39 protein-coding genes are annotated in these 41,715 nt (G+C 55.6%); 25 read left to right on the forward strand and 14 right to left on the reverse strand.

The genetic code is table 11. The features are described from left to right. Together AC1RSM_RS18315 and rpsJ are read left to right on the forward strand one after the other, a co-directional pair. On the forward strand, positions 1-633 hold a 633-nt coding region (locus AC1RSM_RS18315; protein WP_492934013.1), incomplete at its 5' end, for an EF-Tu C-terminal domain-related protein. Positions 634-778: 145 nt separating this feature from the next. Then, positions 779-1,090 (forward strand): 30S ribosomal protein S10, encoded by a 312-nt coding sequence (gene rpsJ, locus AC1RSM_RS18320; protein WP_003803053.1) that lies wholly within the window; start codon positions 779-781, stop codon positions 1,088-1,090. 18 nt (positions 1,091-1,108) lie between these two features. On the opposite strand, the gene AC1RSM_RS18325 is transcribed toward rpsJ, so the two are convergent. Beyond that, on the reverse strand, positions 1,109-1,261 hold the full coding sequence (locus AC1RSM_RS18325) for a hypothetical protein (protein WP_492934014.1): 153 nt from the start codon (positions 1,259-1,261) through the stop codon (positions 1,109-1,111). 41 nt (positions 1,262-1,302) lie between these two features. Here AC1RSM_RS18325 and AC1RSM_RS18330 point away from each other — a divergent pair, with 41 nt between their 5' ends. The 12 genes from AC1RSM_RS18330 (at position 1,303) to rpsQ (ending at position 9,043) form a co-directional block, all read left to right on the forward strand. Next, positions 1,303-3,237, forward strand: coding sequence for a glycine betaine ABC transporter substrate-binding protein (locus AC1RSM_RS18330; RefSeq protein WP_492934015.1), 1,935 nt, complete (start codon positions 1,303-1,305; stop codon positions 3,235-3,237). Then, positions 3,234-4,076, forward strand: coding sequence for a quaternary amine ABC transporter ATP-binding protein (locus AC1RSM_RS18335; RefSeq protein WP_492934016.1), 843 nt, complete (start codon positions 3,234-3,236; stop codon positions 4,074-4,076). The genes AC1RSM_RS18330 and AC1RSM_RS18335 overlap by 4 nt, the downstream gene beginning before the upstream one ends. 244 nt (positions 4,077-4,320) lie before the next feature. Beyond that, positions 4,321-4,995 carry a 50S ribosomal protein L3 gene (gene rplC / locus AC1RSM_RS18340; RefSeq protein ID WP_492934017.1) on the forward strand — a complete coding sequence of 225 codons (675 nt, stop codon included), beginning with the start codon at positions 4,321-4,323 and terminating at the stop codon, positions 4,993-4,995. Positions 4,996-4,998: 3 nt separating this feature from the next. Further along, a complete protein-coding gene (rplD, locus tag AC1RSM_RS18345) occupies positions 4,999-5,619 on the forward strand; it encodes a 50S ribosomal protein L4 (RefSeq protein ID WP_094198176.1) in 621 nt (206 codons plus the stop codon). Further along, the gene (gene rplW / locus AC1RSM_RS18350; protein WP_003803043.1) at positions 5,616-5,912 is read left to right on the forward strand and encodes a 50S ribosomal protein L23; all 297 of its coding nucleotides are present in this window, start codon (positions 5,616-5,618) and stop codon (positions 5,910-5,912) included. The genes rplD and rplW overlap by 4 nt, the downstream gene beginning before the upstream one ends. Position 5,913: 1 nt before the next feature. Beyond that, entirely contained in the window at positions 5,914-6,741 is an 828-nt protein-coding gene (gene rplB, locus AC1RSM_RS18355; RefSeq protein ID WP_492934018.1) for a 50S ribosomal protein L2, read from the forward strand. A 12-nt stretch (positions 6,742-6,753) separates the two neighbouring features. Beyond that, on the forward strand, positions 6,754-7,029 hold the full coding sequence (gene rpsS / locus AC1RSM_RS18360) for a 30S ribosomal protein S19 (RefSeq protein ID WP_492934019.1): 276 nt from the start codon (positions 6,754-6,756) through the stop codon (positions 7,027-7,029). Between the two features lie 3 nt (positions 7,030-7,032). Continuing rightward, positions 7,033-7,362, forward strand: coding sequence for a 50S ribosomal protein L22 (gene rplV, locus AC1RSM_RS18365; protein WP_492934020.1), 330 nt, complete (start codon positions 7,033-7,035; stop codon positions 7,360-7,362). A 9-nt stretch (positions 7,363-7,371) separates the two neighbouring features. Then, entirely contained in the window at positions 7,372-8,145 is a 774-nt protein-coding gene (gene rpsC, locus AC1RSM_RS18370) for a 30S ribosomal protein S3 (RefSeq protein ID WP_492934021.1), read from the forward strand. A gap of 3 nt (positions 8,146-8,148) precedes the next feature. Next, entirely contained in the window at positions 8,149-8,565 is a 417-nt protein-coding gene (rplP, locus tag AC1RSM_RS18375) for a 50S ribosomal protein L16 (RefSeq protein ID WP_003803033.1), read from the forward strand. 9 nt (positions 8,566-8,574) lie between these two features. Further along, the gene (gene rpmC, locus AC1RSM_RS18380; RefSeq protein ID WP_003803032.1) at positions 8,575-8,766 is read left to right on the forward strand and encodes a 50S ribosomal protein L29; all 192 of its coding nucleotides are present in this window, start codon (positions 8,575-8,577) and stop codon (positions 8,764-8,766) included. Between the two features lies 1 nt (position 8,767). Then, on the forward strand, positions 8,768-9,043 hold the full coding sequence (gene rpsQ, locus AC1RSM_RS18385) for a 30S ribosomal protein S17 (RefSeq protein WP_009462428.1): 276 nt from the start codon (positions 8,768-8,770) through the stop codon (positions 9,041-9,043). A 124-nt stretch (positions 9,044-9,167) separates the two neighbouring features. On the opposite strand, the gene AC1RSM_RS18390 is transcribed toward rpsQ, so the two are convergent. Continuing rightward, positions 9,168-10,136, reverse strand: coding sequence for an AraC family transcriptional regulator (locus AC1RSM_RS18390; RefSeq protein WP_492934022.1), 969 nt, complete (start codon positions 10,134-10,136; stop codon positions 9,168-9,170). Positions 10,137-10,266: 130 nt separating this feature from the next. Between AC1RSM_RS18390 and AC1RSM_RS18395 the strand changes: the two genes are divergently transcribed. The 5 genes from AC1RSM_RS18395 to AC1RSM_RS18415 all read left to right on the forward strand — a co-directional run bounded on the left by AC1RSM_RS18395 (position 10,267) and on the right by AC1RSM_RS18415 (position 14,764). Beyond that, entirely contained in the window at positions 10,267-10,827 is a 561-nt protein-coding gene (locus AC1RSM_RS18395) for a carboxymuconolactone decarboxylase family protein (protein ID WP_492934023.1), read from the forward strand. Continuing rightward, a complete protein-coding gene (locus AC1RSM_RS18400; RefSeq protein ID WP_492934024.1) occupies positions 10,812-11,903 on the forward strand; it encodes an acyl-CoA dehydrogenase family protein in 1,092 nt (363 codons plus the stop codon). Before AC1RSM_RS18395 ends, AC1RSM_RS18400 begins: the two co-directional genes overlap by 16 nt. Further along, on the forward strand, positions 11,900-12,709 hold the full coding sequence (locus AC1RSM_RS18405; RefSeq protein ID WP_492934025.1) for an ABC transporter ATP-binding protein: 810 nt from the start codon (positions 11,900-11,902) through the stop codon (positions 12,707-12,709). Before AC1RSM_RS18400 ends, AC1RSM_RS18405 begins: the two co-directional genes overlap by 4 nt. Before the next feature lie 10 nt (positions 12,710-12,719). Next, positions 12,720-13,916 carry an ABC transporter substrate-binding protein gene (locus AC1RSM_RS18410; protein ID WP_492934026.1) on the forward strand — a complete coding sequence of 399 codons (1,197 nt, stop codon included), beginning with the start codon at positions 12,720-12,722 and terminating at the stop codon, positions 13,914-13,916. A gap of 110 nt (positions 13,917-14,026) precedes the next feature. Then, the gene (locus tag AC1RSM_RS18415; RefSeq protein WP_492934043.1) at positions 14,027-14,764 is read left to right on the forward strand and encodes an ABC transporter permease; all 738 of its coding nucleotides are present in this window, start codon (positions 14,027-14,029) and stop codon (positions 14,762-14,764) included. Positions 14,765-14,986: 222 nt separating this feature from the next. Here the strand turns inward: AC1RSM_RS18415 and cysG are convergent, their stop codons facing one another. The 12 genes from cysG to AC1RSM_RS18475 all read right to left on the reverse strand — a co-directional run bounded on the left by cysG (position 14,987) and on the right by AC1RSM_RS18475 (position 32,311). Further along, a complete protein-coding gene (gene cysG, locus AC1RSM_RS18420; protein ID WP_492934027.1) occupies positions 14,987-16,441 on the reverse strand; it encodes a siroheme synthase CysG in 1,455 nt (484 codons plus the stop codon). Positions 16,442-16,443: 2 nt separating this feature from the next. Beyond that, entirely contained in the window at positions 16,444-18,153 is a 1,710-nt protein-coding gene (gene cysI / locus AC1RSM_RS18425) for an assimilatory sulfite reductase (NADPH) hemoprotein subunit (protein WP_492934028.1), read from the reverse strand. Between the two features lie 11 nt (positions 18,154-18,164). Beyond that, the gene (locus tag AC1RSM_RS18430; protein ID WP_492934029.1) at positions 18,165-20,000 is read right to left on the reverse strand and encodes an assimilatory sulfite reductase (NADPH) flavoprotein subunit; all 1,836 of its coding nucleotides are present in this window, start codon (positions 19,998-20,000) and stop codon (positions 18,165-18,167) included. Positions 20,001-20,154: 154 nt separating this feature from the next. Further along, positions 20,155-21,819, reverse strand: coding sequence for an AMP-binding protein (locus AC1RSM_RS18435; protein ID WP_492934030.1), 1,665 nt, complete (start codon positions 21,817-21,819; stop codon positions 20,155-20,157). A gap of 22 nt (positions 21,820-21,841) precedes the next feature. Next, positions 21,842-22,414, reverse strand: coding sequence for a chalcone isomerase family protein (locus tag AC1RSM_RS18440; protein ID WP_492934031.1), 573 nt, complete (start codon positions 22,412-22,414; stop codon positions 21,842-21,844). A 19-nt stretch (positions 22,415-22,433) separates the two neighbouring features. Next, a complete protein-coding gene (locus AC1RSM_RS18445; protein ID WP_492934032.1) occupies positions 22,434-22,952 on the reverse strand; it encodes a DUF4442 domain-containing protein in 519 nt (172 codons plus the stop codon). A gap of 9 nt (positions 22,953-22,961) precedes the next feature. Then, positions 22,962-24,287 (reverse strand): OmpP1/FadL family transporter, encoded by a 1,326-nt coding sequence (locus AC1RSM_RS18450; protein ID WP_492934033.1) that lies wholly within the window; start codon positions 24,285-24,287, stop codon positions 22,962-22,964. Positions 24,288-24,406: 119 nt separating this feature from the next. Further along, entirely contained in the window at positions 24,407-26,356 is a 1,950-nt protein-coding gene (locus AC1RSM_RS18455) for a 3-hydroxyacyl-CoA dehydrogenase NAD-binding domain-containing protein (RefSeq protein ID WP_492934034.1), read from the reverse strand. Then, positions 26,353-27,648 (reverse strand): acetyl-CoA C-acetyltransferase, encoded by a 1,296-nt coding sequence (locus AC1RSM_RS18460; RefSeq protein WP_492934035.1) that lies wholly within the window; start codon positions 27,646-27,648, stop codon positions 26,353-26,355. Before AC1RSM_RS18460 ends, AC1RSM_RS18455 begins: the two co-directional genes overlap by 4 nt. Then, entirely contained in the window at positions 27,645-29,993 is a 2,349-nt protein-coding gene (locus AC1RSM_RS18465; RefSeq protein ID WP_492934036.1) for an acyl-CoA dehydrogenase, read from the reverse strand. Before AC1RSM_RS18465 ends, AC1RSM_RS18460 begins: the two co-directional genes overlap by 4 nt. A 130-nt stretch (positions 29,994-30,123) precedes the next feature. Then, positions 30,124-30,777 carry a TetR/AcrR family transcriptional regulator gene (locus tag AC1RSM_RS18470; RefSeq protein ID WP_492934037.1) on the reverse strand — a complete coding sequence of 218 codons (654 nt, stop codon included), beginning with the start codon at positions 30,775-30,777 and terminating at the stop codon, positions 30,124-30,126. A 106-nt stretch (positions 30,778-30,883) separates the two neighbouring features. Continuing rightward, positions 30,884-32,311 (reverse strand): NAD-dependent succinate-semialdehyde dehydrogenase, encoded by a 1,428-nt coding sequence (locus tag AC1RSM_RS18475; RefSeq protein ID WP_492934038.1) that lies wholly within the window; start codon positions 32,309-32,311, stop codon positions 30,884-30,886. An 892-nt stretch (positions 32,312-33,203) separates the two neighbouring features. On the opposite strand from AC1RSM_RS18475, the gene AC1RSM_RS18480 reads away from it, so the two are divergent. The 6 genes from AC1RSM_RS18480 to AC1RSM_RS18505 all read left to right on the forward strand — a co-directional run. After that, complete coding sequence (locus AC1RSM_RS18480) at positions 33,204-34,673, forward strand: TolC family outer membrane protein (protein ID WP_492934039.1); 1,470 nt, start codon at positions 33,204-33,206, stop codon at positions 34,671-34,673. A gap of 42 nt (positions 34,674-34,715) precedes the next feature. Beyond that, positions 34,716-34,937: a hypothetical protein gene (locus AC1RSM_RS18485; protein ID WP_492934040.1), complete on the forward strand. Its 222-nt coding sequence runs from the start codon at positions 34,716-34,718 to the stop codon at positions 34,935-34,937. After that, on the forward strand, positions 34,915-37,104 hold the full coding sequence (locus AC1RSM_RS18490) for a type I secretion system permease/ATPase (RefSeq protein ID WP_492934041.1): 2,190 nt from the start codon (positions 34,915-34,917) through the stop codon (positions 37,102-37,104). Before AC1RSM_RS18485 ends, AC1RSM_RS18490 begins: the two co-directional genes overlap by 23 nt. 71 nt (positions 37,105-37,175) lie before the next feature. After that, on the forward strand, positions 37,176-38,462 hold the full coding sequence (locus AC1RSM_RS18495) for an HlyD family type I secretion periplasmic adaptor subunit (RefSeq protein WP_492934044.1): 1,287 nt from the start codon (positions 37,176-37,178) through the stop codon (positions 38,460-38,462). A 109-nt stretch (positions 38,463-38,571) separates the two neighbouring features. Next, positions 38,572-39,186, forward strand: coding sequence for a response regulator transcription factor (locus AC1RSM_RS18500; RefSeq protein ID WP_042489187.1), 615 nt, complete (start codon positions 38,572-38,574; stop codon positions 39,184-39,186). Positions 39,187-39,361: 175 nt separating this feature from the next. Further along, a partial coding sequence (locus AC1RSM_RS18505; protein WP_492934042.1) for a retention module-containing protein occupies positions 39,362-41,715 on the forward strand: 2,354 nt, incomplete at its 3' end.

Here is a 41,715-nt window from a genome sequence, read left to right on the forward strand (position 1 = left end):
GGCAGCCAAGCCGTTCTGGCTCTGGCCGAAGCGCTGGACAGCTACATTCCTACGCCTGAGCGTGCCGTTGACGGTACCTTCTTGATGCCTGTTGAAGACGTGTTCTCGATCTCCGGCCGTGGTACGGTTGTGACCGGTCGTATTGAGCGCGGTATCGTCAAGGTCGGCGAAGAAATCGAAATCGTGGGTATCAAAGACACGGTCAAGACCATTTGTACCGGCGTTGAAATGTTCCGCAAGTTGCTGGATCAAGGCGAAGCTGGCGATAACGTTGGTCTGTTGCTGCGTGGCACCAAGCGTGAAGACGTTGAGCGTGGTCAAGTTCTGGCCAAGCCAGGTTCGATCAAGCCGCACACCGACTTCGACGCCGAAGTGTACATTCTGTCCAAAGAAGAAGGTGGTCGTCACACTCCTTTCTTCAAGGGCTACCGTCCTCAGTTCTACTTCCGTACAACTGACGTGACCGGCACGATCGAACTGCCAGAAGACAAAGAAATGGTTCTGCCAGGCGACAACATCTCGATGAAAGTGTCCCTGATCGCTCCTATCGCCATGGAAGAAGGTCTGCGCTTCGCAATTCGCGAAGGTGGCCGTACCGTCGGCGCTGGTGTGGTTGCTAAGATCCTCAAGTAATAAGCCTTGATAGCGGTGCGAAGGTGCAAACCTTCACACCGCATCTTTGCTACCCCCAAAAAGGGTGCTTTTCAGTTAGGTCTTATCCGTTTTTTCGGTAATGTCTGCAAAAAGCCCCCACTTATATCGTTCTTTAGGATTACCCATGAAAAACCAGAAAATCCGCATCCGTCTGAAGGCTTACGATTACAAGTTGATCGATCAGTCTGCTGCTGAGATCGTAGAAACCGCCAAGCGCACCGGCGCTGTTGTTCGTGGTCCAGTACCACTGCCAACACGCATCCGTCGCTACGACATTCTGCGTTCGCCGCACGTCAACAAGACATCGCGCGATCAGTTTGAAATGCGTACCCACCAGCGCTTGATGGACATTGTCGATCCTACAGACAAGACCGTCGACGCTCTGATGCGTCTGGATTTGCCAGCAGGTGTAGACGTCGAAATCGCTTTGCAGTAATTCTGCAAGCCATTTGGCTTACATCGAAAGAACGCCATGCAATTGCATGGCGTTTTTTTTCGTCCGTGCACTTTCAAAAACCAGCTTAGTTTTGATGGCCGGCGCCGAAGCAAGCGCCAAGTGATGATGAAAGCCACGCTCTTTTTTACTACCGGACACATCTTCACCCATCAACTAATGCGACGATGTGCACCAGGCTAAGGAGGGCAAGAATGAATAATCACAGACAAAGATCGCATCGTTTTCTGGGGTATTGGCTGGCTCTGTGCCTGTTCTTTTGGTGGTCAGGCGTCCAGGCTCAAGCGTGTGCAGACAATAAACCTATACGCTTGGCTGATCTCAGCTGGGAAAGCGCAGCCTTCAGTACAGAGCTGTATCAGGAGATTCTGGAGCAGGCTTACGGTTGTGTTACGGAGCGCGTCCCTGGCTCATCGGCTGCCTTAGAGAGTGCGTTGGCGCAAAACGATATTCAGGTGATTGCCGAGATCTGGTCCGGCCGTACTGAAATTATCGAGAAAGCAATCAAGGCCGGTCAGGTGCAGGTGATTGGCAATACGCTGAAAGGTGGGGCCGAGCAGGGCTGGTATGTGCCGGACTACCTGGTGGACGGGGATAAGGATCGAAATCTTGAGCCGCGGGCGCCAGATTTGCAGCGTATCGAGGACCTGGGCCGTTACGCAAGCCTGTTCAGTGACCCGGAGCAGCCTGATAAAGGCCGTTTTTATAATTGCCCGTCTGGCTGGGTATGCGAGACATTCAATAGTCACCTGTTTGATCTATATGGCTTGGGTGATCACTATCAGAACTTTCGTCCTGGAACAGGAGCTGCATTGGATGCGGCTATCAGCGCCGCTTACGACCGGCGTGAACCCATTCTGTTTTACTACTGGCAGCCCGCCGGTTTGATGGCTAAATACGCTTTCAGGAAACTGGCTAGCGCGCCTTTTAATGAAGCGTGCTGGGAAGCAGCGGTGTCCGGTAAAGGCAAGACTTGCCCAACTGACTTCATTCTTGCGCATATTGGAGTAGCTGCCTCCACACCCTTTATCCAATCCCATCCCGAGCTGGTGGATCTGTTTGAAAAGATTCAACTGGAGCCCGAGCAGATGAACAAAATCATCCTGGGCATGACAGAGGGTGGGCAAAATGCCAAGACGCAGGTACAGAAGTTTTTGAAGGAAAATCCGGAGCAATGGCGCAACTGGATGCCGGCTGCTCAGGCTGACCGATTACAAGCAGCCATAGAGCCTAAAGAGGCTCAAGCAAAACCTACTGCTCAATCACGCTTTTTCCCTCAGTGGTCGGCTGCGGATTGGGTGAACCGCCAATTGCTGGCAGCGGTACAGGAATGGGGCACTGGATTTCGCCAGATCAGCGCCTGGATTTTGACCCATGCGATCTTGCCGGTTGAAAGACTGTTGCAGCAAGTGCCTGCTTGGGCAATTCTGGCATTAACCGGTTTGCTCGCCTGGTGGGGCCAACGGCGTTATCTGCCTGTGCTGTTGTACGTCGCTGGTTTGTATCTGATTGGCGCGATGGGCTTGTGGGACAAGTTGATGCAGACCTTTACGCTGGTCCTGGTCGCTACCGTGTTCTCCTTACTGATCGGAATTCCAGTGGGGATCTTAAGTGCTCGCAGCCGCTTGCTGCGCAGGGTGCTGACCCCGGTGCTGGATGTGATGCAAACCATGCCCAGCTTTGTTTATCTGATTCCGGTATTGATGTTGTTTGGCCTGGGTAAAGTGCCGGCAGTGCTGGCAACGGTGGTCTACGCTGTCCCGCCCCTAATCCGCTTGACCAGTCTGGGTCTGCGGCAGGTGGACAAACATGTGATGGAGGCGGCACAAGCCTATGGTGTCACCCGTTGGCAGATGCTGACCAAAGTAACCTTGCCCTTGGCACGGCCCAGCATTATGGCCGGTATCAATCAGACCACCATGATGGCCTTGTCTATGGTGGTGGTGGCCTCCATGATTGGGGCGCAGGGCTTGGGAGAAGATGTGCTGGCCGGGATTCAGACTTTGGATATCGGACGTGGTTTGCAGGCGGGGGTGGCAATTGTGATTTTGGCTATTGTCATTGACCGTATTTCTCAATCCTTTGGCCGTTCTCAGCGCCATCGCCGTCATGTCAGGAGGCAGGCATGAATCATGAAATCAGAACGGCTGCCGAGCCGACGGACTGCAAAATCCAGCTACGCGATGTCTATAAGGTCTTTGGCAACCGCGCTACAGAAGCGGTCGAGCTATTAAAGCAGGGGGCTGACAAGCAGGCCGTACAAAAGCAGACAGATTGCATTGTGGGTTTGGCGGGAGTGAATGCCTGCTTTCCTGCTCAGAAGATATCGTGCGTCATGGGGCTGTCAGGTTCGGGAAAGTCTACTCTGGTGCGCCATATCAATCGCCTGATTGACCCTAGCGCCGGGCAGGTGTTGGTGGATGGCCAGGATATCCTGCAGCTGGACATGGCCCGCTTGCGCCAGTTTCGCCGCTATGAAATCAGTATGGTATTTCAGGCCTTTGGCTTGCTGCCTCATTTAACCGTAGCCGAGAACGCCGCCTTTGGTTTGGAGGTGCGTGGGGACAAGCGTGGCTTGGCCAGGGAGCAGGCACAGCAATGGTTGGAGCGCGTGGGCTTGCAAGACTACGGCGACAATTATCCTGATGAGCTGTCGGGCGGCATGCAACAGCGAGTAGGGCTGGCCAGGGCCTTGGCGGTGGATGCCGATATATTGCTGATGGACGAGGCCTTTTCGGCGTTAGACCCTCTGATCCGCTACGAGATGCAGGATGAACTCTTGCGCTTGCAGCAGAGCCTGCAAAAAACCATCGTCTTCATTACCCACGATATTGATGAGGCGCTGCGTCTGGGACAGCATATTGTGGTGCTGCGGGAAGGGCGGGTCGAACAAAGCGGCACGCCGGAACAAATTCGTGATGAGCCGGTAAATGAATACGTGGCCCGTTTTGTGAATAAATCCACCTAGAGCCAGCGCGGGGGCAGTATCCACTTCCTTGATCTGTTTCCCCGCAGCGAACCCCCTGAATCCAAAAAACTGTTGTCAATCCAGCAGCTTAGGGCGGATTTTTGCGGAAAATCTTGCTTGGCTTTACACCCGCGTGCTATATTGCTTAGCTTAGCCAAAAAGTTTTGGCTATGGTCGTCGCGCAAATTCATTGCGTGTACTCTCAGTTAGCCCCGACCAATCGTAGTCGGGAATGGAGAAAACGATGTCGAACTCGACACCTACGCCTGCCGCGTGGCGGCTGGGCCTTGTTGGGCGTAAAGTTGGCATGACCCGTGTGTTTACAGAGGAAGGCGAGTCCATCCCTGTGACCGTGCTGGACGTGTCCAACAACCGCATCACCCAGGTCAAGACGCCCGCAGTTGACGGTTACGCCGCTGTACAGGTTGCCTTTGGCACCCGTCGTGCAACGCGTGTTACCAAGCCCCAGGCAGGGCACTATGCAAAAGCTGGCGTTGAAGCTGGCAGCATCCTGAAAGAATTCCGTCTCGACCCCGCCGCTATTGCCGACCTTGCTGCCGGTTCCGTAGTGGCTGTGGAAAGCATTTTCGAAGCGGGTCAGAAGGTTGACGTTACGGGCACCACGATCGGTAAAGGCTTTGCCGGTACCATCAAACGCCACAATTTTGGCGGCCAGCGTAACAGCCACGGTAACTCGCGCTCGCACCGCGTACCCGGTTCCATTGGTCAAGCCCAGGATCCAGGCCGTGTGTTCAAAGGTAAAAAAATGTCGGGCCATATGGGTGACGTTACCCGTACGGTTCAGAATCTTGACGTGATTCGCGTCGACGCCGAGCGTGGCTTGTTGTTGGTCCGGGGCGCTGTCCCAGGTCACAAGAATGCCAATATCGTTGTGCGCCCTGCTGTGAAAGGAGCCTAAATCATGGAACTGAAGCTCCTGAACGAACAAGGCCAAGCTGCATCCACATTGCAGGCCAATGAAACCGTTTTCGGTCGTGAATTCAACGAAGCACTGGTTCACCAGATCGTTGTTGCATACCAGTCCAATGCTCGCAGCGGTAATAGCAAGCAATTGACTCGCGCTGAAGTCAACCACAGCACTAAAAAGCCATGGCGCCAAAAAGGCACCGGCCGCGCACGTGCTGGTATGACATCCTCGCCTGTGTGGCGTGGAGGCGGTCGTGCATTCCCCAACACCGGTGAAGAAAACTACACGCACAAGGTCAACAAGAAGATGTACCGCGCCGGTATCAGCGCGATTCTGTCTCAGTTGGTCCGTGACGAGCGTCTGTTGGTTGTTGATTCCTTCACTCTGGAAGCACCCAAGACTCGTCTGGCAGCCAACAAGCTGAAAGACCTGGGCCTGGAATCCGTGCTGATCATCACCGACGCGCTGGATGAGAACGTGTACTTGGCTACGCGTAACCTGCCTCACGTTGCTGTGGTTGAGCCACGCTACGCTGACCCGCTGTCCCTGATCCACTACAAAAAAGTGTTGGTCACCAAAGCGGCTGTCGCTCAGTTTGAGGAGATGTTGGGATGAACGCCGAACGTCTATTGCAAGTAATTCTGGCTCCTGTCGTGACTGAAAAAGCCACGTACGTTGCCGAAAAAAATCAGCAGATCGCTTTCCGCGTCGCTCCTGATGCCACCAAGCCTGAAATCAAAGCTGCTATTGAACTGTTGTTCAAAGTAGAAGTTGAGTCGGTGCAGGTGCTCAATCAGAAGGGCAAAGAAAAGCGCTTTGGCCGTTTCATGGGTCGCCGCCGCAGTGTACGCAAGGCATATGTCTCGCTCAAGCCCGGCCAGGAACTCGACTTTTCTGAGGTGAACTAACATGGCATTGGTAAAAGTTAAACCAACGTCGCCAGGTCGCCGTGGCATGATCAAAGTAGTTCACCCTGAACTGCACAAAGGCGCTCCTCACGCGGCTTTGCTGGAAAAGAAATCCAGCAGCGCTGGCCGTAACAACAACGGTCACATCACGGTTCGTCACCGTGGCGGCGGTCACAAGCAGCACTACCGTATTGTCGACTTCCGTCGCAACAAGGACGGTATTCCTGCGAAAGTAGAACGTCTGGAATACGACCCTAACCGCAGCGCGCACATTGCATTGGTGTGCTACGCAGACGGCGAGCGTCGTTACATCATCGCCCCTCGTGGTTTGGAAGTGGGTGCAACGGTGTTCTCTGGCGCGGAAGCTCCAATCCGTTCCGGCAACACTTTGCCTATCCGCAACATTCCAGTGGGTCAGACCATTCACTGCATCGAGATGCTGCCTGGTAAGGGTGCTCAGATCGCTCGTTCGGCTGGTGGTTCGGCTGTGTTGCTGGCTCGTGAAGGCACGTACGCTCAAGTGCGTCTGCGTTCCGGTGAAGTTCGCCGCATTCACATCGACTGCCGCGCCACGATTGGCGAAGTAAGCAACCACGATCACAGCCTGCGTCAGATCGGTAAAGCTGGTGCTGTGCGTTGGCGTGGTATTCGTCCTACCGTTCGCGGTGTGGCGATGAACCCAGTCGATCACCCGCACGGTGGTGGTGAAGGTCGTACGGGTGAAGGCCGTGAGCCAGTCAGCCCATGGGGTACTCCTGCTAAGGGCTACCGCACCCGTCGTAACAAGCGCACAGACAACATGATTGTTTCGCGCCGTAAGCGCAAGTAAGGGGCGAACACTATGTCACGTTCGATTAAAAAAGGCCCATTCGTTGATGCTCACCTGATCAAAAAGGTTGATGCAGCCGTTGTGGGTGCCGACAAACGGCCGATCAAAACCTGGTCACGCCGTTCTACCATCCTGCCCGAGTTCATTGGGCTGACGATTGCCGTTCACAATGGCCGTCAACATATTCCCGTTTACATTAACGAGAACATGGTTGGCCACAAGCTCGGCGAGTTCGCCCTGACCCGTACGTTCAAGGGTCACGCTGCGGACAAAAAGGCCCGGAGATAAGTGATGGAAACTACAGCAATTATTCGTGGAGTCCATATTTCGGCGCAAAAAGCACGTCTGGTTGCGGACCTGATCCGCGGCAAGTCCGTTGCTCACGCTCTGAATACGCTGACTTTCACTCCTAAGAAAGCCGCTGGCATCATCAAAAAAGCTCTGGAATCGGCAATCGCCAACGCTGAGCACAATGATGGCGCCGACATCGACGAACTGAAGGTCACCTCCATTTACGTGGACAAAGGCCAGTCGTTGAAGCGTTTTTCTGCACGAGCCAAAGGCCGCGGTAACCGTATTGAGAAGCAGACTTGCCACATTGTGGTCAAAGTCGGCGCTTAAGGAGTCACAATGGGACAGAAAATCCACCCAATTGGGTTCCGCCTGGCTGTTAACCGTAACTGGAGCTCGCGTTGGTACGCTGACGGTGCTGCTTTCGGTGCGATGTTGGCTGACGACATCCGTGTGCGCGAATACCTGAAACGCAAGCTGAAAAGCGCGTCCGTTGGCCGTGTGGTCATCGAGCGTCCTGCCAAAAATGCTCGCATCACTATTTACTCGGCTCGTCCTGGTGTAGTGATCGGCAAGCGCGGCGAGGACATCGAAAGCCTGAAGGCTGACCTGCAGCGTCTGTTGGGCGTGCCAGTGCACGTTAACATCGAAGAAATCCGCAAACCTGAAACCGACGCTCAATTGATCGCCGACTCCATTGCTCAGCAATTGGAAAAGCGCATCATGTTCCGTCGTGCGATGAAGCGTTCCATGCAAAACGCCATGCGTCTGGGTGCCCAAGGCATCAAGATCATGAGCTCGGGTCGCTTGAACGGCATCGAAATCGCTCGTACCGAATGGTATCGCGAAGGCCGTGTGCCTCTGCACACCCTGCGCGCTAACATCGACTACGGCACTTCCGAAGCGCACACGACGTACGGGATTATCGGTATCAAGGTCTGGGTCTACAAGGGCGACATGCTGCCTAACGGCGAAATGCCTGTTGACACCGTAGCCCCTGAAGAGCGTCGCCCACGTCGTCCACGTGGTGACCGTCCTGAAAACCGCCGTCCAGGTGGTCGTGGTCGCGGTCCTCGTAAAGACGCGGCGTCTGCTCCGTCCGAAGGAGAATAAAACATGCTGCAACCTTCTCGCAGAAAGTACCGCAAAGAGCACAAAGGCCGTAATACCGGTCTGGCCACTCGCGGTGCGCAAGTTTCGTTCGGCGAATTTGGTCTGAAAGCCACTGACCGTGGCCGTCTGACTGCTCGTCAAATCGAAGCAGCACGTCGTGCAATTAACCGTCACATCAAACGTGGTGGCCGCATCTGGATCCGTATCTTCCCCGATAAGCCAATTTCGCAGAAACCTGCTGAAGTTCGTATGGGTAACGGTAAAGGTAATCCAGAGTTCTGGGTCGCTGAGATTCAACCAGGCAAGGTCCTGTACGAAATGGAAGGTGTTAGCGAAGAGCTGGCACGCGAAGCATTCCGTCTGGCCGCCGCCAAGCTTCCTATCTCGACGACGTTCGTAACGCGTCAGATCGGTGCTTAAGGAGACGTCATGAAAGCCAGCGAACTCCGTACTAAAGATGCCGCCGAGCTCCAGAAAGAGCTCGAGAGCCTGTTGAAAGCACAATTTAACCTGCGCATGCAGCGTGCTACTCAACAGCTTTCCAACACCAGCCAACTGGGCAAAGTACGTCGCGACATCGCGCGCGTTCGTACCGTCATGGCTGAGACCGCAGGAAAGTAAGATGAGCGAAACTCAAACTACCGCAAAACGTCAACGTACCCTGATTGGTCAAGTTGTCAGCAACAAGATGGACAAAACTGTCGTCGTTCTGGTTGAACGCCGCGTTAAACATCCTTTGTATGGCAAGATCATCGTCCGCTCCAATAAATACAAAGCGCACGACGAGACCAACCAGTACAACGAAGGCGATACCGTTGAGATTACTGAAGGCCGTCCTATCAGCCGCAGCAAGTCCTGGACTGTTGTGCGTCTGATCGAAGCAGCCCGCGTGATCTAAACGCTTGCACAGGTGCCAGGCTTCGGCTTGGCCCTCGTAGGTCAAAAAACCCCGAACTGTTTACAGCTCGGGGTTTTTTTACGCCTGTCCGATATCTTGCAGGGCAGGTAATAGCCAAAGACGTTTATTGGCTCGGTCCTTGTTTGCGCCACACAGCGGGACTGACGCCTACACTGCGTCGAAAGGCCGCGCTGAAGGCGGCCGCAGAGCTGTAGCCTATACGTTCAGCAATTTGCTCCATGGTCAGCCCTTGCTCCAATTGGCGCTTGGCCAATTGCATGCGCAATTGCAGCAGAACCTGGGCAGGGGCCATGCCACAGAGCAAGGTAAACCGTCGGTGAAAGGCCGCTCGGGACATGTTCAGGTAGGCAGCCATATCATCTACCGACCAGACCCTGGCGGGCTCACGCAGTAGTTGTTCAATAAGGCGTCCAAAAGCCGGGTCGCTGGCCAAATGAATCAAGCCCACGGGTAAAGCGCCTTCAGCAGGGGTCTGGCCAATTTGCTGGCGCAAGGTGTAGAACAATAAAAGCTCCACCAGCTTTTCCAACAGACGAGGGTGGGCTTGTGGCTGACGCCGCATTTCAGCCTGGATCAAGTCCAGCAAAGGCTGGCCGGAGTCCATTCCGGCGTGGCGGCCATCAATCAGCAAAACATCCGGCACGGTGGCCAGCAATAGCTCACTTAATCCGCGACCCAAATCCAGAAAACCACATAGCAAGCCTGTGCTGTGGGCCACCTGTACTTGCAGATTCTGCATGGTTTGACGCTGCAGCGCGGCATTCCAGTCCGGCGCTTGGGGCGAGGAGCTTAGGCGGTGGGGCAGGTCGCGCAGAAAAAATACGGCATCGCCTGCCTGCAAGGCCATCGCGTCTTGATGCTGAATGTGTAGCCAGCAAGGTCCATGCAAGACGACATGAAAACCGGCTCGTTGATGGCCGTGCAGACTGCTTTCCCATTGATTGCAGTACTGGCCTAAATGAAACAGGCTGGCCGAGATCTCTAGGCCGGACAACAGCAGCTCTTCCACAGGACGTCCTGTGTCGCTGGATTCCGGGTCGGGCTGACCGCTAGGGGAGGCAGATTCGTTCATGCAGAAAATATGCTTATTTCTTTTCGTGGATATTTTTAATATGAATACCGCTATGTTCGCACATGGATGTAGGGGGCCATACGATCCACAATAAACACATCTCCCGATTAACTAAGGAATAGACGCAATCATGACCCGCCTGACGTTGCACACTGTGGAATCCGCGCCTGAAGCGGTCAAACCAGCACTGGAAAAAGCGGTGCGTGGTAGTGGCTTTTTATCTAACCTGTTGGCGATCTTGGCGAATGCGCCGGTTGCCCTGCAAGCCTATCAGGACATGTCGGCTTTGAACGCCAATGCCAGCTTGTCACTGATCGAGCGCGAGGTGGTTCAATTGGTTGCAGGCACTACGCACGGTTGCCGCTTCTGCGTTGCCGGCCACACCGCAATTGCGAGCAACAAAGCCAAGCTGGACCCCGAAATTTTGGCCGCCTTGCGCGCTCGTGGCTTTGACCAGATCAATGACGAACGCCTGCAAGCGCTGGCGTTGTTCAGCCGCGCCGTGATTGATACTCGTGGTCAGGTTTCCGACCAGGCCCTGGCTGATTTCCGTGCCGCTGGCTACGGGGACCAACAGGCCTTGGAAGTGATTACCGGCATTGGCCTGGCAACGATCTGCAACTTTGCCAATAATCTGGCCCAGACGCCGCTCAATAGCCAGTTGGAGGCCTACGCATGGGAAACGCCTTAACGCGTCCAGAGCAGGCTGCACTGGCTTTACCGCAGCCTGTTTTATCGCCAGAGCTATCTCAGTGGCTGGAAGAACATGCCTTGTCGCTGGATAGCGATGCGTCCCAGGCACAGGCCCTGTTACCGCGCCTGGCGCAAAACGGCCTGTTAAGCGTAGGGTTGAAAGCGGATTTCTCAGACTTTGGCGATGCGGTTCAATCCATCGTGGAGGTTGCCGAGCATTCGCTGACGGCCGGTTTCGTGCTGTGGAGCCAACGCACCTTCATTGAATATCTGCGCGATGTTCAAGATCCTGCTATGCGCGATCGCTATCTGCCCGGCTTGCTGGATGGAACGATTGCCGGTGCCACCGGCTTATCCAATGCTATTAAGTTTCTGGGAGGCATTGAAGAGCTGCAAGTACGGGCGCAGCCCGTGCAAGAGCAATGGCAATTTGAAGGCCGCTTGCCCTGGATTACTAATTTGCGGCCAGGAAAATGCGTGGTAGCCGTGGTGGCGGCCATGCCGGCAGAGCAGGCCGGTATCTGGGTTGCCGAATTGGGTGATCCAGGCCTGGAACGCTCAGCTGATCTGGATCTGCTTGGATTGCGCGGCAGCAATACTGCCGCTTTGCAGTTCAACTCTCTCAAGCTGGGCGAAGAGCGCTTATTGCATCCGGACGCAGCGCAGTTTGTACGCTCGGTGCGCCCCCGTTTCATGGCGCTGCAGTGCGGTATGACGATGGGCTTGGCGCGTCGCTCCTTGCGGCAAGTGTTGGAGGCCCCACGTTGCCAATGGGTGCAAGAGCAGCCTGCGCGTCGTTTGCTGGATCGTGTGCAGCAACTGGCTGACATCCTGGTGGACGCGGTGCGCAAGCCCGGTTCGGTAGCACCGCCTGAATTGTTCAAGGTCCGTATTGAACTGAGTAATCTGGCTGCGCAGGCTGTTGCCCTGGAAAGCTCTGCGATCGGTGGCGCAACTTATATGCAAGGCAAACATCCGCAGTTGCTGCGTCGCTATCGCGAAGCCATGCTGGTGCCCTTGATTTCGCCTACGGTCGCGCAGTTAAAGGCCGAACTGGGACAGGATGCCCTATGAGCTTTGCCGTCCCCTCCACCGTAGCGTCTGAAGGGGCCGAGCTTTTAGCAGCACGCGGCATTACCTTGGCCTATGGCGGCCAAACTGTTCTGCAAGGCTTGGATCTGGATGTTCGGGCAGGCGAAATCGTCGCCTTGCTGGGGCCCAGCGGAGTTGGGAAATCCTCTTTGTTGCGTGTGCTGGCTGGGCTGCAATCGCCCACTCAAGGGCAGGTTCGTTTTCTTGGTGAAGCTGTACGCGGCGTCCATCCTGCTTTGGCGATGGCGTTTCAGGAAGCTATTTTGTTGCCTTGGCTGAACGTGCAGGCGAATACCGGCTTTGGTTTGGGCTTTGCGCGTCAGCCTGCTGTACCGGCGGCAGAGCGCCGGCTGCGGGTGGAACAAGCTTTAAGGCAGGTTGGCCTGTACGAAAGCCGACATCAGCGCCCCGGCGCTTTATCAGGTGGCATGGCGCAGCGCGTGGCGATTGCCCGTTGCCTGGCTAGGCGCCCCCAAGTTTTGTTAATGGATGAGCCCTTTGGCGCGCTGGATGAAGTCACCCGCCGTCAGATGCAAGAGCTGATCTTGTCCATTCGTGATCAAACGGGCTGCGCCATTGTGTTGGTCACTCACGATATCGACGAAGCCTTGCTGCTGGCCGATCGGGTGCTCTTGTTGGGTGGCCGGCCTGCTGGTTTGCAGCGCGAATGGGCTTGCCCGGCGCACCCCCGTTCTCATCTGGATTCCTGGCTTCAGGCCATACGCCTGGAAATTGTGGCCTGTCTGGAGCAAAGCTTGTACCAGGCGGTTCACGCTTCTGTTTTGTAAGGTGCACCCTATGATTGACTCTCCTACGTCCCGAACCCGTCGTGACTTGCTCAAGCTGGCGTCGCTGCTGACGGTGGCCGGCGCTGCCCCCTTGATGGCGCAGCGGGCAGCACGGGCGCAAAGCGAATCAGATGCGCCTTTGCGGATCGGTTATCTGCCTATTACCGACGCCACCGCCATGCTGGTAGCACATCACAATGGCTACTTTGAAGAAGCCGGTATTAAGGTAGAAAAGCCTGTGATGGTGCGCAGTTGGGCGCAACTGATCGAGGCCTTTATCTCCGGGCAGGTCAATCTGGTGCATTTGCTCTCACCCATGACGGTATGGGCACGCTACGGCAGCAAAGTGCCTGCGAAAGTTGTGGCCTGGAACCACATGAGTGGTTCGGCCATTACGGTGGCGCAGAACATTAGTTCAGCCGAGCAGTTAGGCGGCCAGACCGTCGCCATCCCTTTCTGGTATTCCATTCATAACGTGGTCTTGCAGCACGTACTCAAAGCACATGGCCTGACTCCGGGGGTGAAAGCCCCCGGTTCGCTGGCTGCGAACGAGGTCAATCTGGTGGTGATGGCACCAGCCGATATGCCCCCGGCTTTGGCCTCGGGACGTATTGCTGGTTTCACCGTGGCGGAGCCTTTTAATGCTTTGGCAGAAACCCAAGGTATGGGCCGCATTTTGCGCTTCACGGGCGACGTATGGCGTGACCACGCCTGCTGTGTGGCCTTCATGCATGAGCAAGATTTGCAGACCCGGCCGCAATGGTCGCAAGGCGTGGTGGATGGCCTGGTTAAAGCGCAGATCTGGATACGCAGCAACCGTGCTGAGACGGCCCATATTCTGTCGCGAGAAGGTGGAAATCGCTATACGCCGCACACTCAGGAAAACCTCTTGAAAGTGTTGGCGCCGAATCCTGCGGAGCGTGCCCAGTATGTAGACTCGGGCGTTATCCGGCACCCGGATTGGGACGATCAACGGATCGACTTTCAGCCTTACCCGTTCCCCAGCTACACCGAGTCTTTGATAGAGATGCTGCAAGGAACATTGATCCAGGGCGAACGCGGGTTTCTGGAAGGTTTGTCGCCCCAGCAGGTAGCCAGTGATTTGGTGGACGACCGTTTTGTGCGGGCTGCTCTGGAGAAACAAGGTGGGCTTACGCAGTTTGGTTTGGCTGAACAGTACACCCGTAGCGAGAGCATTGTTGTATGAGTCTCAGTGCCTCTGCGTCTTCGACCAACTCCTCGGCCAAGGTAATACAAGCTAGAGAATCCGGCAAAAGTGCGGGGGTTGTGGTGCAACCGCCCCGCTTCAAGCGCTGGATGGTCACTAGCCTATGGGGCCTGGGTGGCTTGCTGGCAGGTGTGGTGCTGTGGTGGTTGGCTACCCTTTGGTCCAGCAGTCCCTTGATGCAGCAATTTGGTCCCGCTGCAGCCTTCCATAGCTTATTGGAAATAGGGGGATGGTCGGAAACCTGGATGCACGTGGGTGCCAGCTTGCAGCGCATTTTTGTTGGACTGGCGATCTCTTTGGGTGTCGGTGTACCAGCAGGCTTGCTGTTGGGTTTGTCAGCCCGAGCCCATGCTGCACTGACACCCTTATTCCAGTTCCTACGCATGATTTCACCCTTGTCCTGGATGCCCATCGCGGTGATGGCATTTGGCATTGGGGACGCACCAATCTATTTTCTCCTGGGCGTGGCGGGCGTTTGGCCTGTATTGCTGAATACCGCTTCGGGTGTGCGTCATTTGAATCCACGCTGGTTGATGTTGGGCCGCAGTCTGGCGGCTACCAAGTTGGAAACACTGCTTTATTTGGTACTGCCCGGCATTGTTGGGTCAGTGCTGACAGGCAGCCGACTGGCCATAGGCGTGTTGTGGATTGTGCTGGTGCCCTGCGAAATGTTGGGTGTGTCGGCTGGTTTGGGCTATTTGATTCTGGATACGCGTGATCGTATGGCGTATTCGGAGCTGATGGCTGTCATCGTCCTAATTGGTTTGATCGGCTATCTGCTGGATAGTGCGCTACGAGCCTTATTTGCAGCCTTTGGGCAGCGGTAGAAAGAGGGCGCAGCATTGTCCTTGCTTCATCGGTCCCCGCAGTTGTGAAGCTCGCCCCGCTAGGGGCAATGAAATCCGGGGCGCTACTTGCCAGTACAAGAAAGTGTCTAAGACGAATATAAAAGCCCTCAACAGCAATGTGTTGAGGGCTTGTTTGTATGCACTTCAGAACAGCGAAGCTAGGCGCTTCTACAAAGTTTCAAAGAGCGCCGTGTGGCGAGCTTAAGCGGCCACCAGTGTGCTGTCTGATTCTTGCTCCATAGCGGTGCGCGGGCTGAGTTGATCGATTAACTCCCCATACCAAGACAAGGTGCTGCCCAAGGTAGCCACCTGGCCAATTACCAAAATGCAGGGGCTTTCGAACTGGTGCTGCTGCGCATCTTGAGCAATATTGTGCAAGGTCGAGAGCAGAGTACGCTGCTCTGGCCGGGAACCGTTCTCGATCAAGGCGCAAGGCGTGTCGTCAGCGCGGCCACGTTGTACCAGCTCTCGGCTAAATCCCAGGATTTGCTGCAACCCCATATACACAGCAACGGTCTGGCTGGTGTCCAGTAGCGGATTCCAGTCCTCGATGCCATGGCCGCTTTTACGGTGGGCCGTCACAAATTGCACGGACTGCGCGTGGTCGCGGTGCGTCAGGGGAATACCGCTGTAAGCCGCACAAGCCAAAGCGGCGGTAATACCGGGCACCACTTCAAAGGCGACATCGTGTGCAGCCAGATATTCCAGCTCTTCACCGCCACGGCCAAAAATAAAGCCATCACCGCCTTTCAGACGCACGACGGTGCGCCCTGCACGGGCATGTTCAATCATCAGTTCGTGAATTCGGCTTTGGGTTTGATGGTGATCCTCGCCCAACTGCTTGCCCACAAAAACTCGGTGAGCATCGCGCCTGGCCAGCTCCATGACTTGATCGGAAACCAGGCGGTCGTACAGGATTACATCTGCCCGGTTCAGGGCCCGTAAGGCATGCAGTGTCAGCAAACCCGGATCGCCTGGGCCGGCTCCAACCAGAATCACGCGTCCTTTAGTGGCTCGTGGAGATTCGGGCTGTTGCAAGGCATTTTCCAAACTTAAACGAGCCTGCTCGGTTTGATGGCTGCGCAATGCCGCCCCCACCGGGCCATCCAGCAGCCAGTCGTAAAAGCGGCGGCGAGCACCCAGCTCTGGACGGGCATTGCGGATGGCACTGCGGTACTCCTGTGCCAGCCGGCTAATTGCCCCCAGGCTATGGTCCAACATGGTTTCCAGCTGTTCTCGTACTCGCCGGGCCAGCATAGGCGCGGAACCCGCCGAGGAGATGGCAATAATCAGCGGGGAGCGATCCACAATGGCGGGAACCTGAAAGCTGGATAGCTCAGGATCATCCACCACATTGACAAGGATGCGGGCTTCTTGTGCATCCTGTGCAATGACTTGGTTGACGTCGCGCTTGTCAGTGGCTGCAATAATCAGCCAGGCCCCTTGCAGATGCTGGGCCTGGTAGCGCTCTCGAACCAAGGTAATACGCCCTTGCTTAGCCAGTGCTTCCAGACTGTCCACCACATAGGGGGCGACCAAGGTCACTTGAGCCCCCGCAGCCAGCACCAGACGCACCTTGCGCTCGGCAATTTCTCCACCGCCGACCACCAGCACGGCGCGCTGCTTCAAATTGGCGAATAAAGGAAAGAGGTTCATAGTCAGGCCGGTTGTAAAACCAGAGGAATCAAGCGACTTGACGGCTCGGCTACGACGCCCGCACGAACCAGGAAATCGCCAAAGTGTTCGCCTTCCAGACGTTCGGCAGCAAAGCGGCCAAAGAGCTCATCCAGAATGCTCAGGATTTCTGGCTCGTCAATATTCTGGCGATAGATCACGTTCAAGCGCTCACCGCTGAAGTTAGCGCCCAGTCGCAAGTCATAGCGTCCCAATGCGCGGCCTACCAGGGCGATTTCACCCAGGTAAGGGCGGGCGCAGCCATTCGGGCAGCCTGAAATACGCAGGACAATACGCTCATCGCGCAGTTGATATTTGTCCAGCAAGGTTTCCAGTTTGGGCAGCAAGATGGGGGCGTAGCGCTCGCTCTCGGCCATTGCCAGACCGCAGGTGGGTAGAGAGACACAGGCAATGGTGCTGCTGCGTATCCCGCTTTGCGTCTGGTAGACATCCAGCTTGTGATCGGCGACCAGCTTGTCAATCTTGGCTTTATCCTCTTCAGGAACATCCGCAATGATCAGGTTCTGGTTGCAGGTCAGGCGGAACTGCCCTTGGTGAATTTTGGCAATCTCACGCATACCCGTCAGCCAAGGGCCCACGTCGGTATCCATGATGCGGCCAGAATCAATGCGCAGGCTTAAGTGCCAGCGGCCGTTGTTACCTTGAGTCCAGCCGAAACGGTCGCCATTGTGGTCAAAGTGGTAGGGGCGCGAAGGCTCCAGAGTCTGGCCACTGCGGTTTTGGACTTCTTCCAGGAACCAGTCGGCACCCAGCTTATCCACCGTGTATTTCAGGCGGGCATGTCGGCGCTCGTCGCGGTTGCCGTGGTCGCGCTGAGTTGTGATGACAGCTTCACACACGGCCAGCAGTTGCTCCGGACGCACAAAACCAATCACGCTGCCCAAGCGGGGGTAGGTGGTGTCATCACCATGGCTAGCGCCCATACCGCCGCCAATGGCCACGTTAAAGCCCAGCAGCTGATTGTTTTCGATTATGGCGATCAGGCCGATATCCTGCGCAAACACGTCCACATCATTCAAGGGCGGGACGGCAATCCCAATCTTGAATTTGCGGGGCAGGTAGGTCTTGCCGTAAATCGGCTCAAAGTCCTCGCCATCAATCGCATCTTCGACTTTCTTGCCGTCCAGCCAGATCTCGGCATATGCCCGGGTTTTGGGCAGAAAGGTTTCGGAGATCTTGTCGGCCCACTCTTGCACCAGACCATGCTGTTCGGACAGCAGGGGATTGGTGGCACTGACGACCTGACGGTTGACGTCTCCGCAGGTGGCCAAGGTGGTGGACATGGCGTCATTAATGGCGCGCAACGTTGGCTTTAGAAAGGGTTTGCGTACGCCATGCCATTGGAAGGTCTGGCGAGTCGTAATGCGCAGGCCAAACTGGGCCCAGTCACAGGCAATCTGGTCAAAGGCCAGCCATTGCGCGGGTGTGACGACGCCACCGGGCAAGCGGGCTCGAATCATGAAACTGAACGCCGGTTCCAGCTTTTGCTTGCGGCGCTCTTCGCGCTGATCGCGGTCATCTTGCTGGTAGCTGCCGTGAAATTTCAGCAGCTTGTTGTCGTCTTCGCTGATGGCGCCCGTAATAGGGTCGGCCAGACCCTCGGTGATACCACCGCGCAGATAGCGGCTATCAATTTTGACTTGCTCAATAGCGGCAATTTTCTTTGTTGTCATGTCCTTGCTTCTCAGTAAACGTCGCGGGCATAGCGGCCCTGCGCCGAGAGTTCTTCCAACCAGCTACGAGCCTGGTCCGCGTCCAGTCCGCCTTGCTGGCGGGCGATTTCTTGCAGGGTCTGGTGTACGTCTTTGGCCATTTGGTTAGCATCACCGCACACATAAATGTGGGCTCCGCCCTGAATCCAGGCATAGACGTCGGCGGCTTTCTCCAGCAGCCGGTGTTGAACGTAGACCTTGTTTTCCTGATCGCGCGAGAAAGCCAAATCCAGTTGCTGCAACTGGCCGTCTTGCAAGGCGCGTTGCCATTCGGTTTGGTAAAGAAAGTCAGAGTGAAAGTGCGGGTTGCCAAAGAACAGCCAGTTGCGGCCTTGGCCACCTTGGATGGCGCGCTCTTGAACAAAGGCCCGAAACGGTGCCACGCCCGTACCGGGGCCGATCATGATCACGTCACGAGCGGTGTCCTCCGGCAAGCGGAAACGGGTGTTGGGATCAATAAAGACCGGGACGGTATCGCCTTCATTCAAGCGGGCCAGATAGTCGGAGGTCACGCCCCAACGATCTTGCTCATTGAATTGATAGTGCACATTGGCCACGGTCAGGTGGACTTCTTCGTCTACCTCGGCCTGGCTGGAGGCAATGGAATACATGCGAGGCGTCAAAGGACGCAAGGCTTGTACCAGCTCAGCAGCACTCCAGGTGGCTGGGAAGCGTTCCAGTACATCTAGTACCTGGTGGGTCTGCAGCAGCTCTTGCAAGGTGCTCAAACCGTCCGGGCCTACCGCCGCTTGCAGTACCGCATCGGGATTGCGCTTGGACAACTCTACCAAGAAGGGTTTGGTCAGCTGGGTCAGCTCCCGGTAGTGGCGCAGCCATTCTTGCAGGCTATGGGATTTGTCCTGAAGGGTGACCACTTCTTGCGGGTCCAGCTTCAGGGTCTGGATGACGGCTTCAACCAGCTTCTCGTTCTGTGTGGGCCACACGCCCAAGGCGTCGCCCGGCTGGTACTTCAGGCCGCTGCCCTCCAGGGACAGTTCGTAGTGATAAATATTGCGGGTGCTGTCTCGGCCTGTGATGGTCTGGCTTTGCAGAACGGTGGCCTGAAACGGGTTATCACGAGTGAAGCTGCTGCGTGCCTGGGTATCCAGTACGGTGACATTGCTGGCTGCCGGGGTGGCTGCTGCACTGGCAGCGGCATGGGCTTGATGATCGCTTTCCAGCAAGCCAAAGGCTTTGTCCTGCCAGGGGGCGGCAACGGTGTCGATATCCAGATCAGCCAGACCTGCTTCCAGGATGCGTTCCGCTCCCAAGGACAGCAGACGTTGGTCGATCTTTTCTGCGATGCCACAGAAGAGCGGGTAGCTGGAATCGCCCAGTCCCAGTACGCCAAATTTCAATTCAGGCAACTTGGGCGCGCGGCTACCAGCCAGGAACTCAAAAAAGGCAATGGAGTCATCCGGTGGATCCCCTTCGCCCTGGGTGCTGATGATGACGTAGAGCAAACGTTCTTCTTTCAGCTCACGAGTGGGGTAGCGGTCCGCGCGCAGCAAGCGCACTGGTATGCCTGCCGCTTCACAACGCTGTGCGAAGGCCTCGGCTACGCGCTGGGCATTGCCGGTTTGACTGCCAAAAAGAATAGTGGCTGGCCGTTGTGCGGGCACACTGGCGGCTGGCACTAAAGAAAGTTCTGGGGATGCAGATGCTTGAGCGGGCAGGCCTGAGTGACGCACTTGGGCCACACCAGCCAGATAGCCGGACAGCCAGTTCAGGGACAGCGGATCAAGCTCGTCGGCAATGTGTTGAATCGCTGCGCGATTCGAATCCGAGAGGCGGGACAGGGCGTGCATTCTGACACTCGCTTATAAAAATAGTTTGTCCCATTCTAAAGAGCGGTATCAGGGCTACGAACGATCCGATTCTTATTTGTTTATAAATACTCCGGTTAATGAAAAAGGGGCATAAGCCCCTTTCTTCTTGGTCTAAGCGTGTTTTAAATACGTGCTATGAGCGCAGCTCCCGACGCAGGATTTTGCCTACATTCGTGCGAGGCAGCTCGTCCCGGAATTCGACAATTCGGGGTGTTTTATAGCCGGTCAGACTCTTGCGGCAGAAGGCAATGACGTCTTTTTCTGTCAGATCCGGATTGCGGCTGATGACATAGAGCTTGACGATTTCACCTGCTTTTTCATCGGGGACACCCACAGCAGCGGCTTCGACAATATCCGGGTGCTGCGCGGCGACGGCTTCCACCTCATTGGGGTAGACGTTAAAGCCCGAGACCAGAATCATGTCTTTTTTGCGATCCAGCAGGAACACATAGCCTTGCTCGTCCATATAGCCGATATCGCCCGTGCGCAAAAATCCGTCGCGGTCAAAGACTTTGGCTGTTTCATCGGGACGTTGCCAATAGCCTGGAGTCACTTGCGGTCCGCGAATGCACAGCTCGCCCGTTTCGCCCAAAGGCAGATCGTTTTGGGCTTCGTCACGTATGCGTATTTCGGTAGACGGGACAGGTAGACCAATCGAGCCGGTGAACTCTTTTTTATCCAGCGGATTGATTGTGGCTGCCGGGGAGGTTTCTGTCAGGCCATAGGCTTGTGCCAAAGGTTTGCCCGTGGCTTCCAGCCAGCGTTTGGCCACCACTTCCTGGACCGCCATGCCGCCCCCTAAGGTAAAGCGTAGGGAGGAGAAGTCGAGCTTGCGAAAGTCGGCATTATTGAGCATGGCGTTAAATAAGGTATTCACCCCGGTAATGGCGGTAAACCGTATTTTTGACATGTCCTTGAGCATGGCCGGAATGTCGCGAGCATTGATGATCAGCAGGTTTTCGGCACCCAGGCGCAGGAACACCAGCAGGTTCGCGGTGAAAGCGAAGATATGGTAGAGCGGCAAGGCCGTGACGACACAATCGATCTGGCCTTCTTTTAAATTAGGACGAATCCAGGCCAGCGCTTGGCTTAGGTTGGAGACCAGATTGCCGTGGGTCAGGACGGCCCCTTTGGCGACTCCGGTGGTGCCACCTGTGTATTGCAGGCAAGCGATGTCATCGTGTGTCAGTGTGACTGGCGCCGGTGGGCGGGCACGGCCTTTGGCCAGGACGCTTTTAAAGGAGACAGAACCGGGAAGATTCCAAGCCGGCACGCCTTTTTTGACGTGACGCACCACCTGATTAACCAGCCATCCTTTAAAACCGCCCAGGCAGTCTCCCACACTGGTCACAATAATCCGTTTGATGGGAGTGTCATGCAGAATTTCCTGCAGTACATGCGCAAAGTTTTCCGCAATGATGATGGTTTCTGCACCGCTGTCTTGCAATTGATGCTGCAGTTCCCGGGCGGTATACAGCGGGTTGGTATTGGTAATGGTGGCGCCACTGCGCAATACCCCATACAGGCTGATGGGGTACTGCAACATATTGGGCATCATCAGGGCGACGCGGTCGCCTTTTTTCACACCCGCCGTTTGCAGCCAGCTGGCCAGCGCCTGGGCGTTGTCGGCCAGCTCGCGGTAGCTCATGCGTTTGCCCATGCTGATATAGGCAGTACGCTGCGCGAATTCGGTACAACTTTGTTCAAATACATCCAGCAAAGACGAATACTGCTGGGCCTGATCTTCGATAGTGGCAGGAATACCAGTTGGGTAGTGCTGCAGCCAGACTTTATCCATGAAGCGCTCCAAGGCGTGTAGGTTAAGACAATCCCAGCAGGGCCTTTTTGAGCGACTCTTGGGCAGGCTTTTGGCCTAACCAGATTTTCAATAAAGCGGGGGTCAGGTTCGGGTGAGAGAGCTCGCCCAGCACCTTGTCATTAAATAGGATCTTCACCTTGGGGGCGTTCATGTCCAACACGACAATATCGCCTTCTTTGGCTTGCCCTACCTGACGCATCAAGTCTTCAAATTGCTTGATGACCGGGTCCAGCTCCTGTTTTTCCGAATCGTTCAGATTGCTGTGTATGCCATCTTTTAGGGCGTCTATCAGGGTTTGAGCATCCAGGTCACGCTTGAGCACCAGACGAACCTGGTGTGGCCCTGGGGACTGGATAATGGCTTGGGCATCTTGGGAGGGTGTCGCGGTATACAGCGCGGCAACGTACACATCAAAAACAACTTTCTTGCGCAGGCCTGCCCCATTCAGTTTCAGGCTTTGCTGCTCTACCGTGACCGTATCCGGGACGGTGACATTAGCAACAGTGGCGGCCTGGGCAGCGGGTAGCCCTAGGGACAGACTTAAAATCAGAGCGGCACAGCGGGGGGTGAACATGAAGCGGTCCTCCTGCAAATTAGCGTGATTGTGATTTCTGCTTGTAGAAGTGGGCGTCGGCGATATAGATGGTGCGTTCTACCGTGGTGTAGACCAGACCCTCCGGGTCTTGGATTTGTACGGTAAACGTGGCTTCAGCCTCGTGATATTGGTCTAGCCGTCCTCGTATTGCGTCCAGTTCTTCTGGATTGATTTGAAAGTGGGCATACAGAGTCTGGTAGCCGGGGCGGCGATACTGGATCTCTGCATTCTTGTCCCAGACAATCACATGACGATGTAAGCCAGCCAAGAGCATGGTGGCGTGTACGCCGTCTGTAATGGCGAAAAGGGACCCGCCAAATAAAGAGCCATTGATGTTGCGAGTGCGACGACGCAATGGCAGGCGTACGACGATGTGTTGCAAGTTGGCTGAAACTTTGTGGACCCGCCCTCCAGTTGCCCGGAAGGCGGGGTGCCAGTTAAAGCCCAGCTGCAAAAAGCGTGCACGCCACGTAGGGGGAAGACGTGCAAGTAGCTCCATGCGGCGACTACGGGCCATAGTGCATCCTTAGAAGCGGTAGCTAAATTGCACGCCCAGGATGTCACCACTGTTTTTGTAGGTACCACGGGTCAAACCACGACCTTTCAGGTCCGTGTTGTTGTTCATGTCCGTGTTTTTCAAGAACAAGTGGGTGTAGCCAATATCCCAAGTGGCGTTCTTGCTGGCGCGGTATTGAGCACCCAGGGACACCCAGTAACGGTCGCTGTCAGGCAAGGCCGTTGGGCGGTAGTTCTTGTCGCGCACAGGGGATTGGTCCCAAGCAACACCACCCTTGAACGTCCACTGCTCGTTGTAGTGGTAGTTGGCACCCAGGGCGACACGCCATGCGTCCTTGAACTTGAGCTCCAGACCGGAATCTTTTGCGCCTGGGCCGCTGTTTTCGATGGTCAGGCGCGGGATGCTGCTCCAGCCTGTCCAGGAAACGTCAGCCAGCAATTGCCAGCGCGAGTTCATGTCGTGCACCAGACTGACAATCGCGGTATCAGGCAGTTTGATAGTGGCTTCGGCATCCCAGTTGATGTTGGGAGCAGGGATGCCAGCAGGCACGTTGCGGTTTCTCAGCTTGGTATCGCCATCTGCCGTAACTTTGATCTGCGAGCGATAGGACACGCCCAAACGAGTGCTAGGGGTGATTTGGTACAGCAAGCCAGCGTTCCAGCCCCATGCGTCGCCTTTCATCTTGACGCGTGTGTCCATATCCAGCGGGCCCAGGGCAGGGTGGTAGCCCACGGGTGTTGCCAGACGGTAGTCAGCATCAATGTGCAGCCAGTTCACACCGACACCCAAAGACAGTTGATCGTTGACCTTGTAGGCTACCGATGGGTTCACGTTGACGGTTTCAATCGCGAATTTTTCGGAGTGATAACGGCCCACCCAGCCTTCGTCATATTCGGTTGTCAGACCAAATGGCACACCAATACCTAAGCCAATCCACCATTTCGGAGAGAGCTGATGAGACAGATAAATGTTCGGTACAGGAGCGACCTTACCGGCATCGCCACCGGAACCGCCGGTAGCTGGGCGGCTTGCCCCACCGGTCAGTGCCAGTGGGTCAGTACTGCCTTTATCCGAGAATTTGAAGGTGGGTTTAATGACGTTGATACCAGCCGAGAAGTTGGTCTCGGGCAGCAGCGTCATGCCGGCGGGGTTGAAGTAAATCGTGCTGGCGTTTTCACCTATCGCGGCCGAGCCTGCGTAGGCGTTACCCAGGCCGCTCGCATTTTGTTCGAGCAAGTTAAAACCAGCCGCATGGGCTTGACCCATTCCCATGCTCATTCCAAGAGGAATCAGCAAAGCGGGGATGGTACGCAAAGCTACAACCGTCTTTTTCATGTCTCTTCTCCAAGGTATAGGTGCGACGTCTGACAGAGGCTTGGGACAGGTTTTAAAACACCTGTTTGTTTTCTATGGTGCATGACCTAGGCCAATCGGCGTATAGGTATTTGTGCCAATCAGGGTAAATTGCGTTGTTTTTGTGTTGCTTTGTAATGCAGTGGACCACCCCGAAACGGGGCAAAACCGGTACCGAAAATAACGCCTGCATCAGCCAGATCATCACTCTCGACGACACCGATTCGGACTTGGTGTTCGGTCTGCTCGATAAGGGGTTTAATCAGTCTGTCTGCCAGGCCACTTGGGACCGTTCCTGCTGGAGGTTTCTGCGCTTTGCCATCTTTCCAGGTGTAGAAACCCTGGCCTGTTTTACGTCCCAATTCTTGACGATCCAGATGGCTTTTCAGGCAGGCGGGCATGGCTGCTTGCTGACTGAGTTGCGCACCCGCATCACGGGCAATATCCAGGCCCACCGTATCGGCCAATTCCAGTGGTCCCATCGGCATGCCGAACTGCACCATGGCCTTGTCTACCGTAGCCGGGTCTATCCCTTCGTCCACGCAGCGCATGGCTTCCAACATATGAGGAGCCAATACAGCATTGACCAAGAAGCCGGGGCTGTCTTTGACGGGCAGAGGCAGTTTGCCGATCTGGTTCACAAAGGCATAGGCAATGCTGCGCACTTCGGGGGCCAGCTCAGCGCTTTCCACGACTTCGACCAAGGGCATACGGGCGACGGGATTGAAGAAGTGGATGCCCACCAGGCGGTCCGGGTGAATCAAGTTCAGGCTCAATTCCGCCAGGGGCAGGCTGGACGTATTGGTGGCCAGCACCGCACCGGGTTTCAGGTGGGGCTCAATGCTGGCGTACAGCGCGCGCTTGGCGTCCGCATTCTCGAAAATGGCTTCCAGAACTAGATCCGCTGAAGGGATACCGTGGCCCTCCGGGTCCGGGATCAGGCGGTCCAGCGCAGCCTGAACCAGACGCCGGTCTTTAAGACGGCGCTGGAACATCTTGGCGGCCCGACCTTGGGCTTGAGCGATACGTTTGCGATCCTGATCCTGCAGCGTCACCCGCATGCCTTTAAGGGCGCAGACAGCGGCAATATCCCCGCCCATGACTCCGGCACCCACTACATGGATATGACCCACTTCCACGCTGGAAGCGTGTTTGCCTATGCTCTTTAGGCGTTCTTGCAAATGGAATACACGCAGCAGGTTGGCTGCGGTGTCTGAACGGGTGATCTGTTCAATTAGTTCTGGGGCTTTAAGGGCATTGCCATTGTGCTTTTCCCAGATCTCCAGAATCGCGCGGGGTGCCTGATAGTGCTGATAGGGATCGCGCTGTTCCAGCTGTTTGCGTACTTGGCGAGCGACCAGGGGGCGCAGCAATTTGGTGTTCATCAGGCGAGGCAGGCCGCTAGCTTTGCGTTGCTTCTTGCCACTGAGTACTTGTTTGACGGCGGCTTGCTTGGCTAGACGTTCCGGCACCCAGGCATCGATCATGCCCAGACGGGCGGCTTTGCGGGCGTCCACGCTTTTGCCACTCAACATCAAATCCATCGCCGCTGCCGGGCCGATGAATTCGGGTAGACGCAGCATGCCGCCCCAGCCGGGGAAAATACCCAGCATGACTTCGGGCAAAGCCAGGCGAGTGTCGGCCTGATCCACAGCCAGGCAATAGCGGCAGGCTAAAGCCAGTTCCAGTCCACCGCCCAGGCAGTGGCCCTGCACCAGCGCAAGGCTAGGGTAGGGTTGTTTGGCCAGCTTGTTGAAGACCGTCCATCCACGCGTGACCAGGGCCAAGCCTTTTTCTGGGTTGTTGCTGTGCTCGGAAAACTCATCAATATCGGCACCGGCCACAAAACCGGCGGCTTTGCCGGAGTAAATGATCAGTGCTTTGGGCGGGTGTTGGCTCAGATAGTCCAGAGCCTGATTCAACTCTTGCAAGACGGCGGCAGACAGCCTGTTGACGGAACTGCCCACACAATCGATTTTCAGCCAGGCAATTTGCTGATCGTCCGTGTGCAAAGAGAAGTTTTGCAAATTCAAGGTAGCGACGGGCATCATGATTCAGTTCCTTGCAGCGATTCGATCAGCATGGCGCCACCTTGACCACCGCCAATACAAATGGCGGCCATGCCCAGGCGTAAATTGCGACGACGCAGGGCATTCAAGCAATGCAGCACAATTCGGGCACCGGAGGCACCCACAGGGTGGCCGATCGCAATAGCGCCGCCGTCCACATTGAGCTTGTCCATATCCAGCAGTCCCAAGGCATCACGTCCCAGATGCTTTTGACACCACTGCTGATCGTCCCATGCTGCGCGGCAGGCCAGCACTTGCGCAGCAAAGGCTTCGTTGATTTCCCACAAGTCCGGGCCATTTAGGGCCAAGCGGTTACGTTCCAAAATCGGGGTAGCGGCAAACACGGGCCCCAGCCCCATCGTGGCCGGGTCTAGACCTGCCCACTGCGCATCCACGATGCGCCCAATGGGTTTGAGCTGATGTTCTTTGACGGCTGCTTCGCTGGCCAGAATCAGCAGCGCAGCACCGTCGGTGACTTGCGAGCTATTTCCAGCGGTGATGTTGCCCCACGGCGGGTCAAATACCGGGCGCAGTTTGGCCAGTTTCTCCGGTGTGGAGTCTTCGCGTACGCCGTCATCTTGTGGGTAGCTATTGCCGCGCGTGTCACTGAGCGGCACGATTTCTTCAAAGGCATTTTCTTTCTGGGCACGCAGGGCCAGACGATGGCTACGTGCGGCAAATTCGTCCATCTCTTGACGCGTAATGCCAAATTCGTGTGCCAGGTTTTCGGCAGTTTGACCCATGGACAAACCCACCACCGGATCAGTCAGCCCTTTGAGCAAGCCGATGACCGGTTTCAAGTAAGACAGGCGCAGGCCCCGTAAGGCCTTGATACGAGCGCCCACACTGCGAGCTTTGCCCCATACCGCCAGCCAGCGGACCATCTCGTCGCTGAACAGGATGGGAGCATGTGACAGAGCATCCACTCCACCGGCCAGCACCAGATCCGAGCGCCCGGTTTGAATGGCTTGTACGCCGGAATCTAAAGCCTGCATACCTGAGGCGCAGTTACGCATCACGGTCCAGCCGGGCACTTTATGACCCGTACCCAGACGTAGACCCAGGACTCGACCAATATTGGTTTCGTCAGGCGAGGGGGCGGCGCAGCCCAGAATGACCTCGCTTAATTGTGGAGCCCCGAAGGGCTGGCGCAACAACAATTCGCGGCCGGTTTGCTGGGCCAGATCACCCGCGGTGAAAGGGCCGGGCGCATTACGCGCTTTTAGAAACGGGCTGCGTGCGCCATCAATGATATAGACCGGTTGAAAGCTCATACTTGGCTCCCGCTGGCGCTGTCAGATGTCTCGGTTTCTTCCCGACGCAGATCAAAGGGGAAGTCATCCACGGCAATGACTCGGTCGCGCAAGACATCACGCGCCTGGATTTGCTCATATTCCTGAGCGGTAATGCCGCCGGCTTGGAAGACAGCTTCAGCCAGATCACGGACGTTGGCTTTGGGGTTGTCTTGCAATTGACCACTTTTCTCGAATTGACGGATCTTGGCGTCAATATCACGGGTGCTCAGCGATGCCAGCAAAGCAGCTTCTATCGCGCCCACCGGCTCTTTATCGTCTTCGGGCAGGTAGGTGTCGTAGGTCAGGCGGTCACGAGTAGGGCCGGGTTTAGTCAGCAATTTGGCAACGACGTGATCAAGCCGGTCGTTCGGACCCAGACGGCGCTGACCTACGGGGAAGACCAGAAAGCGCAGTACGGCGGCCAAAGGACGGTTCGGGAAGTTCTCCAGCACTTTATCCAGAGCATGTTGTGCACGCATCAAGGCATCTTGAGCAGCCCAGTGAGCCAAAGGCGCATCTTCTTGCTGGCGGCCCTCGTCTTGATAACGCTTGAGGACTGCGCTGAGCATATACAGTTCGGACAGCACATCGCCCAAGCGGGAGGACAAACGCTCGCGCATTTTCAGGGAGCCGCCCAATACCAGCATGGAAGCATCGGCCAGCAAAGAGAAGGCTGCGCTGTAGCGGCTGGCCTGACTGTAGTACGTGTGCATGGCCGAGGCCGTACCGCTAGGACCGCGCAGCAGGCGCCATCCACCCAGACCCAACCAGAAGGAGCGGCCTGTATTGGCCAGGGTGTAGCGGATGTGTGCCCAGAAAGCCTGATCGAATTTGCGCAAACCGGCTTCACGATCTGGGTTCAGGGCGGCTGTCATCTCTTCCAGAATGAAGGGGTGGCAGCGAATCGCGCCCTGTCCAAAAATAATCAGGCTGCGCGTCAAAATGTTGGCGCCTTCAACGGTAATGCCCACGGGAATTTGTTGATAGGCACGGCCCAGGAAGTTTGATGGGCCAAGACAGATGCCTTTACCGCCGATTACGTCCATCCCGTCGTTAACCACAATGCGGCCACGTTCGGTTACGTGATATTTGACGATGGCTGACACGACCGAAGGCTTTTCGCCCAAGTCCACAGCTGCCGCCGTCATGGTGCGAGCGGCGTCCATGGCGTAGGTGTGGCCAGCAATACGGGCCAACGCTTCTTCCACACCTTCAAACTTGCTGATGGCGCTACGAAATTGGGTTCGAACCGCGGAGTAACCACCGACAGCGCGGCTGGTCAGCTTGGCCATGCCGGTAAAGGAGGAGGGCAGGGAGATGGAGCGGCCAGCGGCCAGACATTCCATCAGCATGCGCCAGCCTTGGCCAGCCATGGCTGGGCCACCAATAATGAATTCAAGTGGCATGAAGACATCGTTGCCACGGGTGGGACCGTTCATGAACATGGCGTTCAAAGGGAAGTGACGACGGCCCGTATCTACGCCGGGGTGATCGCTAGGGACCAGGGCGCAAGTAATGCCGATGTCTTTCTCACCACCAAGCAAGCCGTCCGGGTCATACAGACGGAAGGCCAGACCCAGCAGGGTGCAGACCGGGGCCAAGGTGATATAGCGCTTGTCCCAGGTGACGCGCATGCCTAGCACTTCCTGGCCTTGCCATTCGCCTTTGCAGACAATGCCCACGTCAGGGATAGAGGCGGCGTCGGAACCGGCCCAGGGGCTGGTCAGGGCGAAGGCGGGGATGTCACGGCCATCAGCCAGACGGGGCAGGTAATGCTGCTTTTGTTCGTCAGTGCCGTAATGCAGCAGCAGTTCAGCAGGGCCCAGAGAGTTGGGCACCATGACCGAGACCGACAAAGCGGAGTTGCGTGTCGACAGCTTGGCGACTACTGCTGAGTGAGCCTGGGCAGAGAAACCGCGACCACCATATTCCTTGGGAATGATCAGGCTGAAAAAACGGTTTTCTTTCAGGTAGTTCCAGACCTCGACGGGCATGTCGAATTCTTCCTGGCTGACTTGCCAGTCGTCAATCATGGCGCACGCCACATTGACTTCGTTGTCCATGAACTGACGCTCTTCTTCGCTGAGTCGATAGGCCGGGTAGGAGGCCAGAGTGTTCCAGTTAGGTTTGCCGCGAAACAGTTCACTTTCCCACCAGACGGTGCCCGCTTCCAGCGCATCGCGCTCGGTTTGGGACATGGCAGGCAAAACGCTTGAAAAAGCGCGATAGATTGGGCGGCTTAGCCACTTGGTACGCAGGTTCCGGTTTTTGAGAACGTAGACGCAGCCAAGGACAAGCACTATTAATAGCAAGGTCACAAACATAGAAACTCCGGACTAGCTCAAAAGAAAAAAGATGCCCCCACGCTGCGCCCTTGGCTTGCTGCCCCCAAGAGGGGGCGCTTTTTACCTTGGGGCGGCCCGGCGGTACAAAAAATCGGGCGGACCGCTCAGCTTAGAGATTGGCTGGTAAAGGGGCTCGTAATCCACCCAGCAGAAAACTCATCAAACGGTGCTGCAGTTGCTGTTCACTTTCGGGGCTGTCGCTCAGGGGTAACTGCAAGGCCCTGCGTAGCGATTGGGTGCCCATCAATGCGTAAGAGGTAGCGCCCAACATGAAGTGGAATCGCCAAATGATTTCCTCTTCGGGCACGGTGGGCAGGGCCTCGTGTAACGCCTGCTTGAAAGGCAAGAAGATAGCGACTTGTTCATCCCAACAGATGGATTGGATGAAGTCCTGCGGTGCCGGTCGGTCTTGACCAGGCAATGGAATAAAGGAGCGGGGGGCGCCGTTACCTGTGCCAGCCAGACGGATCAGTGGCCCAAAAAACGCGTCCACAACCTGGGATGCTTTTAAGGCACCGTCACCGGCCTGCTGACGATACAGGGCCAGCTTTTCCAAGCGCTCTTGATTGATGCTATTGAGGCGACGCTGGAACACGGCCTGTGTCAGTCCGTCTTTACTGCCAAAGTGATAATTGACAGCAGATAGGTTTACCTTGGCCTGCGCCGTAATTTGGCGCATGGAGGTATTTTCATGACCATACAGCGCGAACAAATGTTCGGCTGCATCGAGAATGGCGGACTGTGTCCGATCAGAGCGTTTCACCGTTACTTCCTAATTTCAAACGAGCGTTTGAATAATGTAACGGGAATGTGTAGTTAGTACAGTAGGGGTTCACCCTAGCCCCGCAAAACGGGGCCAGGAGCCAGTCTTAGATCTGGGTCACAAATTTGGTGACTAAGTATCCGTCAAAGGTTTCAGCGCCTCCTTCACTGCCAATGCCGCTGTCTTTGACTCCACCAAATGGGGTCTCGGGCAGGGAGCTGCCAAAGTGGTTGATGTTGACCATGCCGGACTCCAATTCCGTGCCCAAGCGATGCGCATCTTGCAAAGATTGCGTGAAGGCATAGGCCGACAAACCAAAAGGCAGACTATTGGCCCGGGCGATGGCATCGTCCAGATTGGAGTAACGCGTCAGAGGGGCGATAGGGCCAAAAGGCTCTTCCGTCATGACCAAAGCGTCATCAGGCAAATCCGTCAGTACCGTGGGCGAGAAAAAGAAACCATCGCGCTTGATCTGTTCGCCGCCAAGCAAGACTTTGCCGCCCAGCGAGCGGGCGTTATCTACAAACTTTTGCATCATGGGAATGCGGCGCTCGTGAGCCAAGGGGCCCATTTGGGTATCCGGGTCCAGACCATCGCCCACTTTCACATTCGCCAGTTCTTCGGTGAAGCGATCCACAAAGGCGGTGTAGATATCGTCGTGGATATAAAAGCGCGTGGGCGAAATGCAAACTTGCCCAGCGTTGCGAATCTTGAAGCGAGCTAGTTGACGAGCTGCACGTGCCACATCGGCATCGGGTAGCACCAAAACCGGTGAGTGACCACCCAATTCCATGGTGATGCGCTTCATGTGAGCACCGGCCAGCGCGGCCAGTTGTTTGCCTACGGGCACCGAACCGGTAAACGAAACCTTGCGCACGATAGGGGAGCGGATCAGGTAGTCGGACACCTCTTGAGGCACACCCCAGACAATATTCAGTACGCCGGGTGGCAGGCCTGCGTCATGGAACGCCTGAGCAATCGCCATGACTGCACTGGGCGAGTCCTCGGGGCCTTTCAGAATAATCGTGCAACCCGCCCCAATTGCCGCACAAATTTTGCGGATGGCCTGGTTATAGGGGAAATTCCACGGCGTAAAGGCGGCGCAGACCCCAATGGGCTCGCGCAAAACCAATTGCTGCACTTTTGGGTTGCGGGCGGGGATGACGCGGCCGTAAATTCGGCGGCACTCTTCCGCGTGCCAGTCAGCATGGTCGGCGCAGGACTCAATTTCACCCACCGCCTCGGCTAGCGGCTTACCTTGGTCCAGCGTCAGATTGCGGCCGATTTCCTGGGCGCGCTCGCGGGACAGTTCCGCCACTTTGCGCAAGATCGCGCTGCGGTCCATGGGCGAGCTATGACGCCAGCTTTTGAACGCGGCTTGAGCTGCATTCAGAGCCGCATCCAGATCCGCTTGGGATGCCAGAGGCAGTTGGCCCAGCGTGCTGCCATTGGCTGGGTTGATAACGGCCTGGGTTTGACGACCTTGTCCGTCCAGGAATTGACCATTGATATACAGGGCCAAGTGTTGATACATGTGCGGCCTCCAAGTTGTCTGTGTTGCTAAATAGGTACTGTCTTGATGGTATCGGGCGGGTAGCAACGGGACAAGCGCAGGTGGGCAATTTTCAGGCAACGGATTGTTCAGAGAAGCAACAAGCGGCTGTTAAGAGAGGCTGTGATTCACCATATTGTTATAAGTTTTTGATTTCATATATTTTTTCAAAAGTTTCAAGGAAAGGTGAAAAGCAATATCCCTGATTAATAAGAAATCGTTACAAGTGCCCCATTCTCGATGAGAATAATTGTTGTGTTTACGACAAAGAAAATTTTTTTATCTGTAGATGAGAACTGAGATTTAGCTTGATGTAACCTAAATGCTTATTAAGGTGAAACTTTTTTGTAGATTATTACCAACGAATCTAAGAATGGGACACGACGCCACAGTTCGTCATTAAGGGCCTAACTACTGAGAATCGTTTAATTTCATGGCTTTGTTGCTGTTTTTGTCACAGGCTATTTATCATTTTTAACATTGTCATCGACGAAGCCCCTTGTAATCTAAGATACAATTTGTCCCGTGATCCACGTGAAGAGTTTCGCTCTAGACCACGAAAAAGGTCACAATTAGACACAAGGTTATGCTCCAAGAATACAGGCCAGAAGCCTGTAGCTCCGCCTTGTCTTGCCCCGGTCCATTATGAACACACTGCTGCGGCTGGCGATGGGTTTGCCAGCCTTAGATGTAAAGCCTATGTGCAATACCTAGGTGTTGGGCCCTCGGGTGGTGGTTTTTTCGCTTTGTGTAAGCGGCACACCGAACCCACTCTTCTTTCATTTTTGTACTTAAATTTGATCCGGCAATGCGTTGCGATGATGGCGTGCTTACGTCTGTTGAGAACGCAGTACAGGATCTTACGGAGGCCGACGTGCGTGGTAAGAAAATTCTAACGGTAAGTTCGCTGTTGACAGCACTGTTGCTGGCGCAACCTGTGCTTGCACAAGAAAACAGCTTGAGCTTCAAAGACAGTATCGAGCGGGCAATCATGTCCAACCCTGAACTTGGTGCACGCTTTCAGGATTTCCAGTCTGCGCTTGAAGGCCAGAATGTTAGCCGTGGCGCCCTGATGCCGGAAGTCAACGCCCAAGGTTGGGTTGGTAAAGAATGGCGTGGCAGCACCTCGGGTGCTCCGTCCACTAACTGGTCGCGCAACGGCTACAGCCTGCAACTGCGCCAGTTGATTTTTGATGGTTTCTCCTCAATCAACCAAGTGCGTCAGCTGGGTTACGAAAAACTGGCCGTTTATTACGAGCTGCTGGCCTCGGTGGATTCCTTGGCGCTGGAAGCGGCTAACGCCCACATTGATGTGCTGCGCTACCGCGAAATGGAAAAACTGGCACGTGAAAACTACGGCATGCACATGAACATCCTGAGCCAGATTCAGGAACGTTCCGCATCGGGCGTAGGCCGTGGTGTTGACCTGGAACAGGCGTATGGTCGTCAGTCCTTGGCTCAAAGCAACATGATGACTGAGGCCGGCAATCTGAACGACGTGCTGCAACGCTACCGTCGTATCGTGGGTGTGGCTGCTCCTGAAGTGATGCAAGTCGCCCCTAGCCTGAGCGAATCCATCCCTGCCAAGACCAGCGATTTTCTGCCGTCCTTGCGCACCAGCCCCATGATCTTGTCCAAGCAAGCTTTGTACCAAGCTGCCGAGTCGGGCAAACACGTGGCCCAAGGCCGCATGTCGCCTACCTTGGAATTGCGCGCTGCTACGGGTAAAGACAAAAGCGATCCTCCAGGCTCCGCCTACCGTGATTCGCAAAGCAGCAACGTACAGTTGATGCTGTCGTACAACTTGTTCCGCGGCGGTGCTGATGCAGCTCGTATTCGTCAGACTACCGCTCAGCAATACGCTGCTCGTGATGTTCGCGATTACACCTGCCGCAACGTACAGCAGGATCTGGCTGTAGCTTGGAACAATATCGAGCGCTTGCGTGCTCAGTTGCCATTCCTGAAACAGCACGAATTGGCTACGTCCAAGGTCCGCGTTGCTTATATGCAGCAGTTCCAGATCGGTCAGCGCTCCTTGCTGGACTTGCTGGATACCGAAAACGAACTGTTTGATGCCCGTCGTGCTCTGGCTAACGCTACGTACGATCTGCAACAAGCCGAATACCGCTGGTTGACCCTGTCGCATCGTCTGGTGTCGGCGGTTGGCCTGTCCCAGCCTTACTCGGAGCAACCTGAAGAAGCTACCAAGCTGGATTTCCCCGAAGAGGCATTCCAGGCATGCATGGCGCCAATTCCTGATACCAGTAACTTGACTCCAGTCTCTGTGGACTACCGCGATGACATGGCCCCGCCTGTCCTGCGTGAGAAAGCAGCTGGACTCTAAGTAACTGCTTCTTGGCGTTTTTGATTGTGAAGGGAGGCAGACATGAGTCAGAACGAAGACGATTACAAACAAGAGCTTTCGGTCTCGGATGCAGGTTTTATCCGTGTGCTGGAGGATTTGATCGATGCACTGGTTGCAAACGGTGTACTTCGGATGACTGATCTGCCTCCGCAGGCTTTGGCCAAATTGAATGAGCGTAAGCTGACTCGCCAGCGCCTGCGAGATTCGCTGGATTTGATTAATGACGATGAACCACTCATCTGACAGCACGACACCCGCAAGCGAGACCTATAACGTCCCGCCTCATCTGACACATGATGACCCACTCCTGACCTGTCTGGCAGAGATTACCCGTATCCACGGTAATCCCTGCACGCCTCAGCATTTGTCTGCAGGTTTGCCCCTGCAGAGGGGGCGCTTGACGCCCGCTTTGCTGAGCCGGGCTGCTGCACGGGGTCACTGCACGTCACGAATCTGGCGTCGCTCCTTTACCGAACTTGATAGCAATCTGTTCCCGGTTATTTTGTTGCTGAACAATAACCGGGCATGTGTTTTGTTGGGTTTGGAAGACCAGCAAGCACGTGTTCATTTTCCGGAAAGTGGTAGCCCCAGTGAAATCAGCCTGGACGATCTGCAAGCGCAGTACTCAGGCTTGCTGGCTGTTGTGCAACCAGATTTTCGAGTGGAGGCGCGTGCCAAAGACGGCGTCGCTCCGCTCAAGGGCAAGCATTGGTTCTGGTCTGCCGTTGTGCAGAACTGGCGCTTGTATCGCGACGCGATCGGCGCGGCCTTGCTGATCAACCTGTTTGCGTTGGCAATTCCGCTCTACACCATGAACGTGTATGACCGCGTTGTGCCCAACAAAGCCATTGAAACCCTCTGGGTGCTTTCGATCGGGATTGGGCTGGTGTTGGTCATGAACATGATCCTGAGCAGTGTGCGGGCCTATGTGGTCGATGCCGCCAGCAAGCGGGTGGATATCCAGCTTTCAGCCAAGATCATGGAGCGTGTGCTGGACTTGCGCATGGAGAACCGGCCGCCATCGGTTGGCTCATTTGCTGCCAACCTACGCTCGTTCGAGTCCGTGCGCGACTTTATTGCCTCGGCCAGTTTGACCACCTTGGTGGACTTGCCTTTCGTGCTGTTGTTCTTGGCCGTCTTGGCATGGATCTCGCCATGGATGCTGATTCCACCCCTAGTGGCCATTGTGATTATTTTGGCCGTTTCCTGGTTTGCTCAAGCCCGTATGGAACGCCTGACCAAGCAGACTTTTCAGGCAGCTGCCCAACGCAATGCCGGTCTGGTGGAGTCGTTGGCTGGGCTGGAAACGCTGAAAGTCCTGAATGCGCAAAGCAATGCTCAGCGTGATTGGGAACAATCCACCGAGTACCTGGCTCGCCAGGGTGCCCGAATCAAGATGACCTCTACGCTGACCGTCAATACGGTGCAAATGCTGCAGCAGATGGTCACTATCTCCGTGGTTATCATCGGGGTGTATCTGGTTCAGGAAACTAAATTGTCCATGGGGGGCATTATTGCGTCCTCCATGATTGCTGGTCGCTGTCTGGCTCCTTTGGGGCAGGTAGCTGGCCTGATGATGCAATATCAAAATGCACGTACATCGCTAGGTTCGGTGGACATGTATATGAAGATGCCAGTCGAGCATCCGGAAGAGCGGCACTTCGTGCCTCGTCCTTATCTGGAAGGTTCGATTGAGTTCCGTAACGTTAGTTTTGCCTATCCTGAAACGACTCAGAACGTGCTCGACAAGGTCAGTTTTTCTTTGAAGGCTGGAGAAAAGATTGGCATTATCGGCCGCATCGGGTCCGGTAAAACTACGCTGTCCAAGTTGATCCTGGGGCTGTACAAACCAACAGGTGGCACGGTCGTGCTTGATGGCATTGATAACCAGCAGATTGACCCAGCAGACGTACGTCGTTCCATGGGCTATGTCTCGCAGGATCCGACCCTGTTTTACGGCACCCTGAAACACAATCTGATCATGGGTACGCCTTACGCTACCGATGATCAGATGCTGGCGGCTGCTCGCCAGGCTGGTGTAGATGATTTCGCGCGTCGCCACCCGGATGGGTACGACATGATGATTGGCGAGCGTGGTGAATCCTTGTCGGGCGGTCAACGACAAGCGATTGCAGTGGCGCGTGCTTTGATTGGCAGTCCTTCTATCCTGTTGTTGGATGAACCCAGCAGCAATATGGATAACCAGAGTGAATCCGCATTGCGTCGCAGTCTGCAAAAAGAGTGCGAGGGCAAGACAGTGGTGCTGGTGACTCACCGTACCGCTTTGCTGGATCTGGTGGATCGCTTGATCGTGATGGATATGGGGCGGATTGTGGCAGATGGTCCTAAAGACCAGGTTATTGCCGCCTTGCGCAGTGGGCAGATTGGTAAAGCCCGGAGTGCAGCATGAAGATCAAAAACCTGACTAATTGGTTGCGTGCTCAACTGCAAGATACGAGTTCGCCGCCACCGGGCAGCAACATGATCAAAAATGCCTCCTGGACGGCCCGTTACCAGGACTTAAGAGGCTCCACGCTGCTGATCTGGCTGACCTTGTTGGCCATTAGCGTGCTGATCATTTGGGCCAGTCTGGCCAGAATTGATGAAGTTGTGCGTGGCGAAGGGAAAGTGGTTCCCTCCCGGCAAGTGCAAATCGTGCAGAGTCTGGACGGTGGTGTAGTCGAGGAAATCCTGGTGCGTCCTGGACAATCCGTAGAAGTGGGTGAAGTGCTGTTGCGCATTGATCCCACACGGGCTTCGTCTTCCCTGGGGGAAAACGAAGCGGAGTCCTTGTCCTTGAAAGCCAAGGCAGCACGACTCGAAGCGATTGCAGCGGGCCAGCCTTTCGACATGCCGGCTGAAGTGTTGGAAAAGGCCCCCGACCTGGCAGAAATGGAACGTCGTGTTTGGCAAGCCCGTACTGAAGAGTTGCGCTCCAATATCTCGGTGGCTCAGGAACAGTTGAACCAGCGCCAGCAAGAGCTGCGTGAAACTCAGGCTAATCGTGATCAGGCGGCATCCAGCTGCGGCTTGACCTCGCAAGAACTGCAAATGACCCGTCCTTTGCTCAAGAGCGGGGCAGTGTCTGAAGTGGATTTGCTGCGCTTGCAACGTGATGTGGCTCGTTACTGTGGTGAGCAAAAAGCCGCCTCGGCGCAGATCAGCCGTATTCAGGCCTCCATTCAGGAAGCTCAGAACCGTATTGGCGAAGTGGAAATTATCTTCCGCAACCAAGCTCGCACAGAATTGTCCGAAACACGAGCCAAATTGGCTTCTCTGGAACAAGGTCAGCGTGCCTTGGCTGACCGTGTGCGTCTGGCTGAAGTGCGCTCGCCGGTGCGCGGCACGATCAAAACCCTGGCTGCCAACACCGTGGGCGGTGTACTGCAACCGGGCAAGGATATTTTGGAAATTGTGCCCACTGATGACACCTTGTTGTTAGAGGTGCGCATCAATCCACGCGATATTGGTTTTCTGCATTCCGGCCAGGCGGCCGAGGTCAAGTTCACCGCCTATGACTTCGCTGTCTATGGCGGCTTGCCCGGCGTGCTGGAGCAAACCAGTGCGGACACCATTACCGATGAAAAAGGCAATTCATTCTATATAGCGAAAGTACGTACTGATACGGTGTATGTCGGTGACGACAAGCGTCCGATTCTGCCTGGCATGGTGGCCGAAGTTCACATCCTGACAGGGAAGCGAACGGTGATGCAGTACTTACTTAAACCTATTCTCAGGGCCAGGTCCAACGCCTTTACGGAGCGTTAAAACAGATTGGTCCGTACGGGGGAGTAGCGCTGACGATAGAGGTGTAACACCCGAGTCAGCCCAAGAGCTGATGGCTTATAGCTCGTGTTACCAGTAAGGGAAAAGCGGTATGCGACAAGTAAATTCGGTTTTATTTCTGACGGCCGATGAGGCGTTGTGGCAGCATTGGCGCCATTTGGATTCCGTGACCTGGCTGCCTGCCAGAGGGCAGGGCATGGACGATTTATTGCGTTGGAAACAACAGCAACGTGACCTGGTGGTCATTGATAGTGCTTTGGCTTTGTGGAACCACCCTCAGTGGAGCCAGGCAGTACAAGGCATGAAGGTCATCATTGCCAGCCCACGCCCATTGGATACCGAAGGTCAGGCGGTCCTGGCTTTGGGAGCCCGTGGTTACGTTCACGCCTACAGTTCCTCAGCCCTGCTGGTGCAGGTTTTGGATCATGTGGCCAGCGGTCAAATCTGGGTTGGGGAGTCCTTGCTGAGCCGTTTGCTCAGCGATGTCACTCGTCGGCTGGAACCCAAAGCTGGATGGGAACGCACATTGACCAGCCGTGAAGTCGAGGTCGCGCAACGCGCCTCGCTAGGCCACTCCAATCAGCTGATTGCCAACGACTTGGGAATCACTGAAAGAACGGTTCGCGCCCATCTTCAGGCGGTTTTTGAGAAGCTGGATGTAACAGATCGTTTGATGTTGGCGCTAAAAGTACACGGCATAGCGTAAGGCATTGCTCGCCGTCTCGTTCGCATTGTTAAGTTAAGTCAATAACAATAAATAAAACAGCGAACTGGCGGCGACGCCAATATCGAGTAGCGGGTCAAATCGCTATTCTCTGATCAAAGAAAGTCAATTTCAGGCTGCTGCGTGGCGGCGGTCTTTTTTTAGGAATCAGACAGGCATGGCACTGGATACTGTTTTAGTGACACGAGTTGAAGGTACGGCATGGGTTCGTACCAGCGATGGCTCCAAAGTAGCTGTCAAAGAAGGGATGCGCGTCCCCGTTAACGCCGAAATCATTACCGAGACTGGCGCCAGCGTCGAACTGGAGATTCCAGGCAGCCCGCCCATGACGATTTCCGATAACCGGGAATTCCTGGTTAGCGGCGATATCGCGGAAACTGATGTGGACGCTGTGGCCGCTGCACTGGCCAACCCAGACGATCCAGCCATCACGGCTGTTTTGGCTGCTTTGGAAGCCGGCGATGACCCGTTCTCCCAGCTTGATCCAACCGCTGCCGTCTTGACCGGTGGTGGCGAAGGCGGTGGCAGCAGCTTCACCCGCCTGGTCAGCATTGTGGAAACCACACGCCCATTGGCTCTGGAATACCCACGTCCTGGCGTGCCTAACGTCGAGAACGTGCGTTTGGGTGGCTATAGCGGCACAGGCGATGAAGACGCCGGTCCTTTGGTCCCTCCCTCCGTTACCGTCAAAATCAATGACGACGGCACGGTTACCTTCACCTTCACCGAAGTGCCTTTTGGCTTTGATATCGAAGATATCGTGGTCAGCGGCGGTGGCCGTATCGAAGGTCTGACACCTGACAATAAAGATCCCAAGACCTGGACGGGTACGCTGGTTCCCCCACCGAACTACGAAGGCGACATCACTGTCACCGTACCGGACGGCAGCTACACCAACGAAGTTGGCACCCCAGGTAATGGCGGTGAAGACACGACCACGGTCGACACTTTGCCTCCAGAAGCTGAAATCACTATCGACCCTATTACTGAAGACGGCGTCATCAATAAAGACGAGTCCGAAGGCGACGTCACCATCACTGGTACGGTTGGCAAAGATGTCAAACCAGGTGACAAGGTCACCGTGACGGTTGGCGACAAAGAATACGAAACCACTGTTAATCCAGACGGTAAGACCTGGAGCGTGGACGTTCCTGGTTCCGAGCTGGTCAACAACGAAAAAGTTGAAGCCAAGGTCACGACCACTGATGAGGCTGGCAACAGCACCACTGCTACGGACGAGGAACCTTACGACGTCGACGTAACGCCTCCTGAAGCCGAGATCAAGATTGATCCGATCACGGGCGACGACGTTATCAACAAGGAAGAGTCGGGCGGCGACGTCACGATCACCGGTACGGTTGGTAAAGATGTCAAACCAGGTGACAAGGTCACTGTGACGGTTGGCGACAAAGAATACGAAACCACAGTTAACCCAGACGGCAAGACCTGGAGCGTGGACGTTCCTGGTTCCGAACTGGTCAACAACGAAAAAGTTGAAGCCAAGGTCACGACCACTGATGAGGCTGGTAACAGCACCACTGCTACGGACGAGAAGCCTTACGACGTTGACGTAACGCCTCCTGAAGCCGAGATCAAGATTGATCCGATCACGGGTGACGACATCATCAACAAGGAAGAATCGGGCGGCGACGTTACGATCACCGGTACGGTTGGTAAAGATGTCAAACCAGGTGACAAGGTCACCGTGACGGTTGGCGACAAAGAATACGAAACCACTGTTAACCCAGACGGCAAGACCTGGAGCGTGGACGTTCCTGGTTCCGAACTGGTCAACAACGAGAAAGTTGAAGCCAAGGTCACGACCACTGATGAGGCTGGTAACAGCACCACTGCTACGGACGAGAAGCCTTACGACGTCGATACCGACGCCCCAGAGGCAGCGATTACCATCGACACCATTGCTGGCGATGATGTGATCAACAAGGCTGAGTCTGAGTCCGACGTGACCATCACCGGTACTGTGGGCAAGGATGTGAAGGCCGGCGATACCGTGACCGTAACGGTCAATGGTAAAGACTACACGACCACCGTCAACGTCGATGGCAAGACCTGGAACGTGGACGTTCCTGGTGCTGAGCTGGCTGCTGATTCGAACGTACACGCCAAGGTTGAGACCGAAGACGCCGCAGGTAACCCTGCTTCGGCTGAAGCTGATCGTGGCTACGGTGTTGACACCGATCTGCCCGAAGCAGCGATCACCATCGACACCATTGCTGGTGATGACGTCATCAACAAGGCTGAATCTGAGTCCGACGTGACCATTACCGGTACGGTTGGCGAAGATGTGAAGGCCGGCGATACCGTGACCGTGACGGTCAACGGTAAGGACTACACGACCACGGTTAACGCCGATGGCAAGACCTGGAACGTAGATGTTCCAGGCGCCGAACTGGCCAAGGACAGCAATGTTCACGCCAAGGTCGAGACCGAAGATGCTGCTGGTAACCCTGCTTCGGCTGAAGCTGATCGTGGCTACGGTGTTGACACCGA

It is taken from the genome of Alcaligenes sp. GW821-FHT11D07 (genome assembly GCF_058808495.1).

Excerpts from the sequence above, each read along its gene's own strand:
- rplW (WP_003803043.1), top strand. The coding sequence starts at position 5,616 with ATGAACGCCGAACGTCTATTGCAAGTAATTCTGGCTCCTGTCGTGACT.
- rplB (WP_492934018.1), top strand. The coding sequence starts at position 5,914 with ATGGCATTGGTAAAAGTTAAACCAACGTCGCCAGGTCGCCGTGGCATG.
- cysG (WP_492934027.1), bottom strand. The coding sequence starts at position 16,441 with ATGAACCTCTTTCCTTTATTCGCCAATTTGAAGCAGCGCGCCGTGCTG.
- AC1RSM_RS18440 (WP_492934031.1), bottom strand. The coding sequence starts at position 22,414 with ATGTTCACCCCCCGCTGTGCCGCTCTGATTTTAAGTCTGTCCCTAGGG.
- AC1RSM_RS18495 (WP_492934044.1), top strand. The coding sequence starts at position 37,176 with ATGATCAAAAATGCCTCCTGGACGGCCCGTTACCAGGACTTAAGAGGC.
- AC1RSM_RS18445 (WP_492934032.1), bottom strand. The coding sequence starts at position 22,952 with ATGGCCCGTAGTCGCCGCATGGAGCTACTTGCACGTCTTCCCCCTACG.
- AC1RSM_RS18490 (WP_492934041.1), top strand. The coding sequence starts at position 34,915 with ATGACGATGAACCACTCATCTGACAGCACGACACCCGCAAGCGAGACC.
- AC1RSM_RS18460 (WP_492934035.1), bottom strand. The coding sequence starts at position 27,648 with ATGAGCTTTCAACCGGTCTATATCATTGATGGCGCACGCAGCCCGTTT.
- AC1RSM_RS18415 (WP_492934043.1), top strand. The coding sequence starts at position 14,027 with ATGGTCACTAGCCTATGGGGCCTGGGTGGCTTGCTGGCAGGTGTGGTG.
- AC1RSM_RS18455 (WP_492934034.1), bottom strand. The coding sequence starts at position 26,356 with ATGATGCCCGTCGCTACCTTGAATTTGCAAAACTTCTCTTTGCACACG.
- rplD (WP_094198176.1), top strand. The coding sequence starts at position 4,999 with ATGGAACTGAAGCTCCTGAACGAACAAGGCCAAGCTGCATCCACATTG.
- rpsJ (WP_003803053.1), top strand. The coding sequence starts at position 779 with ATGAAAAACCAGAAAATCCGCATCCGTCTGAAGGCTTACGATTACAAG.
- AC1RSM_RS18405 (WP_492934025.1), top strand. The coding sequence starts at position 11,900 with ATGAGCTTTGCCGTCCCCTCCACCGTAGCGTCTGAAGGGGCCGAGCTT.
- rpsC (WP_492934021.1), top strand. The coding sequence starts at position 7,372 with ATGGGACAGAAAATCCACCCAATTGGGTTCCGCCTGGCTGTTAACCGT.
- AC1RSM_RS18435 (WP_492934030.1), bottom strand. The coding sequence starts at position 21,819 with ATGGATAAAGTCTGGCTGCAGCACTACCCAACTGGTATTCCTGCCACT.
- AC1RSM_RS18465 (WP_492934036.1), bottom strand. The coding sequence starts at position 29,993 with ATGTTTGTGACCTTGCTATTAATAGTGCTTGTCCTTGGCTGCGTCTAC.
- AC1RSM_RS18325 (WP_492934014.1), bottom strand. The coding sequence starts at position 1,261 with ATGGGTGAAGATGTGTCCGGTAGTAAAAAAGAGCGTGGCTTTCATCAT.
- AC1RSM_RS18410 (WP_492934026.1), top strand. The coding sequence starts at position 12,720 with ATGATTGACTCTCCTACGTCCCGAACCCGTCGTGACTTGCTCAAGCTG.
- rplV (WP_492934020.1), top strand. The coding sequence starts at position 7,033 with ATGGAAACTACAGCAATTATTCGTGGAGTCCATATTTCGGCGCAAAAA.
- AC1RSM_RS18395 (WP_492934023.1), top strand. The coding sequence starts at position 10,267 with ATGACCCGCCTGACGTTGCACACTGTGGAATCCGCGCCTGAAGCGGTC.
- rpsQ (WP_009462428.1), top strand. The coding sequence starts at position 8,768 with ATGAGCGAAACTCAAACTACCGCAAAACGTCAACGTACCCTGATTGGT.
- rplC (WP_492934017.1), top strand. The coding sequence starts at position 4,321 with ATGTCGAACTCGACACCTACGCCTGCCGCGTGGCGGCTGGGCCTTGTT.
- AC1RSM_RS18430 (WP_492934029.1), bottom strand. The coding sequence starts at position 20,000 with ATGCACGCCCTGTCCCGCCTCTCGGATTCGAATCGCGCAGCGATTCAA.
- AC1RSM_RS18330 (WP_492934015.1), top strand. The coding sequence starts at position 1,303 with ATGAATAATCACAGACAAAGATCGCATCGTTTTCTGGGGTATTGGCTG.
- AC1RSM_RS18335 (WP_492934016.1), top strand. The coding sequence starts at position 3,234 with ATGAATCATGAAATCAGAACGGCTGCCGAGCCGACGGACTGCAAAATC.
- AC1RSM_RS18450 (WP_492934033.1), bottom strand. The coding sequence starts at position 24,287 with ATGAAAAAGACGGTTGTAGCTTTGCGTACCATCCCCGCTTTGCTGATT.
- rpmC (WP_003803032.1), top strand. The coding sequence starts at position 8,575 with ATGAAAGCCAGCGAACTCCGTACTAAAGATGCCGCCGAGCTCCAGAAA.
- cysI (WP_492934028.1), bottom strand. The coding sequence starts at position 18,153 with ATGACAACAAAGAAAATTGCCGCTATTGAGCAAGTCAAAATTGATAGC.
- AC1RSM_RS18390 (WP_492934022.1), bottom strand. The coding sequence starts at position 10,136 with ATGAACGAATCTGCCTCCCCTAGCGGTCAGCCCGACCCGGAATCCAGC.
- AC1RSM_RS18475 (WP_492934038.1), bottom strand. The coding sequence starts at position 32,311 with ATGTATCAACACTTGGCCCTGTATATCAATGGTCAATTCCTGGACGGA.
- AC1RSM_RS18500 (WP_042489187.1), top strand. The coding sequence starts at position 38,572 with ATGCGACAAGTAAATTCGGTTTTATTTCTGACGGCCGATGAGGCGTTG.
- AC1RSM_RS18485 (WP_492934040.1), top strand. The coding sequence starts at position 34,716 with ATGAGTCAGAACGAAGACGATTACAAACAAGAGCTTTCGGTCTCGGAT.
- rplP (WP_003803033.1), top strand. The coding sequence starts at position 8,149 with ATGCTGCAACCTTCTCGCAGAAAGTACCGCAAAGAGCACAAAGGCCGT.
- rpsS (WP_492934019.1), top strand. The coding sequence starts at position 6,754 with ATGTCACGTTCGATTAAAAAAGGCCCATTCGTTGATGCTCACCTGATC.
- AC1RSM_RS18400 (WP_492934024.1), top strand. The coding sequence starts at position 10,812 with ATGGGAAACGCCTTAACGCGTCCAGAGCAGGCTGCACTGGCTTTACCG.